Source organism: Pseudonocardia halophobica, from assembly GCF_027922425.1.
Lineage (GTDB): Bacteria > Actinomycetota > Actinomycetes > Mycobacteriales > Pseudonocardiaceae > Pseudonocardia > Pseudonocardia halophobica.
The window spans coordinates 1-57671 of sequence record NZ_BSFQ01000015.1; the positions used below are offsets into that span (position 1 = coordinate 1).

Here is a 57671-nt window from a genome sequence, read left to right on the forward strand (position 1 = left end):
CGGCGGCAGCGCGGTCTCCGGCGGCAGCGCGGTCTCCGGCGGCAGCGCGGTCTCCGGCGGCAGCGCGGTCTCCGGCGGCAGCGCGGTCTCCGGCGGCGCTGTGTCCGGGGCAGGCTCGAAAGTGTCAGTCGGCTTTCGTGAGACGCCGGTGTCATCATCTTCCGGTGGCGCCGATCGGACAAGTTCGTCCGGTTTCTCATCCGTCGCACGGGTTGTATCCCCCGACCGAACAGCCTCAACATCTCGCTGGTCCATCGGCGTATTCTCCGTACGCCAACGAACTTCCTCTGCTGCGTCAAGCTGGCCTTGCGGTGTTAAAGACCCTTGGGCGCTACGAACTCGTTCAACAGCATCATCGATCAATTCCTCCTGTGCAGTGTGCCGGGTACGGGTCTTCTCAATTCCCGCGTCATCCCGTATGGACACGTCCAGCCCCTGGCCTCGACGGCTATGGAGCTGCTGCATTGGCTGCCTGTCCCAATCCGCTTCGGAAATACCTGACTCGTAGGCATGGCGTGCGGCAGCGGTATGGCCCGCCTGCACTTCTGCACCGGACATACCCTCGGCGCTTCGGTACGCGGCAGCCTGATCGTTCGCGTACTTCCGGGCCTCTCCGGGTTCCCACGGACGGTTACGCGAAGCGAGAGGCGCCCTCGGGTCACTGAGTAGCTTGTCGACCCGATCATCTTCATTTAGCTCCTTTACTACGTCATCGAGGTCCTCGAAGCTCTCGTCATCCTGCGCTTGGCCTAACTTCTGCGCGTCAACTCGGCGGATGGGTCCGGCCTCCTGCCGCTCCGCAACACTCCAGAACCTAGCTTCGCTCCTGTCTTTTCCAGGCGCGACGCCCCCCGGGACTTCTGCCAGGCCTGGGCCCCCATACTCTGCTATCGTCGCGTCATCCGGAAGCTCCGCCAACGGGACGATAGCCCAGCCCTCTTTCAGCGATCCAGTCGGAAGATCGAACAGGCGTTCAAGGGCCTCAGGTTTCTGATCCCGGACCGTCTTCTCCGCTACGATGCGTCCAGCCACCCCGAGCCTTTGAGCGGCCTCCACTTCTTCTAGCGGCACCACCGTTACTGGCCAGTTTCCAGCACCTTCCCAGCGACCGGCTTGCGGTTTTCCTATCGAGCTTTCCGTGCGTTCGCTGTCGCTCATTGGTTCCCGCCTCCCAGGGTATGCCTTAAGCTGACGAAGCTTTCAACATCAACGCTCGGCGCGACCAGTCCGCCTTCTTAGCGGGCTCTTCGAATCAAGGTGCGACCTAGACTCGTTGTCGTCAATCGCACCAGCCCTTTGCGACAGGCGACGTAAATCGGTTAAAGGCGAAGGCGGGGTGCATAGATGTATAGATCGTTGCGATGCACCACGCACAAGGAGGATGCGCGCGCTGTGCGCACCTACTGAGCCGATCGAAACTCGGGGCGAGACCGCCGAGGCAGCGATCCGCCTCAATTCTTCCGAAAGCGCCGCTGGCGCCACCTGATAATCGCCCCCTTGCTCGTCGCATATGAGCGCGTCCAGAAGCTCAGACGCCACCACCCTTGTTAAAGAACTCCCAACCTTCAGAAGGAGTGGCGAGCCACTTCTGTCGACGACCAGGCTTGTTGCCCAAATGGCGCGGCCAATGAAGTCAATCCGACGCTGAGACGCAGCTCGGTTAATCAGAAGGGCCATGGCCCTGTCTACCAGAAGTACCGCCGCGAAGTAGTTGTCGCTTATTGTGAGCGCCGACGACACGGCCGCATTTCGCAGCAGGGGGGGCGGTTCACAATGACGGGAAACTCGCTCAGAGTCGAAACAGCTCCACGAGTAATCGAACTCCTGCGACTGCCCCCGTGTCAGCAGGAAGGCCTCGAGGCGCCTTAGGGCTGCATCGTCAGCCATTCCGCCCCCTGGAGGATGAGAAACCCGTCCTCGTCCGTCTTGCAGCCAGTAGCGAAGGCGTTAGCCGCCTCCAAAAGGTAACGGTCACTTCCAAGGAGTTGGCGCATCATTCGGAAGTAGCTCGCGTCGCGTCGATCTCCATGTAGACGAAGCGCAAACCGAATCACGTACCTCAATGGCTGCTCGCTGTCGATGGGGTTGTACTTCGCATCCGCTTGCTGCTTCCGGAAGACTGGTAGGTACCTGTCCTTTGGGGAACCGTGGTACTCAAGTTCGCCGACCGTTTGTATTGGCGTTATTACCACTGCCGCCAGCTCGCCAAGGCGCCCGAAGGAAAGATGACCTAGCAGCTTATCGTACCCTTCAACCACTCGCTTTCCAAGCATTTGCCTCGAGACTCCGTCGCGTATATAACGTTCGCATCGAATAGGTGCGAGGATAATTAACCTAGGCGAGGGGAGATCCTCGAGGGCTAGCTGCAGCATGTTATGAATGAAATCCGGCCGATTCCGGCTCCGATGCCAGAGCCCATTACGTTCCAACAGCGCTGGCGTATCTATAGGAATCAGGATCGCATCGCTGTCGCGAATAAGTCCCCGCACCCATTCTCGTTGCTGGGAGCCAGCGCTGTCCTCTATCCACCCTCCAGGGTAATCCACGAACTCCAAACGGAGTGTAGGCTTCTTGCCACGCCGGCCTAACGCAAAGTCAAAAGCGCGCCAGTCTGCTGTGCCAGAGATGCCAGCGGCCATGTCTGGCTTGAGCCCGTCGGTTGCGAAAAGTCGCTGGAGCTGGACGATTTTGCGATCGAGCTCGTCCGCGTCGTCGGGATCTGGCGTTAGCTGAAGATCTTCCCTAACAACGACGCTCTCCATCTGATCGTACATGGTAGCAAGCATGCTCGTCTTCCCAACGCCGCTCGGCCCAAGCATTGAAACACGCAGCGAAGTCGTCGCTGGCTTCAGCCGGTCGGCAAATCGCCTCAGCGCTTGCCCAGAGTACTTGAGCATCCCAGGTCACCTACCCGTCACCTGGAGAGGCTTGGCTGCTGCCCGCTTGACAACATCGAGTGCCTCGTTCCAGTCTTGTCGAACTTTTGTCCTGTCGCCAAGCTCGTCGAACTGCGCCTCCCAGATCCGAGCTCGATGCTCTAAGTAGAGGCTGCGCCAAGCCGCTTTAGAACCGCTTGCGCGGAGAGCGCGGTCAACGAACTCTTCGACTACGGCTGCGGCAACCTGATTCGGCTCGCTCAACCAAGCATCGAAAGCTTCTTCGATTCGGTAAATTGCGCGCTCGTGGAGAACTTCGAGAGCCTCATAGACACTTTCAGCATTAGCAGAGACCCTGATTTGCTCCTGTCCGATCGCCCCGTCAGGGTGTAACACCATCAAATGCGGACGCAGCCGGTATTGGAGAAAACCTCGATAAGTTAGGTCGACGGAGCAAAGTACCTCGATAGCGGTCGCCAAGATTTTGGCATCACTCGGGACCAGCGTCGCCAGCTTGCGGAAGAACTCAGTGCCTGAGGCTGAGTCGATAGTCGAAAGCTCGCAATCATCCCGCAATTTAGCAGCAACTTCCTCCCTTACATGCTCCAATGAAAGCCGCAGGGTACTCTCGAGGGGTTGGAATTGATCGTTGACGCGAGTTCTCAGGCTGTGGAGCGAAACATTAAATGCTGAACTGTAAGCACCATGTCTACGGGCCAGGCTGTCAATATCCTCCAGAGCCGGCACTGCGACCTCGGTTCTTGCGCGCTCAATAGCAGCATCAACTTGTTGTGCCAATTCAACATTCGGCAGCGCCGCATTTAAGCGCAAGTTGGCAGCTAGGTCCTCTAGGCCATTCGTCAAGCGCGACCACATGTCGTCAAACAAGCTATCGAACGTCGTAAACTCTCGTTCCGTACTCCCCTCGGAACCGAGACATGCCGCGGCTTCGGCAATATATTGATTGACGTCATCCCGCAAATGATCGAGCCTATCTTGTGTGGCAGCAGCAAATTCGTCGTCAAGGTGAGCCCCGTGTCGGTTCAGATAATCGACGACCTCGGCAAAGACCCTGAGCTGGACCTCATCGGGGTCAGTGCAATCAGCAACTATCATTTTGGTAACTTCAATATGTTTGCTTGGCGCACTGCTTAGGAGCTGCTGACAATTGGCGTCATTACTGCCGATGCCAGATGCACTTCCTGTGCGATTGAGGACGACAAAGGACCACTTTTCGAGAGGTAAGTCGATCAGAGCACGCTTCGCCAGATCGAATAGGGCAACGTCCTTGTCGCCCCAGTAGTCGCCAGTTGGCGACGGGAGCTTCACAAAGACCACAGCATCGACGTCATGTCCGAGTACAGTCACCAGACGTTCTTGATCACCCACTCCGGTGTCGCCCAGGCCAGGCATGTCAATAACACTGCAGTAGCTCGACCCCTTTCGAGGAAAAGCGCAGAAGAGCTGCACTTCCTTTACTGCCAGGTAATTCTGAAAGATGCGGTTGCCGTCTTCGTCGTCCTGTGCCACGAAGGTGCGGACCTGGTCAAGACCTATGCGCCTTGTTGGCCTTCCAATTAGACTCTGGTAAGCAGGAAGGTATTGGTGGTAGCGCTGGAGGTGCTCGTATTTGGCCTGAGCGACCGTGGATTTTTTGAGTTCTGCTGCAAGAGGCGGCAGGCTCCGTGTACTGAATTCGTCGAGAGAGCGAGGGGGGCGGCCAAGCCGCATGTCTGAGTAGTAGGGTGATAGAACTTCCTCCAGAAAAGAGCTTTCATTGTGAAATACGACCTCACCGTGAGGCTCAGTTTCCGTACTATGCGAGATAGTGCTACGTACGCCCGTACAGTGTGAGCCGGAGCCGTCTGGTATCTCGCGTCGTGAGAGCCCGGTAATGGATTGCAGCAGCTTACTCTTGCCTTGCCGGGCACGTCCAATGACGCCAATGTTTATTGTCGATCGAGCGAATCTAGATTGCAGCTTCCCAAGTTCAAGACGCTCAGCTTGAATCGAACCAACGAGACTCTCTTGTGAAAGTTCCCCCAGGCGGTCAAGAGCGCTATCAGTGGATAGGCGCGTTAGCAGTTCAGTTCGTAAGCGCTCTAGTGATTTGAGCGACTCCTCGAGGGCGTTAAGTGCGTCCTCTGCTTGGCAAACCGCTACGAGCCGTGGTTTTCTGCGCTGCAGGATGTCCCTTAAGGTTTGTGTCTGCAGATGCGCATCCTGATCGATAACCTGGCTCACTCGGTACCCCCAGGGCTCGCGGAAGATGCTGCTGAGGCGGCCCTGGCGGTGGGTCTGACTGCGATCATGTCGTTTGCCAGCGCAAGGGTTTGCAAGCAGGCATAGTCCTCGCCTCGATGGGTGCTAGCAATGGTCCCTACGAACCGCACCTGCGATGGTTCGCAAACTACGTACGTTTTTAGGCTGGATGGTGCTAACGACAGGCACGAACGCTACGTCGAGGCTCGGCGATTGGCCTAAAAGGTCAGTTCGGGCCTGTCAAGAAGTCTGTGTAAGTCGATCTAGGAAAGGGTCAGGACAGGTAGGGGCTGATGCGCTCGGGGAAGGCCAGGGCGAGGGCGCCGAGGGCTTGTTTCCAGCCCTGGACCCCGGCTCCTTCGACGAGGCGTCCGGGGGCTCGGCGCTCGTTCGCGGGGAGGCCCTTTCCTTCACCCGAGCTCGCCCCGCTTGTCTTCGATGTCGCGGATGGCGAGCCAGAGCAGCTTGATCGCGGCGTCGTCGTTCGGGAAGTGGCCGCGGTTCCTGATGATCTTGCGGAGCTGGTAGTTCAGCGACTCGATCGCGTTCGTGGCGTAGATGAACTTCCGGAGCTCGGGTGGGAAGGCCAGGAACGGGATGAACCGCTCCCAGGCGTTGGTCCAGGTCAACACGGCCGCCGGGTAGCGACGGCCCAGGTCGGACTTGGCGAAGGCATCCAGCTCCAGGCGGGCGGCCTCTCGGTGGAGGCGGTGTAGATCGGCTTGACGGCCACGGCCACCTTCTTGCGGTCCTGGTAGCTGACGAACCGCCTCGCGGCGGGCGGCAGGTGCACGGTGCCGGTCTGCACGCTGCTTTGCGGCCAGATGGCCTCGATCGCCTCCGGGAAGCCGGCCAGCCCGATGCCCCTATGGATGCCAAGCCGCGGTCGTCTTGGTGCGGGTGGCAACCGTGGCGGTTGTCGGGGGCGTGAGCAGGCTGAAGACGTCGCGGGCGATGTAGCGCTTGAGGCAGCGGATCATCTCGCAGCGGATCTTACCCTCGGCGAGGCGTCGCTGCAGGTACTGCTGGGTGCGGGGGTCCCAGCGCAGCCGGGACAGGGTGATGCGGTAGAGCGCGGCGTTGGCTTGGCGGTCGCTGCCGCGGTCGAGCCGGAGCCGCTGGGTCCTGCCGGAGGAGGCCTGGACCGGGCTGACCCCATAGAGCGCGGCGTAGGCGCCCTCGGCGTGAAGCCGTTCGGGGTTGTCCCCGGTGGCGATGAGCAGTGCGGCGGCGCTGTCCGGACCGATCCCGCGCCGTGCGATCAGTGCGGGGGCGTGCGCGGTGACCAGGGCGCGCAGTCGCTTGTGCAGATGGTAGGCCTCGGCCTTGAGGGCCAGGATCCGGGCGGCGAGGGTGCGCTGGGTGAACACGACGGTGCAGGCGAGGTCGCCTGCGCCCGGGGAGGGGCCGGGCAGCTCGGCGCAGCGGCGGACCAGGGTGGCCGGGCCCAGGCCGGCCAGGGACTCGCGCAGCGCCGGGTCGGCACCGACCAGGACCGCCTTGAGCTGGTTGGTCGCCTTGGTGGAGGCGTTGACCGCCGAGTTGCGGGCCATCCGCAGCACCAGCGCAGGCCTACTCCCCAGCTCCGGCCCGGTCGCCTCGGTCCCGGCCCTTCCTTCACACCAGGCCAAGAAGTCGTCGACGAGGAGCAGGTCAAGGTGCAGCGCCCGCAGCGCAGCGAGGACGAACGACCTTGACCTGCGACGAGCGACGACCACACTGACGCCGCGGAGGAGGACCACAGCAAACGACGGGCCGTCGCCGCGTTCGATCCCGACCTGGTCGACCCCGACCCGGTGCAGGCGCCGGCACAGCCCGCGCAGCCCGGCCCGGGTGTGGGGCACGGTGAACCGGTCGAGCGGGGTGCCGTCGCCGGCCACGACGGCGACTGCGTGGGTATCGCTGGCCCAGTCGATCCCGCCGGTCGGCGCCGCCGTCGCGGGGCCGAACCACCCGGCGGGATGCTCGGCGGGATGCCCGGCGGGATGCTCGGGGGGTCGCGGAGAGCGGTCTGTCGGCGCGACACTCATCGTCGCCTCCTGTCTGTTGCCGCAGCAGGTAGGCACCCGGTGGTTCCCGACACGGCAGCCGGTCGCTTACTGATCGGCGCTCGTCGGCGCGCAGCCCTGTCGCCAGTCGGCGTGCCGGGGACCACCGGGCCCCGCAGAACTCAGCGTGGACCTCGCACGGTCGAGCGAGCAGGGCGATCACCCGGTGGCCACCAGTGGTGCGTCCGAACCATCCCAGCCGGCCCGGACACAAGGAAGGTGCACCAGTGAGCGTCGAGCCTCGCGCCTACGTGGGAGCCATTATGGGAGCGAAACGCTGATATCGAGGAGCCATCGAGGGTCTCACCGACCTGGGAATGGTGAGGAAGGCGCTGGTAGATGACCCAGTGAACGGATAGGTAAACGCTCCTAAAGCGGGTGTCGCAGGTTCGAATCCTGCCGGGGGCACCACCTCTCACCAGCGACTTGCTGGTGGCGAGGTTCTCGACCGCGAGTCGTGGAATCACTTGACTGTGAAGTTGTCTCCCATGCCGCGCCGCAGTCGCCCCTGGGGACACGTCGGTATTCGGCGAGATGCAGGCGGCAGAGCTCGACGCCGAGATGACTCGAGCGGCTGTACGCGCGTCTTCAGCGGTGTCACGAGATGCGCAACGACCGACCGCGCGCCGGCCACACCTGCCGCCCGCCCGCGGCCAGCACCACCCGGAAGGTCCACCACATCCTCCACGCCGCTCTCGACCGGGCGGTGCGCCGGCGCCACCTGGGCGTCAACCCGGCGGCCGCCGAGCCGCCGCCGACGACTCTGCGACCTCGACCGCACCCACGTGCGGCAAGGGACGGAAGCTCAACATCCGAGCCTCACCCCGCTGCCCTCGCCCCGAACGGCACCGCCCGCACGTACCGCAGCACCCGCGAGCGACCATGTCGGTGAGCCGTGGAGCCTGCATGCCGTGGTCGTCCGCCGCGCTCCTGGCGGGAACGCGGTGGACGCGGCGTGAGTGGTTACGGGCGCGGGCGCTCAGGCCCCGTTCGACGGTCGCCGCCACGGACCGGTGATGGCGAAGACGTGTCCCGGTGACTGGATGCCCGCGAACAGCTGCTTCCCGTCCGCGCTGAAGGTCGGGCCCCCGAACTCGTTGCCGTTCAGGTCGTTGCGGGCCATCGCGTACGACATGCCCTGGTCGGTGACCCCGACCAGGTGCTGCACGCCCTCGCCGTCCTCGGCCAGGATCACCCCGCCGTACGGGGAGACGGTGATGTTGTCCGGACCGTCGAAGTTCGTGCCGTCCTGGTCCGGCGTCGCGTTCACCGTGAAGATCGTCTTCAGGGTGATCCGCTCCTTACCCGGCTCGTAGAACCAGATCTGCCCGTCGTGCTCGTTGACGCTGCCGTCCGATGCCCGCGCGTAGCTGGCGACGATGTACGCGCCACCGTCCGCCCACCAGGCGCCCTCGAACTTGCGGCTCCGGGTGATCGCGTCGTCGGCGAACTGCTTGCGGGTCGAGGTTGTCGCGGCGAGCCGGTCGGGCACGTCGATCCAGTCCACCTTGAACTGGGTACCGGGTGTGGTCGCCTCCGACAGATCCCTGACGTGCGTGCCGTCGCGGCTGCAACGCATAGCCTGCAGGCTCCCGGCGTTCTCGGCGAGGCCCTTCAGGTTCCACTTGCCGCCCTTGAACCCCTTCGGCGGGGTCCAGCGGTAGAGCAGGCCGTGCGGGTCGTTCGCGTCCTCGGTCAGGTAGATGGCCAGGGTCTTCGGGTCGACCGCGACGGCCTCGTGCGCGAAGCGACCGAGGAAGGTGAGCGGGACCGGGCTGTTGCCGAGGTTCTCCTGCCCCACCGGGCTGACCTCGAAGACGAACCCGTGGTCCTTGGCCAGGGCTCCGGAGCCGACGGGCTTGCCTGCCTTGTCCTCGGTCTCCTCACAGGTCAGCCAGGTCCCCCAGGGGGTGACGCCACCCGCGCAGTTGTTGTGTGTGCCGGCGACGGAGACGTACTCGGCCAGCCGGTCACCGGAGGCGCTCACCTCGATGTTGGTGGTTCCCCCTGCAGCACCTTCGTCGTAGGTGAGACCGGGTCGGTGGGGTACGGGGAAGGCTTCGTCGCCACCGATCTCATGGTTGTTCACCAGCACGGTTCGGCCCTGGACGGTGAACGCCGCGGTACCGTCGGTGTCACTCGGCGTGGGCTCGCCGCCGTCGGTCAAACGGGTGACGCCCGCTTCGGCGACGATCTTGTAGCTGAAGCCGTCGGGCAGTGACAGCAACTTGCGGGGATCCGCTACCAGCGGCCCGTACCCGGACGCGGCGCGGGTCGGCGCGCCGAACGCCGGACGGCCCGCGATCGCGTCGATGCTGCCGAACAAGGCGATGCCGAGACCGACGGCTGCGGAGTTGCGCAGCATGGCTCGCCGGTTCAGGCCGGCCTCGGTCCTGAAGGCGTTCGCGGGGGTGTGGTGGGAAGCGTCAGGGGTGGTCACTGATCCCTCTTTCGGGTGGCGACGGGCTCTGGCAGATAAGGCGACCGAACCGACAAGATCGGGCTTCGTCGGTGAACAGAGCCGAAGATCGACATGAACGCTCTGCAGCGGACATCGCGAACGGACGCCCTTCGGCCTCCCCGGCTCCCCCATCGGGCTCGCCTCGACCTCCCGCACCGACGCTGGGCACCGCGATCAGTAACGGGTCGACCCGGTCCCGAGCACTGCCTCGCCGGCACCCCGCGGGTGCACACTGCGCGGGTGGATCAGCCCGAGGCTCCCGCACCGACACCCGCCGAGCCGCCGACCCCGCCCACGAAGCCTGCGCACCCCGCAGCGCACTCGGGCGGTCTCGCGGGCCTGGTGCTCGGCGCGTTGGGCATCGTGTTCGGCGACATCGGCACGAGCCCGCTCTACGCCGTGCAGACCGTGTTCTCGATCGACGACAACGCCGTGCAGCCCACGGTGGACGACGTCTACGGCGTCGTCTCCCTGATCTTCTGGTCGGTCACGATCATCGTGACTCTCAAGTACGTCACGCTGGTCCTGCGGGCCGACAACGACGGCGAGGGCGGGATCATGGCGCTCGCCGCGCTCGTGCGGGAGGTCTCGGCGCCGTTCGCCCGACGGGCGGCGTTCGCCCTGGCGCTCGGGGTGCTCGGGGCGTCGCTGTTCTACGGCGACTCGCTCATCACTCCGGCGATCTCGGTGCTCTCCGCGGTCGAGGGCCTCGAGGTGGCCCGGCCCGAGCTGGCCGAACTGGTCCTGCCGATCGGGGTCGCGATCCTCACCGCCCTGTTCGTGGTGCAGCGCTGGGGCACGCATCGTGTCGGGCGGCTGTTCGGGCCCGTCATGGTGCTGTGGTTCCTGACGCTGGCGATGCTGGGCGTCCCGCACATCGTGCAGCACCCCGGGGTGCTGCTCGGCCTCTCGCCGACCTACGCGCTCGCCTTCATCGCCGACCACCCGTACACGGCGTTCATCGCCATGGGCGCCGTCGTGCTGGCCATCACCGGCGCCGAGGCCCTCTACGCCGACATGGGCCACTTCGGCCGCCGCCCGATCCGGCTCGCCTGGTTCTCCCTGGTCTTCCCGGCCCTGATCGTCAACTACCTGGGCCAGACCGCGCTGATCCTCGACGACCCGCGGGCGATCGACAACCCCTTCTACCTGCTCGCGCCGGCCTGGGCGCGGCTGCCACTGGTCGTCCTGGCCACTCTCGCCACGGTGATCGCCTCGCAGGCCGTGATCTCCGGGGCGTTCTCGGTGTCACGCCAGGCCGTCCGGCTCGGCTACCTGCCCCCGCTGACCGTCCGGCACACCTCCGAGCGGGAGAGCGGGCAGATCTACGTGCCGGCGGTGAACTGGCTGCTGTTCGGTGGCGTCCTCGTCCTGATCCTGGTGTTCGGGTCCTCCGCCCGGCTCGCCACGGCCTACGGCCTCGCGGTGACCGGCACCCTGCTGCTCACCACGACCCTGCTGCTGGTCTACGCGGCCACGGCCTGGCGCTGGCCGCGCTGGCGGATCGTGCTCGTGGCCGCGGTGTTCGGTGGTCTGGAGCTGCTGTTCTTCGCCGCGAACCTGACCAAGATCACCCACGGCGGGTGGCTGCCGCTGCTCGTGGCGATCGTCGTCGTCACCGTGATGACGACCTGGCAACGGGGGCGCAGGATCGTCACCGGCCGACGCGCCGAGCTGGAAGGGCCGCTGACGGAGTTCGTGGAGCGGATGCGGGTCGAGCGGGTCCCGCGTACGCCCGGCGTCGCCATCTTCCCGCACCCGACCAGCGAGACGGCCCCCCTGGCGCTGCGGGCCAACGTCGAGTTCAACCATGTCCTGCACGAACGCGTCGTGATCGTGTCCGTGGTGGCGGAGAACGTCCCGCACATCCACATGGCCGATCGCGTGACCGTCGACCAGCTGGGCCCGGCCGACGACGGCATCGTCCACGTCGCCGCCCGCTTCGGGTTCCAGGACGAGCAGGACATCCCGGCCGTGCTGCGGCACGCCCACGGGCTCGCCGACGAGCTCGACGTCGACCCGTCGGAAGCGTCGTACTTCCTGTCCCGGATGTCCCTGGAACGCGGCAGCCAGCCCGGGATGCACGTCTGGCGCAAACGCCTCTTCATCGGGCTCGCCCACAACGCCGCCACCCCGGCCGCCTACTTCAAGCTGCCCGTGGACCGGACCGTCGTGATGGGCTCACGCGTCGAGCTGTGAGGCCGTACCGTCCCGTCGGTGGTGCGTCCGGTCGGGTGGTCCCGCGTCAAGAACGCGTCAGGACTGCTTGTCCTGGTCCCCGCCCGGGTGTTGGGTCCCGGTCGTGAACCGGCAGCAGTCCCGACCGTTGGCGCTCGGGTGGGCGATCCTGCTCCCGCTCGCGGTCGCGGCAGGCCTGAGCCTGCTCCGCGAGTGGCTGGCGAACACGAGCATGGCGCTGATCCTCGTCCTGGTCGTGGTCGCGGTCGCGGTGCGCAGCGACCGACCGGCAGGTGTGGTCGCGGCGGTGGTCGCGGCGGCCTCGTTCGACTTCTTCCTGACCGCGCCGTACTACCGCTTCACCATCCACAGCCCGAGGGACCTGGAGACGGCAGTTCTGCTTCTCGCCGTCGGGATCGTGGTCAACGAGCTGGCCCAGTGGGGCCACCGCGAGCTGGAGCGCGCCTCAGCGCGTGAGGGCTACCTGGCCGGACTGATCACCGCAGCCCGGATGGCGAGCGACGGAGCCGGGTCCGCGGATCTCATCTCGACGGTGGGGCGCATGATCACCGAGGTCCTCGACCTCGACGACTGCCGCTTCACCACCGAGCCGAGCCGGCCTGACCGGCCGCGGCTCCACCCCGACGGCACCGTCACCTGGAGTGAACGACCCGTCGACGTCGACCGGGACGGCCTTCCCACGATGGACGTCGTCGAGCTGCCCACCCGGCGCGGCGACGGGCGCTTCCTGCTCACCGCCGCTACCCGGGTTCGCCGCCCCTCCCTGGAGCAGCGGCAGATCGCGGCGTCGCTGGCCGAGCAGATCGGTGCCCCACGCCCCCTGCCGTGAGGTCTCCGCTGTCGACAACACGTCGGCTCCGCCCCCGAACGGGTTGCGGGCTCACCCTCGCCGTAAGCACCGTTGCGCGTGAGCGACGGCTTCCCGCCCGCGTGTCACGCGCCGTTCAGCTTCGCGGCATCGCGGAGACACCGCCTCGCCGGTGGTAGAACAACGTGATTCAGGCGACCCGTCCTGCAGCACACCGACGCGGTGCTCCAGCCTGCGAAGCTTCATGGGCACGAGGGCAACGACCGGGGCCCGCTCATGGCGACCGCGGGCCGGCCCGCCCGCCCGTCCTGGTCCTCTACCTCGCCCTGCAGCGCCGCATCGTCGACGGCTTCGTGCGCTCGGGGCCCCGATGATCAGGCGTCGGTCCCTCGGTCGCCGGCCTCAGCGGCGCGGCGAGGCGGTGATCTGGTGCCGCGCCGCCTGCAGATACCGGGCGACCTCGCCGGTGATCCGGTCCGCGTCTCGGCTGAGCACCTCCAGCCGCTCGTCGGCGGGCAACGAGGCGTAGGCGACGACGAGGTCCTCGAGCCGGCCCAGCAACATCGCGGCCGCCTCGGCCCGCGTCTCCCCCGGAGTCAGTACACGTTCCACTCCTCCAGTTGTCCCGCACGGTCGCCGGCGCGGGCAACCGGCGCGCGGGACCAGTCGATGAACAGCCCGTGACGGCTCACCCGGAGGGTCGCTCGGTCCGCCACGACGGAGGAAGGTGAACCCGTGCCACTGACGCTGATCAGGGGCGGTTTCCGGATCATCGGCGCCGCCCCGGACGGGGACTCCATCCGCTTCCACCCCGACGACCCCGCCGCCTTCACCAGAGCCGGGATCGCCGTGCGCACCAACACCACCGGTGGCGCGCAGCTGCGGCTGGAAGGCATCGACTCCCTCGAGACCCACTACAGCCCCCGCGTCGGTGGCCTCGGTCAGCTTCACCAGCCGATCCGGCTCGCCGATCAGGCCGCCGCCCTGCTCCCTCGGCTGCTCGGCTTCACCGAGGTCGAACGCGACGACCAGACCGTCGTCTCGTCCATCCCGGAGCGGGTGCCGGGCTACATCCTGACCCGGTTCGCGGACAAGTACGGCCGTTGTGTGGCGTTCGCCTTCGGCGGCGACAGCGCCCGTGCGGACCTGGAGTCGGTGTTCGTCCGCCCCGAGGATCTGGCCGGCAGCGCCAACAGCGGGATGCTCGACGCCGGGCTGGCCTACCCGACCTACTACAGCAAGCTCTTCCCGGACCTCCGTGCTGCGCTCACCGTCGCCTACCGTCGCGCCCGCGACGCCCGCCGCGGGATCTGGGCCGAGGACGTGACCGAGTCCGGGTTCACCGTCACCGGGCTCGAGACGCTCACCGAGCAGGCCGTGATCCTGCCCAAGCTCTTCCGCCGCCTCGTCGACTACCTCGCCCTCGGCGACGGCGACACGTCGCTCGGCGGCTTCCCCGCCTACCTCGCCACCGTCGACGACCGGCTGATCATCGCCAGCACCGCAGCCGTCACCGGCTTCGACAACGTCCTCGCCATCCAGGGGCAGCAGGTCCGCATGACCCACCCACCCGACGACCTGATCTTCATCGAGGCCTGAGGGGCCGCCCGGGCCTCGTCGACGACGCGCAACAGCCACCGTCCGTCGGCCGGATCGAGGGCCTCTCGTCGTCGGCCCTGCCTACCGTCACGCCATGAGTGCGACCGCCCTCGGGCACACCATGCGCGACGAGCGCCTTTCGAAGGTCGACGGCGCCTTGCTCGCGTGACCTCCGGTGCCCGCCCGCACGGCACGCGGATCCGGACCGCGCTCGACACGCCCTGCGAGTGCGGCTCCACGGCATCCACGAGCGCTGCGACTCGATCGACGCGAAGCACTGGTCCGAGTACCGGACCGCGCTCGACGCCGGGCTCGATGAGCTCGACTCGACCTGGAACGGATCATGGACGCGGTCCGCGACAGTGTCCCGCACACCGGTGGCAACGCCGAACCTCACTGACGACGTCGCGGCAGCGGACGGATGATTCCGCGCAGCTGGTGCGCGTGAGACGCGGCGACAGACGATCGTCCTCCGGCCAGCTGGCGTCGACGCCTGCACGCGAGAAGCCGCTCGCACGGGCGCGACGGAACCCGGCTGGCTTCACGTCGGTCGTCCCGCCACACTGTGGCTCTGCCACCGGTCCTCGACGAACGGCGACAGCGATGAGCACCGTCAGCGCGTTGTCCCGGGCGCGGGCGTCGCTCGCCCGTCGGTCGTGGGGCGAGGCGTACGCGGAGCTCGCGCGGGCCGACGCTGCTGCCCCGCTCGACATCGACGGGCTCGAGATGCTCGCGTTGGCCTCCTACCTGACCGGACGGGACGAGGAGGCCACGCGCGCCTGGACCCGCGCGCACCACCACGCGATGGAGCTCCACGAGCCGCGACGCGCCGCCCGCCAGGCGATCCGGATCGCGTCAGGTCTGATGTTCCGCGGGGAGACGGCTCCGGCGAGGGGGTGGTTCGCCAGGGCCGGTCGCGTCCTCCAGGGGCACGAGGATTGCGCGGAGCAGGCCTGGCTGCACACCTGGGACGCCTTCACCCGGATGTGGAGTGGCGACCCGAAGGGCGCTCAGCCGGTGTTCACGGCAGCAGCCGCGGACAGCGGGCGCTTCGGCGACCCGGACCTGCTGACGATGTCCCGCCTCGGCGAGGGCATGTGCGTGCTGCTGCAGGGCGCCGTCCCCCGTGGCCTCGTCCTGCTGGACGAGGTCATGGTCGCGGTCACCTCCGGGGAGGTGTCGCCGATCTACGCCGGGATGGCGTACTGCACGGTGGTTGCCGCCTGTATCGAGGTCTTCGATCTGCAGCGCGCCCGCCAGTGGACGACGGCGCTGGCCCGCTGGTGCGACGCGCAACCTGATCTCGTCCCGTACCGGGGGAACTGCCTGGTGCACCGTTGCGAGCTGCTGCAGCTGGAGGGCGCCTGGGCCGACGCCGTGGCCGCCGCCCACAGGGCATGCGAGCTCCTGTCGGGCCCGATCCGGTGGGACTCGCTGGGTTCGGCCTACTACCAGCTCGCCGAGCTCCACCGGCTGCGCGGCGAGTACGCGGCGGCCGAGGAGACCTACCGCAGGGCGGGTGCGGCCGGGCGTCCCCCGGAACCGGGTCTGGCGCTGCTTCGGCTGGCTCAGGGGCGCACCGGCGCCGCGGCCGCCGTCCTGCACCGGGCCCTGGCGGAGACCGAGGAACCACCGGCCCGCTGCCGGCTGCTCGCGGCGTATGTCGAAGTCACGATCGCGGTCGGCGATCTCGCGGCGGCCCGGGCCGGGGCCGAGGAGCTGGACCGGACCGCCGAGGTCCTCGACGTCGCCTATCTGCGGGCCGTGGCGGACTCGGCGGCCGGAGCGGTGCTGATCGCCGAGGGGGACGCGCGATCAGCCTTGCGGAGGTTGCGGGTCGCCTCAGCCACGTGGCACAGGTTCGATGCTCCGTACGAGGCGGCCCGGGCCCAGGTCCTGATCGGGCTGGCGTGCCGGGCGCTGGGCGATCCGGAGACCTCGGCGATGGAGCTGGACGGCGCCAGGAACGTCTTCGCGCAGCTGGGCGCCGAACCGGACGTCGAGCGGCTCGACGGCCTGGTGGGACGGCCTGTCGCCCCGACCCCCGGGGTCCTGACCGCACGCGAACTGCAGGTGTTGACGCTGGTCGCCTCCGGGCGGACCAACCGCGGGATCGGCCGCGAGCTCGGCCTGTCCGACAAGACGGTGGCCCGCCATGTCCACAACCTGCTGACCAAGCTCGACGTGCCGTCGCGGGCCGCGGCAACCGCCTACGCCTACGAGCACGACCTCATCGAGCACCCCGCTACACAGAACTGACCACTCGTTCGGCGCGACCTGGACCGATTGACCGAAGCCCCCGGCTGCTCGCCCGCCTAGCGTCACCCTCCCCCGAGTGGGAAGGGAGCCGGCCATGACCGACCTCGAGCAGACGACCACCGAGCACGCCGCCCCGGTGGAGGCCTGGGACGCGATCGCGGCGCTGTACGACGAGCACGTGGCACCCGGCGAGGCCGATCTGGCCGCAGTTGGCCTCCACCTCGCCGGGGTCAAGGCAGGGGACAGGTTTCTCGACGTCGCCGCCGGCCCGGGCGGGCTCGGCCTGCCCGCGGCTCGGCTCGGCGCGTCCGTGCTGGCGACCGACTGGTCTCCCCGGATGATCGAGCGCTTCGAGGCCCGAGCGAGGGCCGAGGGACTCGACGCCGAGGGCCGCGTGATGGACTGCCACGCTCTCGCCCTGCCGGACGACAGCTTCGACGTGACCGGTTCACAGTTCGGCGTGATGCTCGTGCCCGACCAGCCGCAGGCCCTGCGGGAGATGGTCCGGGTCACCAGGCCCGGCGGTCGGGTCTTCCTGGTCGCCTACGGGGACCCGGCCGAGTTCGAGGCGCTGCAGTTCTTCCTCGTTGCGGTGCGGGCGGTGGTTCCCGGGTTCGAGGGTCCGGCCGAGGACGAGCCGATCCTCGAGTTCCAGGTCGCGGACCCTCGCGTGATGCGACAGCGGCTGGTCGACGCCGGCCTGACCGACGTCATGGTCGCCACCGACTCGCAGGAGCGGATCGCCGTGCGCTCCGGGGAGGAGCTGTGGGACTGGACGATCGGCGGCAACCCGATCCCGAGCATGATCGTCGCCGACCTCTCCGACGAGCAGCGGGCGGACATCGTCCGGGTCCTGCACGGGATGGTCCGGGAGCGCTCCGGCGGCGACGGCGCGGCCGTGCTGACCGCAGCGCTCACGATCGGGGTCGGCACCATTCCGTCCGGAACAACGGCCTGAGCATTCGAGGGCGACTGCTCCCTGGGCAGTCGTGCTCCCGTTCGGGCAGATCGACACCCGTTCCGCGGAAGAGAAGTGACCGAGAGTGCACAGGCCCTGCGTCGGGGGTGACCAAGGCCTACAGTGCGCCGCATGAGGGCGTCGTGAGCGAGACCGTGGCGGGGACCTCGACCGGCCCGGACGCACTCGGTTCGTCCTCCCCGCGGGTGCTGCTCGTCGAGGACGACGACGGCGACGCCTTCCTCGTGGAAGAGCTGCTGGCCGAGGTCGGCGAGATCCCGGACCTCCTCCGCGTCAGCAGCATCGCCGAGGCCACGGGCCGGCTCGGCCAGGTGGACTGTGTCCTGCTGGACATGAACCTGCCCGACTCCTCCGGGCTGGACGGGCTGGCCCGGTTGCTCGAGGTCGTCGACCATCCCGCCGTCGTCGTGCTCACCGGCGACCTCGACGAGACCCGTGGCCGGGCCGCCGTCGCGGCGGGCGCCGAGGACTACCTGATCAAGGGCAAGGTCAACGGGCGGCTGCTCACGCGGGCGGTGCAGTACGCGGTCGAACGCCGCCGCGCCGACCGGCTCACCCGCCAGCTGCAGGAGGCCCGGGCCCAGGAGCGGGAGAACCGCCGGCTCGGGCGGGGGCTGCTGCCCACCGCGCTGCTGCGCGACCCCGCCCTGACGGTCACCACCCGCTACCAGCCCGGCGAGAAGCGGCTGCTGCTCGGCGGCGACTTCTACGACGCCATCGAGACCGACGACGGCACCGTCCACGTCATCATCGGCGACGTCAGCGGGCACGGCCCCGACGAGGCCGCCATCGGCGTGAGCCTCCGTATCGCCTGGCGCACACTCATCCTCGCCGGCATGCCCGCCGCGCACGTCCTCCCGATCCTGGACCAGGTCCTGGTCACCGAGCGCCACGACACGATCCTCTTCACCACCGTCGCGATGGTCTCCGTGGCGGCCGACCGCAGCCACGTCGACCTCTACCTCGCCGGACACCCGCCACCGCTGCTCATCGACGGGGTCAGGCCCCGCCCCCTGCCCGATCACGCCCTCGGCGTCCCGCTCGGCGTGCGGCTGGGCACGACCTGGCCGTCCATCCGCGTCCCGTTGCCGGCCAACTGGGCGCTGCTGCTCTACACCGACGGGCTCGTGGAGGCCCGCGACGACGACGGGGAGGTGCTCTGGACCGACGGCCTGCTCGACCTCCTCGGAAGCCGGCTCCACACCGCCGGCCCGGCCTGGGACGCCCGACCGGACGACCTGCTCGACGCGCTCCTGGCCGCGGTCGACCGGCGGGCCCCACTGCGCGGCGACGATCTCGCCGTCGCGCTGATCACCCACATCCCGGCCGAGGCGAGGCAGCGAGCGGAGTGGGCGTACGACCCGACCCCCGGGGCCAGCGTCCGCGTCCGCCGCGACCTCCTCTCCTTCCTGAGCGATCGGGGCATTCATCCGGACACGACCGACGACGCCCTGCTGGTCGCCAGCGAACTGGCCAGCAACGCCGTCGACCACGCCCGAACCCGCTTCGGCGTCGCCGCCGCCCTCGACGGGCGCTCACTGCGCCTGGAGGTGACCGACGGCTCCCCCGCCGAGCCGCTGCTGCAGGTCCTCGACGTCCATGCGCCACGGGGACGAGGGCTGCAGATGGTCGACACCCTGGCCACGGAGTGGACCGTCCGTCACCACGAGACCGGCAAGACCGTCGTCGCCGAGATCGCGATCACGACCGAGGCAGTGAGCGACCCCGACACGTGAGGACAGGTCACGATTGTCCACCTGAGCGGGGTCGTTCTGCCGTCCTCTCGGCCATACTCGCGGGGCTGCCACGGTCGTGGCGAGCGGCAGCAGGAGGACGATGACAGGGCAGGGCGAGGGCGGTCGCGTCCGGGACGCGTCGAGCGTCGACGGCTGCGCCGAGCTCTGCGACCCGGAGCGGCTCCGCGCTCTGGAGCACACCGGCCTGACCGCCGAACCCGATGAGCGGCTCGACGGGTTCGCCGCATGGGTGCGCGAGGCTCTCGCCGTTCCCGTCGCGCTCGTCTCGCTGGTCCAGGCCGACGCACAGGTCTTCCCGGGGATGACCGGGCTCCCCGAACCGTGGGCCACCAAGCGCTCCACCCCGCTGAGCCACTCGTTCTGCCAGCACGTCGTGCTGACCACCGAACCCCTCGTCATCACCGACGCCCGCGAGCACCCGCTGGTCCGCGACAACCTCGCGATCCCCGAGCTCGGGGTCGTCGCCTACGCCGGCATGCCCCTCACCGACGCCACCGGGAACGTGCTGGGCTCGCTGTGCGCCATCGACAGCACACCCCGCGACTGGACCGACACCGAGCTGACCAGCCTGCGCCGCATCGCCGCGGCCTGTGCCACCGATCTGCGTCTGCGGCTGGCCACCTACGACGCCGGGCGGGAAGAAGTCCGCCGGGATCGCATCGAGGCCGTGCAGCAGCGCTCGTTCCACCGCTCCCAGACCCTGCTGCTCGCCTCCCAGGCCTTCACCGACACCACCGAAGTCGACGACGTCCTGGCCCGCATCCGCGCGCTGGTCCACACCGAGCTACGCCCCGACTACGTCGGCGCGGTCGTCCTCGACGATCAGCACCGCATCATCCGGCTCGCCGACGACCCGGTCGCCCTCGCCCCCGCCCACACCCCCGACCTCGACGCACACCTCCCGTCCGCCCGGGCCATGCGCGAGGCCGCGATCCTGCACTACCCCGACCGCCAGGCCTTCGACGCCGCCAACCCGCCCGCCGCCGCGGCGATCATGCGCCACCTCGGCCTGCACTCCGTCGTCGCCGTGCCGCTGCCGGGCTCCGACGGACCCCTCGGGTCGATCGTGCTCGGCTGGAAGATCCCGAACGTCGTCGAGGCCGAGGACCTGCTCACCATCGCCACCATCGGCGGCTACGCCAGCCAGGCCCTGGCCCGCGCCCGCCTCCTGCAGCACCGCATCTCCGTGGCACACGCCCTGCAGAACGCCATGCTCACCACCCTGCCCACCGTCGACGGACTGCGGATGGCCGCCCGCTACGCACCCGCCGACTCGCGGGAGCACGTCGGCGGCGACTGGTACGACGCCGCACCCGTCCCCCACCCCACCCACCCCGAGCGGCACGCCCTCGTCGTGTCCGCCGGCGACATCATCGGCCACGCCCTCGACGCCGCGACGGTCATGGGTCAGGCCCGGTCCATGCTGCGCCAGACCGCCTGGGACCACCCCGCCGACCCGCCCTCGGCCCTCCTGCGCGCCTTCGAGACCGCCAACCACGGCCTGCACCTCGGCGCCCGGGGCACCACGGTCCTCGCCCGCCTCACCGAGACCGCCGCCGGTACCTGGACCCTGTCCTGGACCAACGCCGGTCACCCGCCCCCGATCCTGCTGCTCCCCGACGGCACCGCAGACCTGCTCCACGACCACGACGCCCTGTTCGGCTTCACCGCCACCACGGGCGTCTCGCGTACCGATCACCACCGGCACATCCCGTCCGGTAGCACGCTGTTCCTCTACACGGACGGACTCGTCGAACACCGCGGCCACGACATCGACGCCGGCACCGACGCCCTCCTGAGTCTGCTCCGACACCTCCACGACCGCCCCGTGCAGGAGCTCGTCGACCAGGCCGTGGACAGGCTCGCCCCCGACGCGCCCGACGACGTCGTCGCCTTCGCCATCCGCTTCGCGTGACCGACGAAGGGTGCGTCGACAGGAGTGGGGCGGAGCGCGACGGCCCGGCCGTCACAGGTCGACCGGCCGCGCGGCGACCTAGTCCGGGCCTCGTCGCACCCGGCGGCCGTTCAGCCGGCTGAGCACGATGCCGAGCGTGTACTGGTCGTCGAAGTCGATGTCGTCGACCTGGAAGGCGAAGACCGCACCCTTGGATGCGGCTGCGGCCTTCGTCCGGCTGCCGGTGCGGAAGAAGACCTCCTCGCCGGCCAGCGTGTACGTCACGGGGTGCGCGGCGGGCAAGGCGTCCCGACGAGCGGCTCACCGCGAACTCCGGCGGGCGTTACGTGGAGAAGGTCAGCCCCGGCGGCAGCCCGGCACGCCTCGTCGGCGGCGTCGTCTTCTGGGTGATCATGCTGTTCGTGATCTCCGCGGCGATCGCCACGCTGAACATCCCCGCGCTGACGGCGTTCTTCGGGCTCGTGCTGTCCTACCTGCCGCGGGTCATCGCCGCGCTGGTCATCTTCGTGGTCGCGGCCGCCGTGGCCGGCGCCGTCGGCGGGCTCGCGCACCGCACCATGGGCGACACCCCCACCGGCCGGGTCGTCCGCGCCGGCGCCCCGACGCTGGTGATGGCCATCGCCGTCTTCATGATCCTGACCCAGCTCGGCATCGCCCCGGTCATCGTCACCGCCACCTACATCGCACTGATCGGCGCGCTGGCCCTCGCGGCCGCGCTGGCCTTCGGCCTCGGCGGGCGGGACGCGGCCCGAGACATGATCAACAGCGGGTACCGGAAGGCCCAGGAGCAGTCCGAGACCGTCGCCGAGGACCTGCGGACCGCCCGGGAGCGGGGCCGGCAGGACGCCCAGGCCGCCCGTGACTACGCCGAGGACCGGTCCGGCGAGGACGTCCGTACCGGCACCGAGCGCGGCGACCACGCCGTGACCGGCCGGACCGCCGCGCACCCGCAGCCGGGCGGGACGTACGAGAGCGACCAGCCCGGATACCGGACCCGCTGACCGGCGCGAGCCTCCGCACAGCCGGGCTCGCTGCGGGGTCGATCAGCCCGCGGCCCCGGTACAGCTGTCGGGGCGATCAGCGCGGGTCGGGATGGTGCCGGACAGGGCCGACGCGTAGATCCGGTGTGGGCGCCGGGGTGCGCAGGCGAACCCGCACCGGGATGCTGCAGCCGTCGGCGGAGCGGGTCTCGGAGCGGCGCTGATGTTCGGCACTTGCGCGATCAGCGAGCTGAGCGCGCAAGCGCCGATAGGCGGCGAGGACGGCCGCGAGGCGGTCGCGGTCGGGATGCGGCGCATCGGGGTGGCAGTCCCGCACGGCACGTCGGTAGGCGGCCGTGATCTCCGCGGCAGTAGCGTCGGGGTCCAGCCCGAGCACGGTGTACGGGTCGGGGGGCTGTCCGATGTTCATCGCGGTTCGGTGCTCGTTGCCGTCCGGTGTCCGACACGACTGCCGGGTGGTGGGGCCGGGCTGAGCTGACTGATCTCGGTGTAGTACTCGCACGCCGCGGTGTGGGCGGTGTCGAGTGCCTGCCGCAGGCCGGCGAGGTCCCGGCAGGCGCGGGCCAGATGGGGAATGCCCGGCTCGCCGTCGGCGTGGCACACCTGCTCGGCATGTTCGAGGTGGCAGCCGGTGTGCTCGGCCAGCAGCGCGGCCAGGTCGGTCAACTCGCCGGTCAGCTGGGTCAGTTGCCAGCCGAAATCGCGCAGCAGGGCCAACGTAGCGGGCCGGGCCGGGTCAGCGGCGCGGACCACACGTCGAATGCCCCGGACCGCAGCGGACAGCGTGGCCGCGATCGCGGCCGGTTCCCGTCGGCTGCTGCCCAACGTTCTGCCCTCCTCTCGTTCTGCCCGCTCGTCGCCGTGCGTGAAGGTGCACGGGCGTGGCCTCGCCCGGGCGGTCCGTCCGCCCGGGCGGGGTCGAGCCCGGTCGGGCCCGCAGGCCCGTCCGTGCTCAAGCGTTGATCTGCGTGGCCTCGCTCTCGCCGCTGATCGCGATCTTGCGGGGCTTGGCCTGCTCGACGACGGGCACCCGCAGCGTCAGCACACCGGCTTCGTAGCGTGCGGTGATGTTGCCCGCGTCGAGGGTGTCGCCCAGGAACAGCTGGCGGGAGAACACTCCGCGAGGCCGTTCGGACACCTGCATCTCGGCGCCCTCGCCGTGGTCGGGGCTGCGCTCGGCCTTGACCGTGAGCACGTTGCGCTCGACGTGCTCCAGCCCACTGCCTCAGGTTCTCCGAGGAATCGGGCTCCTTGTTCCCGACAGCGTGAAAACGGTGGTTCGCCCAGGTCCGGCCCCGGCCGCAGCTGCCGTGACCGCGGGCCGGACCTGGCATCCGTCGATCACGGTCACCGAACGCACCGGGGACCAGGCGCGTCGACGCCACACCACCTGCCTTCCGTTTCCGCGTTGCGTTCTCTCGCTGCGCTCTTCTGACCGGTGCGTGCTCCTGAGCGCGCACAGCGTCGCGCGGCGGAGGGGAGCGCTGCCGGCTCCCACCCCGCACCGCCCGCACCACCTCCGCTGATCGGGCAGCACCAGTCGTGCGCTCAGAGGCTCGGCGGCCCGCTCGACGCGGCCCTGCGACAGGTCGCGGCCTGAGGGGACGCGGCGGGGGGAAGTACGGAGGAAGGCTCCCGAAGTTCGCGGCCATGATCGCGTCGAACTCGGCGCGCAGCCAGGTCTGATCCGCGTAGACCAGCTCGACGAACTCGCTGGTCACCCGCGCGTGGCTGGTGTTCGGCATGGTCGATTCACTCCCCGGCAGCGTCGTCGTCGACACCAGGTCATGTACCGCGTACTGGGCATATATGTAGCCTCCAGTTGAGGTTCTGTCAAGCTCTGGCTTGAGTTCTCCAAAACGGCTGCTCGGGGCGCTGGCCCGCCGTCACCAGTACGTGCGGCGTGGCCGGCGGGTGGGCGGGACCGTACCTCCGCTCACCGCCAGGACCCGATGCTGAACCCTGCGAAGTGCTCGCCGGCTTCCACTTCCCTGACGCTTCCGCCCGTCGCACCCCGACGGCACCACGAGGCTGACGAATCGGCGCCGTCACGCGATGCCGAGGGCACTCAGATTGTCCTCGGCGGGGTGCGCGGCGCCTGCCGGCCCTGCGGCGAAGGCGGTCAGGAGCCGTGTGGTGATCGTGCCGATCACCGGGGCGCTCGTCCCGCCGCGGCAGGCCGGGTCGAGCCCGCAGATCCAGTACTGGGTCCCCGCGGAGAACACCCCGGCGCCGCTCGGCACCGAGTACCAGGTCGCGTCGGCGAAGTCCGGCCGGCCGCGGCAGGTCACCGGGGAGTGGAACAGCACCTCGATCGGCCGCGGCGTGGGCACCCGCAGGTCGACGCGCTCGTACTCGTTGCCGACGAGGCCGGGCAGCCGCTGCCCGTCCCGCACCAGACCCGAGAGCAGCCAGCTCCCGGCGTCGGCGACGACGAGATCGGCCTGCGCCGGGTTGCACTGGTAGAAGTTGCCGAGCAGCACGCTCTCCGGCCGGGGATGGGGCGGGTCGCGCCACTGCGGCGTCGCCTCGAGCGGGTCGCTGCGGCTCGCCGGGTCCTCCTCGAAGGACTTGTAGTCCACCTCGACCCGGTCCGGTCCGAGGGCGCTGTCCTCGAACCGGATGTGCCGGTAGATCTCGTTGCCGCCGAGGAAGGCGAGGTTCACGCCCCGGTCGCGGGCGGCGGTCGCCGTCGCCCGCATCGCCGTGGACCAGTACTCGTCGTGGCCGAGCGTGATCATGGCCCGGGCGCCGTCGAGCAGGTGGGGATCCGCGTGGAGGTCGACGTCGGTGGCATAGCCGAGCGGGAGCCCGGACCGCTCGGCGAACTCCACGAACGGCAGCTCGAAGATGAGGAAGTCGCCGGCGCCCTGCATGTCCTTCGCTTGGTAGGGCCGGTCGAAGGAGACCGCGCGGGAGCGGTCGGCGAACCGGCCGGTGCCCGCGGCGTACAGGCTGTACCCGCCCCACCGGTTGTAGCCCTGCCACGTCGTCACCGCGTTGACCACGACGAGCCGGCCCGTGTTGTCCGGGGTGGCGAGCGTCAGCGGGACGAACTGCTGGGCGCCGTTGTCGGCGTCGAGCCGGAAGAGGTAGTCGCCCGGCGGCCAGCCGGCGGTGTCGACGGTCAGCGTCGGGTTCCACGGCGCCACCACCGTGTTCCGCGGGGCCTGCACAACCGCGTCGGCCTGGCGTCGGCCTGGCTGCGGCGGCGAGACCCACACCTGCGCGGCCCCGGTGGGCGGGTAGTCGCCCATCCGGAAGGCCGTGACCGTGTACCGGGCGGCCGTCGTCGAGACGAACAGGTGCACGGGGTCGCCGGGGTGGACGGAGGTGCGGTCCGCGAAGCCCTCGACGGCGTGCTCCGGCCCGGGATGGGTGATCCGCCACTCGGCGCCGGGCACGGCGCCGGCGGGCAGGGCGAGCGGCAACGGCACCGGTGCGGGAGGCAGCGCGGACGCGGTCGGGGCCGGGCCGGACCGGGTCCCGGTCACCGAGCAGCCCGCGAGCAGCAGCAGAGCGGCAAGGACAGCGGCGACGGCCCGTCCGACACATCCCGCGCGCACGTTCCCCCCTCACCGGCAGCGACCGCCGACCCGGGCCGCGGGCCGCGTCGGCCGCTCCGCGTGAGGCGGGCCGCAGACGCTACCGGACCGACCACCACGTCGGTACCGAGCTGTGCGATCCCCGCCCGATGCTCACGACCTGCCGCGACAGGGCGCCGTTCGGGCACGGCGCCGACGACACCGGGGCAGACTGGCCGGGTGCGGAGAGGCATGCGCGTCTCGGAGCTCAGTCGTCGCCTCGGGGCGGGTTCGGTGCGTGCGGTCGTGCTGGTCCTGCCCGGCGGAGAGGCCGAGAGCCGGCGGCCGCACCTGTGGTTGGCCGAGGCGTTCCTGTGGCCCCTGGCCGGACGGATCGCCCGGCGGGGGCGCCGGCACGGCCTCGCCGTTCACCTGCTGCGCTACCGCTACCGGGGGTGGAACGGCGAGCGCGCCGACCCGGTCGTCGACGCGTCGTGGGCGCTGGCCGAGGTCCGGCGGCGGTATGGGCCGGTACCCGTCGGCCTCGTCGGTCATTCCCTCGGCGGCCGGGTGGCGGTCCACGTCGCGGGCGATGCGCGGGTGGCCGGTGTCGTCCTCCTCGGCCCGTGGTTGGAGGAGGCGGATCCCGTCGGCCAGCTGAAGGGCCGAGCCGTACTGATCATCCACGGCGCTCGCGACCGGCACACCGATCCTGTGATGTCCTACCGGTTCGCGGTGAACGCGCGACGGGTCGGTGCCCGGATCGCCCGCGTCGAGCTGCCCCGTGCCGGCCATGTGTTGCTGCGGCAGTGGCGGGCGTGGACGGCGCTGACGACGGACTTCGTCGACGCGGCCCTGATCGGTGGCCGGCTCGATCCGGTGATGCTCGGCGCCCTCGAGGCCGTGGGCAGTGGGGGCTTGCGCGTGCACCTGCCACGGCGCCGCGCGCGGGTTCTCCGGCGCCACCGCTGAGGAGCTGGCCGGACGAGCTGTCGGCGTCTACCTCCCGACGGCCGGGTCGGTGGTGCTCCGGCTGGCGCGTCGTGCACTCGGCCACGATCCTGTTCGCATGCCCGGCAGGCCGGCGGGTCGTCGCGCTGCCCAGGTTCCGACGGCGTCATCTCCGCGGCGGTCGTCGTCGGCGCGGCCTTCCGGTGCGGACAGCGCCCAGTGGCGAGCTGCGCTGCGAGCCCGCCGCCGGCGGACTGTGTGCGCAGGGTGGGCCGGGGTGGCCGGGGCCTGTTGCTACTGCTGGTTCCTGCTCGCTCCTCTGGCGGGCGGACGGTTGGACGCGACCCGGGCGTTCGTCAGCGAGCTGGAGGTGCGTGGTTCCCCGGGCAGCGGCTGGTTCCGCGCCGCCGACGTCGCCGCCGGAGTTCTGATCCTCCTCCTGGCCGTGGGCATGTGGGAGTGGCTGCGCCGACCCGGCGGCCGGGGGACGGCGGGCCCCGTACTCGTGGGCACGGTCGGGGCGGCGTCGATCGTGGACGGTGTCAGTCCGATGGCCTGTGCTCCTTCCGTGGACCCGGTCTGCGCGCGGATCGAACAGTCGAGGTCGCTGCTGGGCCAGTTCACGGACATGCACACCGTGTCCGGCGTCGTCGGGATGATCGCGGCGGCCGCGGCGATGGTCCTTGTCGGGCGCGGGGCCGAGCGCGTGCTGTCCCGACGATGGTCGTGGTGGTTCGGCGTGGCCTGCTGCGCGGCGGTGCTGCTGCTCGGGAGCGCGCTCAGCGCGTTGGCCCTGTCCGGTGGCCCCGGCATCCGCACCGTGGAGCAGGCCCAGCTCCTGGTCGTTGCCGGCTGGCTCGCGGCGGTGTCCGCGATGCTGATCCGGCAGCCTGCCGACACGGCCAGGTATGCGTAGGTTCGCCGGTCCCGGCGCGCGCACACTCGCGGTATGGCGGTGAACGTTCGGTTCGAGGACGGTCCAGTACGCGGCCAGGTCGTCCGGTACGGCTACATGTCCATCCCGCTCCCGAGCCTGTTCTGGACGGACTCGACCTCCGGTCGCGGAGCCGTCTACAAACGCGTCGAGGAGCTCCCCGACGTCACCGGGGCCTGGCTCTACCGGGAGGCCGTGTACCGGGCCGGGTGAGCTGCCGAGCCGTGTGCCCGGTCTCGTCCACTTCGGATGAGGACAACGCGGGCCGTCCCGGCGGATCGTGCTGCGGAGTAGCCGACACCTCGGCCGATTCCGGCAGCCGCTCCGCAGCGAAGGAGACGTGGGATGGCCCAGCCCGGTCCGGGCGACACCGTTGCGGAGGCGCCCACCGGCATGCCGCGAGGCCTCGTGGTCGTGCTGGCCGTGACCGGGCTCCTCGTCAGCACCCTGGCCCTGCAGCAGTTCCGGTCCATCCTGGCCCCGGTGCTGCTGGCCCTGGTCCTGGTGATCGGCGTCCACCCGCTGACCGGCATCCTGACCCGGCGAGGCGTCCCCCGGTGGCTCGCCGCCACGATCACCCTCGTCGTGCTGCTGGCCATCATCGTCGGCCTCGCGGCCGCCCTCGCCCTGTCGGTGGCCCGGCTCGGCACCCTGCTCCCGCTCTACCAGGACCGCTTCGTCGCGCTCCTGAACGACCTCCGCGCGTGGTTCGCCGGACTCGGCATAGGACCGGAGCAGTTCCAGCAGGCGTTGTCCCAGATCTCGTTCGGCCGGGTCGCCGGCCTGGTGACCTCGCTGCTGGCCGGACTGGCCGGCACGTTCACCAACCTGCTCTTCCTCATCTTCGTCGTGCTGTTCATGGGCATCGACGCGGTGTCCTTCTCGCGCAGGCTCGAGCAGGTCGGGGGAGAGCGCACCGCCGTCGCCACCGCCCTGGGCGGATTCGCCCACGGGACCCGCAGCTACCTGCTCGTCTCGACGGTGTTCGGCCTGATCGTCGCGGTGGTCGACGCCGTGTTCCTCTGGATCGTCGGCGTGCCGCTGGCCCTGCTGTGGGGCCTGCTCGCCTTCGTCACCAACTACATCCCCAACATCGGCTTCATCATCGGCCTCGTCCCGCCCGCTCTCCTCGGGCTCCTCGAGGGCGGCCCACGGCTGATGCTCACCGTGATCGTGGCCTACTGCGTCATCAACTTCGTCATCCAGTCGCTGATCCAGCCCAAGTTCGTCAGCGACGCGGTGAACCTCTCGCTGACCCTCACGTTCCTGTCGCTGGTGTTCTGGACCTTCGTGATCGGCCCGCTCGGCGCTGTGCTCGCCATTCCGCTCACGCTGCTCGCCAAGGCACTCCTGCTCGACGTCGATCCCCGGACCCGGTGGATGTCCGCCTTCCTGTCCGGTGGCCGGCTCGAACCGGAGGAGGAACCAGGGAACGGCGCTGCACCCTCGACGACCGCCCTGTCCCCCGGCGACGGAGCACCCGATCCTCACCGTCACATCGACGAACCGCGGTCTCCGGCGTCCTGATCGCGAACGTCCTGTTCCTGCCGTCCTCCCCCGGTGGTCGACGCTGATCATCGCGCTCGACATCGCCGTGGTCCGGGCGCCCCCTCCGTCCACCGACCGGAGGACACACACGGCTGAGGCGTCGCCGCTCAGGCCGAGGCCTCCTCGGCCACCGTCACGCAGCACCGCTCGGGGGCCGGGTCCAGCCGGGCCTGCATCCCCGGACACCCGAACTCCTCGAGGAAGGCGGCGATCAAGCTCAGGTTCATCCCGCACACCAGGGCGGTGTGCTCGCGGGCGAGCGCGTGGAAGGGGCAGTTCCCGAGTACCGTCACGATCCCGTCCTGCCGCGGCTCGTACCCGTACCGGCCGAGGGCGGCGGCGACGTCACCGGACGTCGGTGTGGCGGGACCCCATCGTTGCCGAGCCTCTGCGCCCAGGCGGTGACCGGTCGCCGTCGCGGCGCTCCGGACGGCGTCGAGTACGGGCGTCGCGTCCCGGGCGGCCGCATCGACGCCCTCGGCCAGGATCTGCCCCGCCAGGTCGTACTGCCGCTGCGGGAGCGTGACCGCGACCTGCCGCGCCGAGCGCCGGTAGAGCTTGGTGGGGCGCCCCGCGCCGGGTCCTCGGCGGCCCGACAGCCGGCGGAACTCCGTGTCGAGGAGCCCCTCCTCGACGAGCTTGTCGAGGTGGAACTTGGCGGTGTGCCGGGCGAGTCCGACGCCCTCCGCGGCCCCGTCCCGGCTCACCGGCTCCGGCTGCGCCACCACGTACAGGTACAACGCCCGGCGTGCGGGTTCGGCGAGCGCGCTCACGCCGCTGACCTGAGAGACGAAGTCCTCCACCGGGCAACCCCTTCTAACGGACACAGTCATTGACTTAACAGTGTCGTGCTTCTAACGTCCACGATAGCGTCCTTTAGATCTCGGGAGGGGTCATGGCCACTCAGCACGTCCCGTCCACTCGCGGCTCGCTGGTCTCGGTGCCGGCCGCCCGGCAGGCCTTCTGGTTGCTGCGCACCGGGTTCACCGTGGCGCCGATCCTCTTCGGGCTGGACAAGTTCGTCGGGCTGCTCACCGACTGGGACCGCTACCTCGCCCCGCAGATCGACGGCCTGCTCCCCGGCACCGCGCACCAGGCGATGCTCGCGGTGGGGGTGGTGGAGATCCTCGCCGGCATCCTGGTCGCCGTACTCCCGCGCGTCGGCGGGTACGTGGTCGCGATCTGGCTCGCCGGGATCATCGTGAATCTGCTGCTGGCGGGCGACTACTTCGACATCGCCCTGCGTGACTTCGGGCTGCTCGTGGGCGCGCTGGCCCTGGCCCGCCTGGCTGCCGCGTTCGACCGGCCCGCACCCTGGGCGCGTCGGCGATGAGCGGCCCGCGCACCGTCGTGGTCGTCGGCGCCGGGCTGGCCGGCGCGAGGGCGGCCGAGGCCCTGCGCGACGGCGGCTTCGACGGTCGGATCACGCTCATCGGCGCCGAACCGCACCGGCCCTACGAACGGCCGCCGCTGTCCAAGGACTACCTGCAGGGTCGCGCCGACCGCACCTCGCTCGACGTGCGACCGGCCCAGTGGTACCTCGACAACCACGTCGAGCTGCAGCTCGACACCCTCGTGACCAAGATCCACCGCCACGCGCACGAGCTCGAGACCGCCGGCGGGACCAGGTTGCCCTACGACACGCTGCTGCTCACCACCGGCGCGCGACCGCGCCGGCTCCCGGTACCCGGGGCCCGGCTCCCCGGTGTGCAGTACCTGCGCACCGTCGACGACAGCCGACAGCTGCGCTCCGCGCTCACCCCCGGGTCCCGCGTCGTGATCATCGGGGGCGGCTGGATCGGGCTCGAGACCGCCGCGGCCGCCCGTGCTGCCGGCGCCGAGGTGACCGTTCTCGAACACGCGGCCCGACCCCTGCTGTCCGTCCTCGGGCCGGACCTGGCAGGGGTTTTCGCGGACCTGCACACCGAGCACGGTGTGCAGCTGAGGTGCGAGGTCACCGTCACCGCCATCCGTCCGGCCGAGGGAACGCCGGCGCGGGCGGGCGGGGTCGTCCTCGCCGACGGGACCGAGATCGACGCCGACCTCGTCGTGGTCGGGATCGGGGTCGAGCCGGAGGTCGAGCTCGCCCGGTCCTGCGGCCTCGACGTCGACGACGGGATCCTGGTCGACGCCCACCTGGTCTCCTCCGACCGCGACATCCTCGCCGCAGGAGACGTCGCCGACGCCTTCCACCCGCTGCTGGGCCGGCGGATACGGGTCGAGCACTGGGCGAATGCGCTGCACCAACCCGTCGTCGCCGCGCGGACGATCCTCGGCGAGGACGCCGCCTACGACCGGCTGCCGTACTTCTTCACCGACCAGTACGACCTCGGCATGGAGTACACCGGCTGGGTCGACCCGGAGCAGGACCACGACGTCGTCGTCCGGGGTGACCTCGCACGACGCGAGTTCGTCGCCTTCTGGGTCCGGCAGGGCCGCCTCGCCGCGGCCATGAACGTCAACGTCTGGGACGTCACCGAGACCCTCGGTGGTCTGATCCGTGAAGGCTCTCCGGTCGACCCCGCGGCGCTCGCCGATCCCGCGGTGCCCCTCGACCAGGTGGTCCGTGGACGAAGCGCGAGCCGCAGCCCCGGAGTCACCGCGTGATCCCGGTGTGGCCGAGCGAGTAGCGCCCGGGCTGGGGCCACACGCAGAGCCCGTGCGGGCCGTCGCCGACCGCGATCTTCCGGATCAGGCTGCCGTCGGTCGTGGAGAGCACGTAGACGGCCCGGTCGTAGCGGCCGGAGAGCCACAGCTGCGCGCCGTCGGCGGACACGTTGCCCATGTCCGGGCTGCTGCCGCCCGGGATCCTCCACTTCGTGAGCGGCGCGCCGGTGTAGGCGTCGAGCACGCTGACCGAGCCCTCGTGCCGGTTGGTGACGAACAGCCGGGTCGCGTCCCGCGACAGGTACAGCCCGTGCGCCCCGTGCCCGGTCGGGATCTCCCGGACGACGTGGGTGGCGGCCCCGTCGAGCACCCAGACCCCGTTCTGGTCGGAGTCGGCGATGTAGAACACCGAGCCGTCCGGGGCCAGCTTGATGTCCTGCGGGCCCATGTGCCGGTTGCGCGTCGGCATGTCGATCGTCCGCAGCAGGGTGCGGCGCGCGACGTCGACCACGGCCACACGCCCGGCGAACTCGCAGGTGAACACGGCGGTCCGGCCGTCCGGGGTGAAGTCCGCGTGGTCGATGCCGGCGCAGTCGGGGGTCGGCAGGTCGCCCTGCTGGACCCAGGTGTGCGGGTCGTAGAACACCAGCCGCTTCTGCGCCTCGGCGACGGAGATCGCCGATGTGCCGTCCGGGGTGAAGTACATGTTGTAGGGGTCCTGCACCGGGATCGCCGCGCCCGGCTTCCCGGTCACCGGGTCGAAGGGCACGACCTTGTTCGTGGTGTCGTCCGTGGCGTACAGGGTGCGCATGTCCCACGAGGGCACCACGTGCTGCAGCTCCCCGCCCAGCCGGTAGGTACCGACCGTGGCGAAGGTGGCCGGGTCGATCACCCGGACCTCGCCGGACTTGGTGTGCGGCACGTAGACCAGCGGTTTCGCGGCCTTCGCGGCGTCGGAGAGCATGTTCGCGCCGGCGTCGGCGTACACGTCGTGCGCGTCGGGCACCGGCGGCATCCCCGGCAGCCCGTCCGTCGCCGCCACCGGCGCCGGGGTCGCGGGCGCGGTCGGGGGCGCGGTCGCCGTCCCGCCGCTCCCGCTGCACCCGCCGAGCACGACCGTCGCCGCCAGCACCGCCGCCGTCGCGATGCGCCGACGAACGTTCACCCGGACCACCCCCACCTCAGCCGAACAGTCGTGTCGCCGTGACCGGGGTGAGCCCCCGGCCGGCGAGGTCGTCGAGGAGTCCCGGCAGGGCGGCCAGGGTCCCCGGGTGCCCCAGGTGCAGGCTGACGACGCTGCCGGCGGTCGCGGCCGCGACGTTGCGGCGGATCGCCGCGGACCCCGGATCGGTGAAGTCCCGGGAGTCCACGTCGTAGGACAGCACCGTCGGATAACCCGCCGCCGCGGCCAGGGCCCGCACCGCGGGCGTGGCGTGCTGGGCCTGCGACGGTCGGAAGAACGCGCCCGGGCCGCCGGTCGACGCGGCGATCCGGTCGCGGCAGCGCTCGATCTCGACCCGGGCGTCGCGCTCGCCCATCGCGTCGATGTCGCGATGCGACCAGGTGTGGTTGCCCAGCTCGTGCCCCAGGTCGGTGACCATCCCTGCGGCGTCCGGGTACTGCTGCAGCCAAGTCCCCACCGCCAGCACGGTGACCGCGGCGCCGCGGTCGTGCAGGGTGCCCAGCACCCGCCGCGCGAGGTCGGGATCGCCGGCGCCGTGGAAGGTCAGGGCGACCTCGGGCCGTCCGCTCGTGGCCCGGTCGACCTCGCCGGTCGGTGGGCGTGCCGCCGACGTCGCGGGGGCGGCCGTCGTCGTCGGAGCGGCGGGGGCCGACGGCCGGACCCCGCTCTGCGGCGCCGCGCACGCCGCGGCCAGGGGCAGGACCATCGCGGCCCGCAGGACGGCCCGCCGGCTGGTCCCGAGCCCGTCGCCCCGATCCACCTCGCCAGCCCCCGGACCGCCCACGGCAGCACGACGGTCCGGCACATCGTGGGGCTCGCTCTGCACAGCCGCGACCGTAGGCGGCGCCGTGCGAGCACCCGGTGAACCGCCGCGGACGACACTCCCTTTCGTCCCTTCGCGTGCGGTTTTCCCAAGCCGGACGCGAGCAGCAGGGCCGGCTCGACCGTCGAGGTCCGCACACGGCCCCGGACCGGTGGGTCCGAGACTTTCCTCAGAATGCGGACCGGAACATGACGAGCCACGAAACAAGGGTGACGAGCACGATCACGGCGAGCACCCGCAGGAACACGACGGTCACCGCCGACATCTCCGACGTACTCGACCCTCTGTTGGCGATGAGCACCGTGGCGATCAGCAGCACCGCACTGCCCCCGCACACCAACCCTACGACGTTGACCATGTCCGCCGCCGCGGCCCACGAGGAAGAAGACCCAGGCCAGTCCGGTTGTCGACCATGCCTGACCGTCGCGCGGCGGCCACGCGCGTTATCGATCGCCGGGCGGATCCACCTCTTTGGACGAATGCACCACCGGGACAGGCCACTGAGCACAACCGACCGACCCGATCGCCTTGCCGCCCGCGCGCCCGCGGCGCTAGCGTCGCCGAGCTCTCCTGTGGTCGCCCCTGGCGCCGATGCCCCCGACGACGAGTGGAGTACGCCTGCGTTGTCCGACGACGAACCGACCGGCTCCCTCGACTCCTCCGGCGAGCCTCCCGCGGCGCGGGAGCGGGCACGGACCGAGGTCCGACCACTGACGCTCGAGCAGGTCACGACCCTGATCGAGGCCCCCGAGCGGTTCCCGCAGCGCTACGGCCTGTCCGTGGCCGACGGCTACCTGGCCTTCCCGGAGGCGCTGGCGTTCACCCGGGAGGGACTCGCGGCCGGCGCCGCGCCCGAGTGGTCCAGCCACCTGATCGTCGACCCGGACGCCGCCGAGGTGGTGGGGCTCGGCGGGTACACCGGCCCGCCGGCCGACGGCGTCGTCGAGATCGGGTACAGCGTGGCCCCCGGTCACCGCGGCCGCGGACACGCCACCGCGGCCGCGCGCGCCTGGATCGCGACGGCCCGTGCCCACGGGGCGGTCCGGATGATCGCCCACACCCTCGCCGAGGAGGGACCCTCGACCGCGGTCCTGCGCCGGTGCGGCTTCACCCGGGTCGCGCAGGTGGAGGACCCGGAGGAGGGGCCCGTCTGGCGGTGGGAGCTCCCGCTCGCCGTCGACGATCGCTGATCACCGGCCGCCGACGTGTGTGGCGGGGGCTTCGGGGCGGGCGCTCAGACGGTGCGGGTCGTCGCGGAGGCGAAGCCCAGCCACGTGTGGCGGTTGTTCCACCAGCACCACCCCACCTTGGGTGCGTCCCGCCGCTCCTTCCCGTCCCGGCCGGTCCCGTTGGAGATCCACACGGCAGGGGTGCGGGCGTCGAACCTCCCGCCGGGCTTGCGCAGGCGGGACCCGATGGTCATGAAGCAGACGTTGCGCTGCAGCACCTCCGGATCCTGCAGCACCCATTGCACGCCCTCGGTGAGCAGGAGCGGGGTCCGGCCGGTGCCGGCGAACTCGGTCGCGGCCTCCTCCGGGCTCCAATTCGCCAGGTGGTCGCCGCGATCCAGGCCCTCCACCAGGTAGACCGGCGCGTCCGGGACCTCGACGGTCGGGGCGAAGTCGTCCACGTCCGTCATGTCGGCGACCACGAACCCCTCCTTGACGCCGCGCCGCAGCAGGGGCGTGACCGCGGAGGGTGTCGCGCCCGCGACGACCAGCAGGCCGGGTCGGTCCGGCAGGGCCTTCGCGGCGACCCGGAGCTCTTCGGGGGTGAGCGGCGCGGTGGCGTCGAGGGAGACGAGTCGGTCGACCTGGTCGCGCAGGGACGGCAGCACAGGACCTCCACGGTTCGGCAACGGCACGAGCGGAACGCCTGTCCGGTCCGTCCTGTTCCCCGCCGGAGGTGGAGAGGGCACCCCGGCCGGACGCAGAGCCGATCAGGTTAACCGACGTATGCCCTGTCTGGCCCAGGCCGACCGCGCAGCGTGACGAACATGGCCGTCGTGGATCACGGAAGTGTTACCAGTGGGATTTGCGGGGGTAGGCCCGACATTCGTCTCCCCGCAAGGCCGAAGTCCCAGAAAGAGGAACGCTCCCCGTGTCGTTGGCCCCCTCCCCGGCCCGTCGTGCGCCCGATGCCCTCGGCGACCGTCCTGGCCCTCCGTGGTCCCGTCTGCACCACGTCTTCGAGACCGCCGCGCGCCGCTCGCCGGGCGCCGTGTCCGTCGACGACCACGGCGAGCTGCTGACCTACGCCGAACTCGACGCCCGTGCCGACGGACTCGCGCACCTGCTCCGTGAGAGCGGCGTGGGTCCGGGTGGCCGCGTCGGCCTGCTGCTCGAGCGCTCGTGGCGGACCTACGCCGCGCTGCTGGCGGTGCTCAAGGCCGGTGCCGCGTTCGTGCCGATCGACCCGGCGTCGCCCGCGGACCGGGTCGCCTACATCGCCGACGACGCGGGCCTCGACCTGCTGGTCACGACGTCGGACCTCGCCCCCGGTCTGCGGGTCCCGGAGCTCTGCCTGGACACCGTGCCACTGCCCCCGGCCGACGGACCGCCACCGGTCGACGACGTCGACGGCGCCGCCGACCCGACCTGCTACGTGATCTACACGTCCGGCTCCAGCGGCCGCCCGAAGGGCGTGGAGGTCGCGCACTTCAGCATCGTGAACTTCCTGCGCGTGGTTCCCGGCGTGTACGACGTCCGCCCCGGCGACCGCGTCTACCAGGGCATGACCATCTCCTTCGACTTCTCGATCGAGGAGATCTGGCCGACCTTCGCGGTCGGCGCGACCCTCGTCGTCGGCCCGAACGACGAGCGGCGCCTCGGGCCCGAGCTGGCCGACTTCCTCGACCGCACCGGCGTGACGGTCCTCTACGCGGTGCCGACCCTGCTGGCCACCATCCCGCGGGACCTCCCGGCCGTGCGGGGACTGATGGTCGGGGGCGAGGCCTGCCCCGCCCACCTCGTGGAGCGCTGGGCGCGACCGGGACGCCGGATGCTGAACACCTACGGGCCCACCGAGGCCACGGTGACCGCGACCTGGGGCGACTTGCTCCCCGGGCGTCCGGTGACGATCGGCCGGCCCTTGCCGACCTACACCGTCCACATTCTCGACGAGGACCTGCGCGAGGTCATGGGCGACGCCGCGGGAGAGATCTGCATCGGCGGCCCGGGCGTGGCGCGCGGGTACGTCGGGATGCCGGAGAAGACCGCCGACCGGTTCGTCGAGTTCCGCGGCGAGCGCATCTACCGCACCGGTGATCTCGGGTGCTGGGACGCGTCCGGCGAGATCGTCTACCTCGGCCGGGCCGACGACGAGGTGAAGATCCGCGGGCACCGGGTCGACCTGGGCGAGATCGACAGCGTGCTGCTCGGCGACCCCGCGGTGGGCAGCGCCGTGGCCGCGATGGTCGACGACGAGCTCGTGGCCTACGTGACCACGGACCGTCCCGACGACGGCCTGCGGGAGCGGCTGCACGCGCGGCTGCGGGAGCGGGTGCCGGACTACATGGTCCCGGGCCACCTGGAGGTGCTGCCCGAGCTGCCGACCATGCCGAGCGGCAAGGTCGACCGCAAGCGGCTGCCGCCGCCCACCTCGCCCAGGCTCGTCGCCCTGGCGGGCGCGCTGGTGCCGCCGGCGACGGCGGCCGAGGAACGGGTGCGCGACGCCTGGGCCGAGGCCTGCGGGATCGACCCGGCCCAGCTGTCCGTCACCGCCGACTTCTTCGCCGAGCTCGGCGGCCACTCGCTCCTCGCCGCCACCGCCGTCTCGCTGATGCGCGAGCGCGGGATGGCGACGGTCGCGGTGCGGGACCTGTACGAGAACCCGACGGTGCGCGGGCTCGCCGCCACCCTGCCCGACGTCACCGCCACCACGCGCGCCGAGCCGGAGAAGACCACGCCGGTGCGCTACGGGCTCGCCGGCACCGTGCAGGCGGGCGTGCTCTACGGATTGCTGATGCTGCTCGCCGCCCCCGTCGCGGCGATCTACGTGGCCGAGGACGGCCAGGTCTCGCTCGGGGTCCTGACCGCGATCGCGCTCACCGCGACCGCGGTCTACCTCGCGACCCGCTGGGCGCTCGCCCCGCTCGGGATCCGGCTGCTCGGCCGCGGGGTGCGGCCGGGCAGGTACCGGCTGTGGGGCCGGGTGCACCTTCGGCTGTGGGCGACGGACCTGCTGCTGTCCTTCACCCCGCTGCCGGTGCTGAGCGGGTCGGCGCTCATGCCGGGCTTCCTGCGCCGGCTCGGCGCCCGGATCGGGCCGGACGCGCACGTCGGAACGGCCTCGCTCTCGTTGCCCCAGCTGATCGACGTCGGCGACGACGCGAGCATCGGGTACGGCGCGGCCCTGCGCCCGTGGGTCGTCGAGGACGGCCGGGTGGTGGTCGGGCCGGTCCGCGTCGCGGCCGGGGCGTTCGTCGGCGCCGGGGCGCTCCTGCAACCGGGTGCCGTCGTCGGCACCGGCGCGGTGCTGGGAGAGCAGGCGCTGCTGGCCGGTGAGGTACCGGTCGGGCAGCGGTGGTCCGGCTCCCCGGCCGCCCCTGACCCTGATCGGCGCGCGGACGACGCGGTGGCCGAACTCGCCGCGCAGCCACCGGCCCAGCCCTGGGGCGCCGCCGGTCGGCTCGGCACGCTCGCCGGCCTGGCGCTGCTCGACCTGCTGCCCATCCTCATGCTGGTCCCGACCCTGCTGCTCGTCTGGGGCGCGCTGCTGCAGTTCGGACAGACCGTCGGACTGCTCGCGGCGCTGTGCGTCGGGCCGGTGTTCGTGGCCACGGTCTGCCTGACGATCGCCGCCAGCCGTCAGGCGGTGCTGCCGACCACCCCGACCGGGATCCATCCCGCCCGCTCGACCCTCGGCGTGCGCAAGTGGGTCGCCGACAAGCTGCTCGAGATGAGCCTGGAGATGACCAACTCGCTCTACGCCACCCTCTACACCGTGCCGTGGCTGCGGGCCCTGGGCGCCCGCGTCGGTCCCGGTGCCGAGGTGTCGACCGTCGCGCACGTCGATCCCGACCTGCTCACCCTGGGCCGCGAGAGCTTCGTCGCCGACATGGCGAGCGCGGGCGGGGCGACGTTCCACCGCGGCTGGGTCTCCTTCCGGACCACCGAGGTCGGCGAGCGGGCGTTCGTCGGGAACGCGGCGCTGCTGCCGCCGGGGTCGCGGCTCGGCGCCGGGTCCCTGGTCGGGGTGCAGACCGTGCCGCCGCCCGCGGGCGTGCCGGCGGACAGCGCCTGGCTCGGCTCACCCGCGATGCACCTGCCCGCCCGGCAGGACAGCGGCGACTTCGCCGAGGGGCTGACCTTCCGGCCGTCGCGCCGGCGGGTCGCCGAGCGGCTGGGGATCGAGTTCCTGCGGATCTGCCTGCCCTCGTCGCTGATCGCGGTGGCGGTCTACCTGTACCTGCAGGCGCTGTCCACGATGGCCGCGGTGGGGGCGCCGCTGTGGGCGGCGGTGGTGGTCGCGCCGCTGCTGGCGGTGCTGTTCGGGGTGCTGGTCACCGGTGCGGTCGCGGCGGTGAAGTGGCTCGCCGTGGGGACCTACCGCTCGCGGGTGGAACCGTTGTGGAGCCGGTTCGTGCGGCGGTCGGAGTTCGTCACCGGGTTGTACGAGGCCGCCGCGGTCCCGGCGATGCTGCAGCTCTTCCGCGGCACCCCGCTGCTGCCGCCGGCACTGCGCCTGCTCGGTGCGCGGATCGGTCGCCGTACCTACCTCGCCACGACCTATCTCACCGAGTTCGACCTGGTCGACATCGGCGACGACGCCGCGATCGGCCGGGACGCCTCGTTGCAGACCCACCTCTTCGAGGACCGCGTGATGAAGATGTCCACGGTGCGGATCGGCGCGGGCGCCACCGTCGGGGACCGGGCCGTCGTGCTCTACGACGCCGCGGTCGGCGAGGGGACCGCGCTCGAGCCGCTGTCGCTGGTCATGAAGGGCGAGTCGCTGCCCCCGCACACCCGCTGGCGGGGCATCCCGGCCCAGGGCGTGGCCGAGGAGCCCCTCCCGGACCCCGTTACCGAGCCCATCCCGCACGTCCACCCGGCACTGGCCCGGCACCGCCGAGCCCGGCACCGCCGCGGAGCGCACCGGAATCTGGCCGCCTGATGCGGGCCCTGGTCTACCGCGGTCGCGCCTCCCGCCCGGCCGGGTGCGCCGAGGCCGTCGGCGCGCTGCTGGAACGCCACGGCCTGCAGGTCCGGTTCGTGAGCAGGCGGCAGCTCACCCCCGAGGTGCTCGCCACCGCCGACGTCTACGCCCAGCCCGGCGGCGGCGCCCTCGCCGCCGCCTGGCGGCACCTGCACCGACGCCGCTCGACGATCCGCGACTACGTCGCCGGCGGGGGTCGCTACCTGGGCTTCTGCCTCGGCGGCTACCTGGCGGGCGCGACCCCCGGGTTCGCCCTGCTGCCCGGCGACACCGACCGCTACGCCGGCTCCCCCGGCGCCGCGACCGGTGACACGGGCGACCTCGTCCTGCCCGTCTCGTGGCGCGGCCGCCCGCGCCCCGTCTTCTTCCAGGACGGCCCGCTGTTCCTCCTCGACCAGGACGCCGGCGCCGACGTCGAGGTCCTCGCCCGCTACCCGGAGGGCGGCGTCGCCGCGCTGGCCTGCCCGTTCGGCACGGGCCGGGTCGCCGTCTCCGGCCCGCACCCCGAAGCCGGGCCCGACTGGTTCACCGACGCCGGCCTGCCCGTCCCCGACCCGCTGCCCACCGACCTCGGGCACGACCTGATCGACGAGGTGCTCGCATGACCGCCACCGCTCCCGCACCGCTGAGGGGCCCGCAGCGGCCCGCCGATGCAGCGCCGTCGCGCCTGCTCGGCATGGACGCCGCCCGTGGCGTCGCCGTGCTGGGCATGATGGCCGTCCACTCGCTCTACGACACCACCCCGGACGGCGCCCCGACCACGACGTACCTGGTCACCGCGGGCCGCTCGGCGGCGGTCTTCGCCGTGCTCGCCGGCGTCGGGATCGCCTTCACCACCGGGCGGCGGCGGGTCGCGTGGGGCCCTGACGGGAGGTCCGCGGGTGCGTCGCTGGCCGCCCGCGCCGCCGTCGTCGGCGCGATCGGCCTGGCCCTGGGCCGGGGTTCCGCGGAGATCGCGGCGAACATCCTCCCGTACTACGCACTGATGTTCCTGCTCGCAATCCCGCTGGTGTTCCTCCCGACCCGCGCGCTGGTCGGGGTCGCGACTCTGCTCGCGGCGGGGATGCCGGTGCTGAGCCAGTGGGTCCGGCCCGGGCTGCCCGCCCCGTCGCTGGAGAACCCGACCGTGACGCAGCTGGTCACCGACCCGCTCGGGCTGCTCTCCGAGCTGGCCCTCACCGGGTACTACCCCGCGTTGCCCTGGCTGGCGTACCTCGCCGTCGGGATCGCCGTCGGCCGGCTGCGGCTCACCGACACCCGCGTCGCCGTGTGGCTGGCCGCCGGCGGAACGGCGCTCGCGGTGGCGGCCACGCTCGTCTCCCGGTGGCTCATGGGCCCCCTCGACGGCGAGGCCGCGATCGCCGCCGCGACCCCGCCCGACCTGCTCGCGACCGCGCCGACGGTCGCGGACTTCGTCGCCGTGTGCCCGGAGGGCACCACCCCGACGACGACGTGGTGGTGGCTCGCCACGGACGCCCCGCACTCGGGGACCCCGGTCGACCTCGCCCAGACCATCGGCTCCGCCCTGGCGGTGCTCGGCGTGATGCTCCTCCTCGGCCGCCTGGCGAACCCGCTCGTACAGGCCGTGCTGCGGCCGCTCGCCGCGGTCGGGGCGCTCACCCTCACCGTCTACACGCTGCACGTGGTGTTCCTGAACTCGCCGCTCGACACGTTCGACGCCCTCCCGGGGTACCTCGTGCAGGTCGCGGTGGCGGCCCTCGGCGCGCTCGCCTGGCGACGCGCCGTCGGCCGCGGCCCGCTCGAGTCGCTCGTCCGGGTGGCGGCGCGGGCCGCGGGACGTGCCGCCGCGTGATCCCGACGAGGATCCGGGCCGTGGGGCTCGGCGTGCTGCTCGTCATGCTGCTCGCCGCCTGCACCGCCTCGGTCCCGGACGCCGCCGAGGACTGGCCCGCCCCGTCGCTGGACCGACCCGTCGTCGACGTCGCCTTCGACACGGCGCCCGACCTCGCGTCCGCGACCGGCACCGAGACCGTCCGGTTCACCCCGGACCGGCAGGTCTGCGAGCTGGTCTTCCGGAACTGGCCGAACAAGCCCACGGCCGCCCGCGCGGGCAGCGCCCTGGAGATCACCAGCGCCCGGGTCGGGGACACCGTGCTCGCGCCACAGATCGCGCCGGACCCGACCCTGGTCACCCTCCCACTGTCGGCCTGCGTGCCGGCGGGCACCGCGATCACCGCGGACCTGACCTTCCGGCTGACGCTCGGGAAGGACTCGGGCGAGCGCGTCGGCTACTCGCCGGCGACCGGCACGGCCTGGTTCGGCACCGCGTTCCCACTGCTGGCCTGGGTGCGCGGGGAGGGCTGGGTCCGTGATGCCGCGGTCGACCTCTACGGCGAGACCGCGACCAGCGAGGACGCCGCGCTGACGCTCTCCGTCACCGCCGCGGAGGGCCAGGAGGTCGTGGCCACCGGGACCGCGACGGGCACCACGACCCCGGCGCCGGGCCGCGTCACGCACCAGTTCACGGCCGAGGCCGTGCGCGACGCCGCCGTGTCCGTGGGCGCCTACGCCGTGACCACCCGCGAGGTCCGCGGCGTGCGCGTGCACGTCGCGACCCCGCGCTCGGGGAGCCGCGCCACCGGCGACGAGTGGATCGACGAGCTGGACCTCGCCCTGGAGAGGCACGGGGCGCTGCTCGGCGCCTACCCGTACCCCGACCTGACCGCGACGATCGTGCCCACCCAGACCGACGGCGTCGAGTTCCCGATGGCGCTGCAGTTCGCCGACGACCGCCGCGCCGAGATCCCGGGCCTGGTCGCCCACGAGCTCGCCCACCAGTGGTTCTACTCGCTGGTCGGCAACGACCAGGCCCGCGACCCGTGGCTCGACGAGGCCTTCGCGACATGGGCGCAGGCGCTGGCGACCGGGCAGGAGGACCGCTACCGGCTCGACCGGATCCCCCGCGGGCTGCGCGGGCGCACCGGCGAGCCCATGGAGTACTGGGCCCGGACGGGCGACTTCACCCGCTACGTCCGCGGCGTCTACGACCAGGGCGCCGCGGCCCTGCTCGAGGCCCGCCGCCGCGCCGGGGCCGACCGGTTCGACGCCGCGGTCCGCGCGTACCTGCAGGACAACGCCCACCGCGTCGCCGGGCCGGCCGAGGTGGCCGCCGCCTTTCGGGACGTCCCCGAGGCGCTCGAGGCCCTCCGCGACGCGGGCGCCCTCCCCGCCGGCTGAGTCCGGGCACCGGGGACCAGAGGCGCTGTCGTCGGGTCAGCTTCCCCCGGCCGAGTGCACCGCGAGAGCGGTCAGGAAGCCCAGCGCGGTGATCAGTCCGGTCAGCACGTGGGCGCGGTCGAACGCCTCGGGGATCATCGTGTCGGCCAGCATCGCGAGGATCGCCCCGGCGGCCACCGCGGTGATCGCCGCGACCACCGTCGGCGACACCCCGTCGAGCGCGACGTAGCCGACGAGCGCGGCCAGCCCGCTCGCCAGCGCGATGCCGATCCACACGCCGAAGACGTACCGGGCGGGCCGGCCCGCCCGTTTCATCCCGGCCGCGCTCGACAGCCCCTCGGGCACGTTGGAGATGAAGATCGCGGCCAGCACGGCCGGGCTGACGGCACCACCGGTCAGCAGGGTGAGACCGAGGACCACCGACTCCGGGACACCGTCGAGCAGGGCACCGACGGCGATCGCGGCCCCACTGCCCGACTGCTCCTGCTCGGAGGGTTGCTGATCGCCCGAGCGCTTGCGGTGCCGGGCGCCGTGTCGGTCGAGCGCCGCGTTGGCCAGGACGTACACGACCGCGCCGCCGAGGAAGCCCACCGCGGTCGGAACGATCCCACCCTGCCGGACGGCCTCGTCGACCAGCTCGAACGCCAGCGCGGAGATCAACACCCCGGCGCCGAAGGCCATGATCCCGGCGACGACCTTCGGCGGCACCCGGACCCACCACGCCACCGCCGCACCGAGCACCAGAGCTCCTCCTGCGAGCAACCCCCACAAGCCGGCCAGGAGCCAGGTCGGCACGTGCTCCCCTTCCGTCGCCGTTCACCTCTCCGCGGTTCGTACCCGGCCGGGTCCGGGGCAACCGCGGCCACGCACCGGTGATCGGGTCCGCCGTACGTGGGACGGGCCGCAGCGTGCTCACGGGTCCACTTTCTTCGCGGCGTCGTCGCGCAGCCCGGCCAGGATGTCGATGTACCGCCCGACGAAGGTGGCCGGCTCCCAGCGGGGCCGCTCGGGCTGGGCGCGGTGGATCTGCTCGTAGGTGATCGCCTGGAAGACCGCCTCCGCCAGGGGCACCCGGGCCCGGACCGCGGCGAGGTCGACGTCCGGGTACGCGGCACGCCACGGCGCCGCCACGGGCACCGCCGCCGGCGCCCCCACGGCCGGCTGCAGGTCCGCGGCCCACGGCCACGGGCCCGGATGGCGCGGCAGCCCGCCGTCCACGACCAGCACCTTCCCGGCGGTCCCGTCGACCAGTGCGACCTGGTGGTGACGGCTCAGCACCCCGGAGTTCTCCCAACGGCCCTCCATTCGGGTCGAGGACGATCCGGGCCTCTACGCGTAGGTGACTCCGAGGGTGCGGGCCGCGGCCGCGGCCTCGTTCCGGGAGTGCACGCCGAGCTTGCCTAGGATCGCCGAGACGTGGTGGTCGGCGGTCCTGGTCGAGATCACGAGGCGGGCGGCGATCTCGGCGTTCGTCAGTCCGTCGGCGAGCAGGGCGAGCACGTCGAGCTGGCGTGTGGTGAGCCCGCCCGGGTTGGTCCGGGTGTCGAGGCGGCGTCCCCGCGGGACGTGGCTGACGCCCGCGTCGCGCAGCCGGGCGCGGACCAGGTCGGCCACGGCCCGCGCGTCGAGCCGGTCGAACAGGTCCAGGGCCGCCCGCAGGTCGTCGACCGATCCGGCGTCCCACCCCGCCAGGGCCTGCTCGTAGGGCTGCCCCGGGGCCGGGCGGGGCCCGGCGGCGCCCTCGAGTCGCCGCAGCCACTGCTGCAGCCCCTCGACCAGCGCACTCCGCCCGGTGAACCCGCCACCGGCCAGGCCCGCGACCAGAGGATGGTCCAGCCTGGCGTCGGGGGTCCGGATGATCCAGGCGTTCTCCGCGAGGGCCGCCGCGGCGGGGATCACCATGCCCGGGACGTTCAACCTGGTCGCCAGTCGCCACATCTCGTCGAGGTGGGGGTTCTCCGGTGGCGCCTCCCGACGCGCCAGCAGCAGCCCGAGCACCAGGTGGGGCCAGACCCGGCTGAGCGGGAGGTCGCTGGCCGCGAGCACGGTCCCGGCGTCTCGTTCGGCCTCTTCCCAGCGGCCCTGCAACAACCGCAGCCTGGCGCGCACACCGGTCTGCCAGGTGGTGCAGATCGGGGTGTCGCGTGCCCGGCTGATCTCCAGGGCCCGGGCGATCGACTCCTCGGCGTCGTCGAACCGGCCCTGCGCGACGTCCAGGGCGCAGAGATTGCTCATCGGCATGGTCGCGAGCATGTCCAGCCGGTGCCGCACGCCCACCTCGCTCGCCTCGAGGAGCTCGGCCCGCGCATCGGTCTCCCCCGCGGCCAGCCTCGCCACCGCGAGCCCGATCGCGGCGGTGCCGCGCAGCAGGGCCGCGTCGTCGAGCTCCTCGGCGATCCGGTCGACCTGCTGCGCCGCCCGTCGGGTCTCCTCGACGTCGCCGCGCTGTGCCGCGAGCAGGCCGTGATGGGCCAGGGCGAAACCCAGAGCCCGGCGGTCGTCGGTCTGCGAGAGGATCTCGATGGCCGCCCGGTCGTGGGCCTCCGTGGCGGCGCGGTCCGCGGCGTACCAGGAGAACCGCGAGATCGCCGAGTGCGCGGCGCCCACGGCGGCCGGCTCGCCGAGCCGGCGACGCAGGTGCAGGGCCTGCTCGCGGCGCTCGATCGCCGCGGGCAACCGGTCGGTCAGGTACAGCTCGTCCGAGACGGCCTCCAGCAGGCCTGCGCGCACGGCCGGGTCCGCGGCCACCTGCAGCGCGGTCTCGTAGAAGGCCACGGACTCGCGGTGCGCACCCGAGCGGGACGCCTCCGCCGCGGCCGCGGGCGCGTAGCGCAGGACGCGGTCGGTGTCGCCCGCCGCGACGGCGTGGTGGGCGAGCACGCTCACGTCGCCGCCGATCGTCTCCAGCGCCTCGATCATGGCGGTGTGCAGGGCGGGCACGGTGCCGGGCGCCGCCGCCTCCAGGACGGCACAGCGAGCGATCTCGTGCCGGAAGGCCACCCCGTGACCGACCGGATCGACCAGGCCGGTCGCACACAGCAGCCCCACGGTCGCCGGCGTGATCCCGAGTGCTCCCAGCAGCGCGTGGCCCACGGGTTCAGGGGTGCAGGACAGCTGCTCCAGACTGTGCCGCACCGGCGGCGCCAGCCCGGCCACCCGGGCGAGCACGGCGTCGCGCACCGTGCCCGGCAGGGGCGCGTCCGGCTGGGCGACGATCTGGCTGACGAAGAACGGGTTCCCCGCGGTCCGGCGGTGCACCTCGGCGGCGTCGACGCCGTGTCCGGCCAGGATCTCCCCGACCGCGGCCACGCTCAACGGCTCCAACGGCAACCGGCACGCGTCCGGCGAGGAGACCAGATCCCCCAGCGCCGCGACCAGCGGATGGTTCCCCGGCAGCGGCTCGCGGAAGGACAGCACCAACAGCACCGGCAGCTCCGCGATCCGCCGGGCGAGGAACCGCACCAGATCCAGGGTCGCCTCGTCCGCCCAGTGCAGGTCCTCCACCACGAACACCCGCGGCCCGCCCCGCAGGGCCTCCAGCACCGCGGCGAAGACCTCGTGCTGGTCCGCCGAGCCGCGCAACAACGTGGGCAGCGCCGGGTCCAGCGACCCGGCGACGTCGCGGAGCGGACCGAGCGGGCGTGGCGTGCTGAGCGAGTCGCACATGCCCCACAGACCGGCGATCTCCGCTCGCACGCGCTCCACGAAGGCCCGCAGCAGGATCGTCTTGCCGATCCCGGCCTCCCCCGTCACGAGCACGACCGACCCACGACGCCGCACCGCCGAACGCGCACGATCGACGAGCAGGTCCAGGGGTCGACCGCGCTCCAGGAGAACCATCGGCCGAGTGTGGCAGCTCACACTCTCGGCCAGCTCGGCCGAACGGCCCAGCGGACCGGGGCGGTCGAGGGCGGGCGGGCCGGCGCTACTCGGGCAGGTTCCCGTGCCCGGTCACCGGCTGCTCGTCCGTGTCCGGGTCGTCGCGATCGTCGTCGGGCAGTTCGGATGCAGGGTCGGGCCGGTCCTCGGGCGCGGCGTCGTCCCCGCCATGCGGATGCTGCTCCGGCGAGGTCCCGCTGTTCTCGATAGCCATGCCTGTCACTACCGCACGTGCCGAAGAGCAAACCGCCGCTCCTGCGGAGGGCACCCGAGGCACGGCGCGGCACGAGCTGCCAGCCCGATCGCACGCTGCTTGACGACCGGACCGCGGCAGGCCCGCCCCCTCGACCGGGCCCCCCAGCGGAGACCTCCCGCAGGCAGATCTCACGGACCGGAGATCGACCCGATCATGCTTGCTGTTACAACTAATGCACCCGGGGTCACGACCGCCCGTTCACGAGGGCAGGCACCGGGTCGCACGTCGTGACGGCGTGCCGACGGAGTCGGTGCAGGCTCACCTCGGGGTGGTCGGTCCCGGTCGTGCTGACGGTCGACCACCGCTCGCACCGGGCGAGGAAGTCGCGCGCGGGTGGGCGTCCCTGATCGGAGAGCCAGACCTCGCCCGAGCCGAGGACGAGCCGGGGCAGCAGCGCATCGAGGGCGTCGAGCCCGTCGTGGAGGTAGAGCACGTCGGCGGCCAGGACGAGGTCCCACGGAGCACCCGCGATCGCCGACCACGGATCGGACCAGTCGCACTGCGCCACCTCAAGCCGGAGGCCGTTGCGACGGGCGTTGTGGGCCGCGAAGGCCAGGGCGCCGGGCGCGCGGTCGGTGGCCAGGACCCGGGCCCCGCCCTGCGCCGCGGCGAGGCTCGGCAGGGCCAGGCCGCAGCCGAGCTCGAGCACGCGCGCACCGCTGAGGTCCGCGCGTGCCACCGCGTCCGCGAGCTCGATCCCGCTCGGCCACGGCTGCGCCCAGTACGGCGGCTCCGTGCCACCCCAGCCGAAGTTCTGCTCGTAGATCTGCTCGAGCGCGTCCCGGGGGTGGACGAGCTCGATCCGACCGGTCGGCAGGTCGACGGCGCTGTGGCTGACCCCGACCAGGCCGGAGGGCGCAGCGGCTCCGGGGACGTCGCCGTACAGGGTGAATCCGCGTGCGGCGGAGGGCATGCAAGCCTCGGATCTCTCGCGGAGGTTACCCGCGTTCGGGTGCGGCACCGCAGGTGCCGCTCGTACCGCGCCTCCCGGCGCGGATCGGTAGTCGGGCCCGGCTACCACGCCCGGCGGTGACGACACATCGGGTGACCGGGGCGACGCGCCCCGACGACTGCTGAGGTTCAGACCCTACGCGCCTCCCCCCACCGGGGCGCGCCGCGCAGTAGGGTGCACTCGGTCGTTCGGTTTTCGAGGTCCGTGTCCTGCACGCTCGCGGAGACACAGCGATGGGCCGCAGCCCCGTCCTCACGGTGACGGCGGGACCCGCCCATCAGGATCGGCCGGGGGCCCCGCACGTTGCGACGGCCCAGGACCTGCGAGGAGCAGTGACATGCCACAGGGCACCGTGAAGTGGTTCAACAGCGAGAAGGGCTTCGGCTTCATCGAGCAGGACGGCGGCGGCGCAGACGTCTTCGTCCACTACTCCGAGATCGACAGCACCGGCTACCGCAGCCTCGACGAGGGCCAGCGGGTGGAGTTCGAGATCGGGCAGGGCAAGAAGGGGCCGCAGGCCAACGGCGTCCGCGTCATCTGACTGCCGCGCGCGACAGGAGCCCGTGTCCCCCCGAGGGAGGCGGGCTCCTGCCGTCTCCGCTCCTCACGCCTCGTGGTTCCGCAGCCAGGCGACGTAGTCGGCCAAGGCGCGCCCGACGTCGTACTCGGGGGCGAAGCCGGTGTCCGGCTGCAGGCGGGTGATGTCGAGACGGCCGCCGGGCCGGCTACGGCCCGGGGGCAGGGTGAGGTCCGCGCCCGGGATCGTCGCGTTGATCGCGGCGACCACCTCGATCACGTCGAACCCGGCATGCGCGGGCGGCGAGCGTGCTGAACAGCTCGGCGGTCTTCTTGAGCAGCGGGATCTGGTGCGCGGCCACCGCCGGGAGCGGGGCGTCCTCCCGTCACGGGAGGGCGTCCACCCCCGCGTAGACGGCGATCGAGCTCGCGACGGCGAACCGGCGCACGCCCCACGTGGTCGCGGCGGACAGCGCGTTGAGCAACGCGGTGCTCTCGGCCGCAGGTACGCGACGGGACCGGGTAGGTCGTCGCCGCAGGCGCACGCCGCGCGGTACCGGGCGAGGAACTCCGCCGGCGTCACGCCCGCGAGCCGGCGGCACTCCCGGGTCAGGTGGGCCTGGTCGTGGTAGCCGGCCTCGACCGCCCAGCCCCGCGAGGTCCCCGGGCGAACCGTCGACGGCCGCCTGGATGCGCGCGGTGACGCCGTGGAAGCGCAGGATGCGCTGGAGCTCCTTCGGGCCCACCCCGACGGCCGCGCGGCACCGCCGCCGCAGCTGGCGTTCGGAGATCGACAGCAGGCCGGGGAGGACGGTGGTCCCGCCCCTGCACCACGGGGAAGCGCCGCTGTGAGCCGCCCGGCGATCTCGGATCGTCGACCCGTGGCGAGCAGGTCGATGTCCTCGGAGAGCCGACCATCCGACTAGACGGTCCGCGCCAGGGCGGTACCGCCGAACAACACGACGTCGTCACCGGCCTCGGCGCTGGCCGCAGCGAGCAGGTGCGAGATCAGGTGGTCGCGTACGACCTGCGCCTCGTCCACGCCGAAGGTGGCGGCGACGTCCTGCAGCTCGGCCGGATCGAGCACGATCAGGCTTCTCGCCGGGCCGCGAGCGCGACATCGACGACCCGCCGCCGGCGCTGCTGCGTCGCGAGCTCCTCCAGCAACGCGACATCCGCCCGGGCGATCAGCGCGGCTGCGGCCTCACCCGCGGCGTCGGGGATTCCGCCGAGGTCAGGACGGCCGAGAAGATCGAGCACGGTCTGCTCGACCGTGGTCACCCACCCCTGCCCCAGCTCCGTGCGGTGACGTTGGAGGTCCAGGCGCGCGACGTCGCGGCGGACGAACAGGACGCTCGCCCGACGGTCGACGAGCTGCAACGTGCGCCGGTGACGCTGAACGGCGACGACCGCCACGTTCAGCGCCCGCGGGATCGCACCATGGACGCGAGCGGCGCTGATCCCCATCAGCGCGCTCTCGGCCCCGTGACCACCCGTTCCCGCCACACCCAACGCCACGGCCTCCAACGAGGGCCGCCAGCCCTTGCCCAGACGATCGTCCGGCACCGCCACGAACAACCCCGGCGCCAGCCGGTGCAACGCCCCTGCCCGCTCCAACCGGGCGAACTCCGGACGAGGGTTGCTGTACACGTCCTCGGCGTCAACAGGACGGAGAACCCGCCCGCGGCGGAGCAGCTCAGGGGGAACGCGCGCCGCGACCCGCACCATCACTGTCACCTCCGTGAGGTCGAAAGCCACAGCTGTGACACTTCCGACGCCACACAGCGACGGACGCCGAGCGAGACGACGTGGCCGCCGCCATGAAGGACGTCTACGGCCGTGACGTCACCAGCGCCAGGGCGGCTCCATCCCGCTCTGCAACGTCTTCCAGGACACCTTCCCCGACGCCGAGATCATGCTCTCGGCGTCGAGGAGCCGCGCTGCCTCATCCACGCCCCGAACGAGAGCGTCGACCCTTCCGAGATCGAGGACATGGACCGGATGGAGGCGACGTTCCGCGAGGAGTACGGGCGGAGGAGCCGCGGGTGACCGCTACGACGGCCGCCTCGATCACCGGCCGGCTCACCCGTCCCAGGTGACGGGGAGGCTCGTGACCCCGTAGATGTCCGCGGTCTCCGGGCGCAGGCCGACCTCGTCGGGCGGCACGGCCAGGCGCAACGTGGGGAAGCGGTCGAACAGTGCGGGGAACGCGACCCGCATCTCGACGCGGGCCAGCTGCTGCCCCAGGCACTGGTGGATGCCGTGGCCGAACGCCAGGTGCGCGCCGTCCCGCCGCCGGAGGTCGAGCACGTGGGGATCGGCGAAGCGCTCGGGGTCGCGGTTGGCGGTGCTGTACGAGGCGATCACCGTCGTCCCGGCCTCGATGGTCCGGCCGCCCAGCTCGACGTCCTCCAGCGCCGTCCTCATGAACGTCTTGGCGACGCTCAGGTACCGCAGCAGCTCCTCCACGGCCACGTCGACGAGCGTGGGATCGGCGCGCAGCGCGGCCAGCTGCGCCGGGTTGCGCAGCAGCGCGAAGGTGCCCAGCGCCAGCATGTTCGCGGTGGTGTCGAGCCCGGCCGCCAGGAGGACCAGGCTCATCCCCTTCAGCTCCTCGTCGGTCAGGTCGCTGTCGGTGAGGTCGCTCAGCAGGTCGTCGGTCGGGTTCGCGCGCTTGGCGGCCACCAGCTCCGCGAGGTACTCCTGGGTCGCGGTGTAGGCCGCGAGCAGGTCCTCGTCGCTGGTCTCCCCGCTCATGAACGACTCGACCTGCTCCTGGAAGGAGTCCCGGTCCTCGTACGGCACCCCCAGCAGCTCGCAGATCACGATCGCGGGGATGGGCGTGGCGAAGGCGCCCACCAGGTCCGTGGGCGGCCCCGCCTTCTCCATCGCGTCCAGGTGCTCGGCGGTGATCTGCTCGACGCGTTCGGTGAGCAGCCGCATCCGCCGCACGGTGAACCTGCCCACCAGCGGTTTCCGGTAGCGCCCGTGCCGTGGCTCGTCCATGAGGAGGAACTCGCCGGGCGGCGCCGGCGGGATGTCCATGCCGGTGACGTCGATCAGCGGGTGGCGCATGAGCTCCTTGCGCGAGCTGAACCGCGGATCGGCGAGGACCGCCCTGACCAGGTCGAATCCGGTGACCAGCCAGCCGGGCTCCCCGCCGGGGAACGTGTAGCGGCTGATCGGGCCGTGCTCGCGGGCCTGGATCAGCTCCGGGGGCGGGTCGAAGGGACATCCGGCCGGACGGGTGGTCGGGAAGGTCGTGAGGGTGTGGTCGACGGTCATTGCTCTCCTCGGCCTGACCTGTGCGGGAGCCCGGCGCCCACCGCGTCTACGGAGAGCGTCGGACCTGCCGGTTTCACGGCGCCTTCATCACCACTGCACGCGCGGCCGGAGGCCTCGCGCTCGGGAAGGGCGTGATGGACGCGTGCACGGCGACTTCGTAGCGTCGGGGTGCATGGAGGCCGACACCACCGCGAACCTGATCCACTACCTGGGGTACGGCTCCTTCAGCCCCGGGATCGTCGACCACGCCCGGGGCAGCTGGGTGGTCACCGGGGACGGGTGCGAGCTCCTCGACTTCACCTCCGGACAGATGAGCGCGATCCTCGGGCACTCCCACCCGGAGATCGTCGCCACCGTCCGCGAGCAGGTCGGCCGGCTCGACCACCTCTACAGCGGCATGCTCAGCCGTCCGGTCCTCGACCTCGCCCGGCGGCTGGCGGACACGCTGCCCCCGCCGCTGGAGAAGGCGATGTTCCTGTCGACCGGGGCGGAGGCGAACGAGGCCGCGCTCCGGATGGCCAAGCTCGTCACCGGTCGTCACGAGGTCGTGTCCTTCGCCCGCTCCTGGCACGGGATGACCGGCGGTGCCGCCGCCGCCACCTACAGCGCCGGGCGGGTCGGCTACGGACCGGGCGCACCGGGCAACTTCGCGCTGCCCGTCCCGGACCGGTTCCGCCCGCCACTCGTCGACGCGGACGGGAACCTCGACTGGCGCCGCCAGCTCGACCTCGGCTTCGACCTCATCGACGCCCAGTCCGTCGGCAGCCTCGCCGCCTGCCTCGTCGAGCCCGTCCTCAGCTCGGGCGGGGTCGTCGACCTCCCACCCGGCTACCTCGCGGCACTGCGCGACAAGTGCCACGAGCGCGGCATGCTGCTGATCCTCGACGAGGCCCAGACCGGGCTGTGCCGCACCGGCGACTGGTACGCCTTCCAACGCGACGGCGTGGTCCCCGACATCCTCACCCTCTCCAAGACCCTCGGCGCCGGGCTGCCGCTGTCCGCGGTGCTGACCAGCGCCGAGATCGAGGAACGGGCCCACGAGCGCGGCTTCCTCTTCCTCACCACGCACGGCAACGACCCGCTGCCCGCAGCCGTCGGGAACACGGTGCTCGACGTGCTCGGCCGGGACCGGCTCGACCTGCGCGCCCGCGAGCTCGGGGACCGCCTGCGCAGCGGGCTGGACGAGCTGGCGTCCCGGCACAAGGTGATCGGCGACGTCCGCGGGCGGGGTCTCCTCGTCGGGCTGGAGCTGGTCGACGACGAGGTCTGGGGCGACGCCGACCGGCTCGGGGCCGCGGTCACCCGCCGGTGCGCGGAGCTCGGCCTGCACATGAACATCGTCCAGCTGCCGGGCATGGGTGGCACCTTCCGCATCGCCCCGCCGCTGACCTGCACCGAGGCCGAGATCGACCGGGGCGTGGAGATCCTCGACGCTGCCCTCACCGACACCAGGAGCGGCGCGACAGGGTGACGCCGTCGCCGGGTCGGTGGCCCTGCTCCGGTCCGGCGGACACACGATCAGGCCGAGGGGGCGTCGTCACCGGTCATGAGCTCGTGGAGCTCGCCGCCCTCGGCTGCCGCGTCGGCGCCACGGGGAACAGTGCCTGCCGGTGTTTGCTCCGGCAAGCGCCGGGTAGATGGCCGTGCCGCCGGGCGTTGTTGAGACCACAGCAACCAGGGAGTCGTGGACGGTGTTCGAGCGGAACGAGGAGCCCCCTGGCGCGGACGGGTCGTGGTCGTTCGAGCCACCGACCGAGATGCGGGCGTCGTCGAGCCGGTGGCAGATGACCGCCCCGGCACTGCCGAAGATCCTGGCGCCGATGCGCGTCTCGCTGATCCACTGGCTGTGCAGGGTCCGCCACGCCGTCCGGCTCTCGGCGGAGCTCGTCGCGGTGACCGACGAGGCGGTGTCGAACGTCGTCCTGCACGCCTACCCGAACGTCCTTGGCCTGGTCCGGGCCGACGCGGAGCTGATCCGCGAGCCGGCCGGCCAACGTGTCCGGGTCACCGTGGCCGACCGTGGCTCCTGGCGTCTCGTCGACCCGGGTGTCCACCCCGGCGCGGGCCTGGCGCTGATCGAGAATCTCATGGACGACGTGTCGCTCTGGCCGTCCCGCAACTCGTTCGACCCGCGGCTCCGCTCACGCTTCCGGCACGTCGGCGGCGAGGACAAGCTCGGGCCGAGCTGTCGGGCCTCGGGTCTTCCCGGCAGCACCTGGTTCTCCCCGGCCACCACGGGCACGGTGGTGTGCATGCTCAGCCCGCTGATGCCGTCGCACACGCCCCGTGCCTGACCGGAGAACGTCGATTCACCTCCACCGAGGGAGGCGGCATCGCCGTCGGACGACGAGTGTGCACGCTCGGTCGGGCACCTCGGCGGTGCGAGCCCTGTCCTGACCGGCCACGGGAAGGTGGAGATCGTGGACGACGTCGTCGTGCTGACCGTCGTGTCCAGCCGCTCCGAGGCGGACCTGCTCGTCGGGCTGCTGCGCAGCGGCGGGCTGTGGGCCGCGGTGTCCGCCGACGACGCCGGGGGCCAGGAACCCCAGCTCCAGCTCCAGGGGGTCCGCGTGCTCGTCGCCGCCTCCGAGGAGGCCCCGGCCCGGCAGCTCCTGGCGGCCACCGCCACCCCGGACGAGGACCCGGACCTGCCAGGCGATCCCGAGCGCTCCCCGCACCGGTAGCGCGGCCGCTCCTCCGCCCGCGTCGGAAACACAACCGACACAACCGGAGACGCTGCCCGTCACAACCACGCTATTTCCTCTGGTGCGACTCTGGTTCACGACACGAGACCTCGTCTCGTGCCCACCGCGCGAGGAGCCGCGATGGACGCAGCAAGTACGGCTTGGATCCTGGCCGCCACCATGGGCGTGAGCCTCATGGTCCCCGGGCTGGCCCTGTTCTACGGCGGCATGGTGGGGGCGCGCAGCATCCTCAACGTCGTCATGATGACCTTCGGCGCGGTCGCCGTGACCGCGTTCGTCTGGACGCTGTTCGGCTACTCCGCCGTCTTCGGGAACTCCTACGGCGGCGCAGGCCTGCTCGGTGACGTCACCGCGCACCTCGGCCTGGGCAACCTGATCGCCGAGGACCCGAACGCGACGCTGCCACCCGCGCTCGTCGCCGTCTTCCAGGCGCTGTTCGCGGCGATCACGGTCGCGATCATCTGCGGCGCCGTGGTGGACCGGGTCCGCTTCGGCTCGTGGCTGGTGTTCTGCGCGGTCTGGGTGACGCTGGTCTACCTGCCGATCGCACACTGGGTGTTCGCCTTCGACTCCGCCGACGGCAGCCTGCTCGGCGGCTGGATCGCCAACGAGCTGGGCGCGATCGACTTCGCCGGCGGCACGGCGGTGCACATCAACTCCGGCATCGCCGCGCTCGCGATCATCCTGGTGCTGGGCAGGCGGCTCGGGTGGCCGCGCCAGCCCCGCCCGAACAACGTCCCGTTCACCGCGCTCGGCGGCGGGATCCTGTGGTTCGGCTGGTTCGGCTTCAACGGCGGCTCCGCCCTGGCCGCGGGCAACAGCGCGTCGGTCGTGCTGCTCACCACCTTCAACGCCGCCTGCGCCGCGATGCTGGGCTGGCTGGCCGTCGAGCGGATCATGGACAAGCACGCGACCACCCTCGGCGGGGTCTCCGGCGTCGTCGCCGGGCTCGTCGCCATCACCCCGGCCTGCGGCGCGGTGTCCCCGCTCGGCGCCCTGGCGATCGGCCTGCTGGCCGGCGTGGTCTGCGCCTTCGCCATCCGTCTCAAGTACCGGCTGGGCTACGACGACAGCCTCGACGTCGTCGGCGTCCACCTGGTCGGCGGTGTCCTCGGCACCCTGCTGATCGGCTTCTTCGCCGACCCGGACGCCCCCAACGGCGCCGCCGGTCTGTTCTACGGCGGCGGGTTCTCCGTCCTCGGCATCCAGGCCGTCGCGGTGGTCGCCGTGCTCGCCTACTCCTTCGCCGTGACGTGGGTGATCGCGAAGGTCATCGACCTTACCCTGGGGCTGCGCCTCTCGCGCGAGGTGGAGACCGAGGGCGTCGACGTCCGGGTGCACGGCGAGCAGGCCTACGACCTCGACGGCCACGTGCACGCCCCGGCCGCGGACCTCGCCACCCGCGAGCACGAGGTCGTCGCCTCCGCCGAGGCCGCCCTCGCCACCGACGGGCCGGCCCCGGCCCGCGACTGACCCCCCGACACGGACGAAGGGACACGGCATGACCACCGTCGAAGGCGCGATCATGAAGGTCGAGAAGGGTGACGAGAACCTGCCCTCGATGAACGAGCCGGGCTGCGAGGCCTGGATCGGCGACTCGTTCCGCAACCCCGGGGGCGCGGTCATCTGCTCGGGATTCTTCGAGCTCAAGGCCTCCGAACCGCTGGTCTACGAGTACACCTACGACGAGACCAAGTTCGTCGTCGACGGCACGTTCGTCCTCACCGACCAGGACACCGGCCAGGTCGTGGAGGCCCACAAGGGGGACGTGCTGTTCTTCCCGAAGGGCACCACGGTGAAGTTCGAGACCCCGGACCGGGCGCTCGGGTTCTACGCCGGCCACCGCAGCTTCGCGCCCTGACCTGCCCTCCCCGCGCCGCTTCCCCTCGAGAGGAGAACGGACCCATGGGTTCCGCGCACACCAGCGTCCCGCGCTGGCCGACCTCCGACCCTGGCCTCGACCGGACCGGGCGGAGCTACGCGATCCTGTCGTTCGGCCCGGACGCCCGGCCGACGGCCGAGGGGTGGCACCGCCAGGTCGTCGAGCTCGGCCGTCCGGTCTGGGCCCGGCACGGCGGCTCGGCCGACGAGGTCCTGGCCGAGCTCGCCGAACGGGTGGAGGCGGCGCGGGTGGGCTGGCGGCTGATGCTCGCCGGCCCCCAGGCCGACGTGCTCGCCGCCCGGGCCGTCGCGACCAGCGGCGGCCTGCTCGACGCGGAGATCACCCTCCTGGTCACCGACGACCGGCACCGCCGCGTGTGGTGCTCGCACTGCGACACCACCACGCTCGCCGAGGTGGCGACCGGGGACGTGACCGGCTGCTCCGGCTGCGGCCGCTCGCTGCTGGTCCACCACCACGTCTCCCGGCGCAACGCCGCCTACCTGGGGTTCATGGTCGACGCCGAGACGATCGACGGGGAGGCCGTGTGACCACCCTGGCCCTGGTCGTCGGCCACAGCGAGGAGATCGCTCCCGGCATCCGGGAGCTCTCCTTCTCCCGCACCGACGGCGGCGTGCTGCCGGCCCACCCGGCGGGCAGCCACGTCGTCGTCGACTGCGGCGAGGGGCGGCGCAACGCCTACTCGCTCACCAACCCGGGCGCCGACCCCCGCGAGTACCGGATCGCGGTGCTGCACAAGTCCGACGGGGCGGGCGGCTCGGGCCACATGCACTCGCTGCGGGTCGGCGACACGGTGACGGTGTCCCGCCCGCGCAGCGCCTTCGCCCCGGTCAGCACCGCCCGCCGGCACCTGCTCGTCGCCGGCGGGATCGGGATCACCCCGATGCTGGCGCACGCCCGCGACGCGGTGCGGTGGGGCCGGGACGTCGATCTGATCTACGTGCACCGGCCCGGGAGCGAGGCGTTCAGCGACGAGCTGGCCGCGCTGCTGGGCGACCGCCTCGCCGAGACGACCGACGAGGACGAGTTCGGGCGCCTGCTCGACAAGGCCCTCACCGGCCAGCCGATCGGCACGCACCTCTACGTCTGC

The 57671-nt window shown here is 71.6% G+C and carries 51 protein-coding genes and 2 pseudogenes (1 of these 53 running past the window's edge); 27 read left to right on the forward strand and 26 right to left on the reverse strand.

Going from position 1 to position 57671, the window contains the following annotated elements:
- The 6 genes and pseudogenes from PKE99_RS18340 to PKE99_RS18365 all read right to left on the reverse strand — a co-directional run.
- The coding region (locus tag PKE99_RS18340) for a hypothetical protein (protein WP_271214894.1) at window positions 1–1158 on the reverse strand (1158 nt) is incomplete at its 3' end.
- A 707-nt stretch (window positions 1159–1865) separates the two neighbouring features.
- Window positions 1866–2897: a TRAFAC clade GTPase domain-containing protein gene (locus PKE99_RS18345; RefSeq protein ID WP_306470742.1), complete on the reverse strand. Its 1032-nt coding sequence runs from the start codon at window positions 2895–2897 to the stop codon at window positions 1866–1868.
- 6 nt (window positions 2898–2903) lie between these two features.
- Entirely contained in the window at window positions 2904–4406 is a 1503-nt protein-coding gene (locus tag PKE99_RS18350) for a hypothetical protein (protein WP_156067697.1), read from the reverse strand.
- Between the two features lie 1006 nt (window positions 4407–5412).
- A pseudogene (locus PKE99_RS18355) lies at window positions 5413–5997 on the reverse strand (transposase); the annotation flags it as partial.
- Between the two features lie 7 nt (window positions 5998–6004).
- Window positions 6005–7168: a transposase gene (locus tag PKE99_RS18360; protein ID WP_156067698.1), complete on the reverse strand. Its 1164-nt coding sequence runs from the start codon at window positions 7166–7168 to the stop codon at window positions 6005–6007.
- 997 nt (window positions 7169–8165) lie between these two features.
- A complete protein-coding gene (locus PKE99_RS18365) occupies window positions 8166–9803 on the reverse strand; it encodes an alkaline phosphatase PhoX (protein ID WP_231498268.1) in 1638 nt (545 codons plus the stop codon).
- Window positions 9804–9887: 84 nt separating this feature from the next.
- On the opposite strand from PKE99_RS18365, the gene PKE99_RS18370 reads away from it, so the two are divergent.
- Both PKE99_RS18370 and PKE99_RS18375 read left to right on the forward strand, forming a co-directional pair.
- Window positions 9888–11846 carry a potassium transporter Kup gene (locus PKE99_RS18370; RefSeq protein WP_051737694.1) on the forward strand — a complete coding sequence of 653 codons (1959 nt, stop codon included), beginning with the start codon at window positions 9888–9890 and terminating at the stop codon, window positions 11844–11846.
- A gap of 103 nt (window positions 11847–11949) precedes the next feature.
- Window positions 11950–12675, forward strand: a complete 726-nt coding sequence (locus PKE99_RS18375) for a DUF4118 domain-containing protein (protein ID WP_063739787.1) — start codon at window positions 11950–11952, stop codon at window positions 12673–12675.
- Window positions 12676–13056: 381 nt separating this feature from the next.
- On the opposite strand, the gene PKE99_RS18380 is transcribed toward PKE99_RS18375, so the two are convergent.
- A complete protein-coding gene (locus PKE99_RS18380) occupies window positions 13057–13266 on the reverse strand; it encodes a hypothetical protein (RefSeq protein WP_156067699.1) in 210 nt (69 codons plus the stop codon).
- A gap of 123 nt (window positions 13267–13389) precedes the next feature.
- On the opposite strand from PKE99_RS18380, the gene PKE99_RS18385 reads away from it, so the two are divergent.
- From PKE99_RS18385 to PKE99_RS18405, 5 genes are all read left to right on the forward strand, one after another.
- Window positions 13390–14253 (forward strand): nuclease, encoded by an 864-nt coding sequence (locus tag PKE99_RS18385; RefSeq protein ID WP_037047643.1) that lies wholly within the window; start codon window positions 13390–13392, stop codon window positions 14251–14253.
- A 603-nt stretch (window positions 14254–14856) separates the two neighbouring features.
- On the forward strand, window positions 14857–16512 hold the full coding sequence (locus PKE99_RS18390) for a LuxR C-terminal-related transcriptional regulator (protein ID WP_037047648.1): 1656 nt from the start codon (window positions 14857–14859) through the stop codon (window positions 16510–16512).
- A 94-nt stretch (window positions 16513–16606) separates the two neighbouring features.
- Window positions 16607–17470 carry a class I SAM-dependent methyltransferase gene (locus PKE99_RS18395; protein ID WP_051737655.1) on the forward strand — a complete coding sequence of 288 codons (864 nt, stop codon included), beginning with the start codon at window positions 16607–16609 and terminating at the stop codon, window positions 17468–17470.
- A gap of 143 nt (window positions 17471–17613) precedes the next feature.
- Window positions 17614–19227 (forward strand): ATP-binding SpoIIE family protein phosphatase, encoded by a 1614-nt coding sequence (locus tag PKE99_RS18400; protein ID WP_197040697.1) that lies wholly within the window; start codon window positions 17614–17616, stop codon window positions 19225–19227.
- A gap of 100 nt (window positions 19228–19327) precedes the next feature.
- On the forward strand, window positions 19328–21163 hold the full coding sequence (locus PKE99_RS18405) for a SpoIIE family protein phosphatase (RefSeq protein WP_081924268.1): 1836 nt from the start codon (window positions 19328–19330) through the stop codon (window positions 21161–21163).
- Between the two features lie 78 nt (window positions 21164–21241).
- Here the strand turns inward: PKE99_RS18405 and PKE99_RS18410 are convergent, their stop codons facing one another.
- Complete coding sequence (locus PKE99_RS18410; RefSeq protein ID WP_037047652.1) at window positions 21242–21427, reverse strand: hypothetical protein; 186 nt, start codon at window positions 21425–21427, stop codon at window positions 21242–21244.
- A 62-nt stretch (window positions 21428–21489) separates the two neighbouring features.
- On the opposite strand from PKE99_RS18410, the gene PKE99_RS18415 reads away from it, so the two are divergent.
- The gene (locus PKE99_RS18415) at window positions 21490–22164 is read left to right on the forward strand and encodes a mechanosensitive ion channel family protein (protein WP_197040698.1); all 675 of its coding nucleotides are present in this window, start codon (window positions 21490–21492) and stop codon (window positions 22162–22164) included.
- A 76-nt stretch (window positions 22165–22240) separates the two neighbouring features.
- On the opposite strand, the gene PKE99_RS18420 is transcribed toward PKE99_RS18415, so the two are convergent.
- The 4 genes and pseudogenes from PKE99_RS18420 to PKE99_RS18435 form a co-directional block, all read right to left on the reverse strand.
- Window positions 22241–22573 (reverse strand): J domain-containing protein, encoded by a 333-nt coding sequence (locus PKE99_RS18420; protein ID WP_037047654.1) that lies wholly within the window; start codon window positions 22571–22573, stop codon window positions 22241–22243.
- Window positions 22570–22989 carry a hypothetical protein gene (locus PKE99_RS18425; RefSeq protein WP_156067700.1) on the reverse strand — a complete coding sequence of 140 codons (420 nt, stop codon included), beginning with the start codon at window positions 22987–22989 and terminating at the stop codon, window positions 22570–22572. The genes PKE99_RS18420 and PKE99_RS18425 overlap by 4 nt, the downstream gene beginning before the upstream one ends.
- A 127-nt stretch (window positions 22990–23116) precedes the next feature.
- Window positions 23117–23371: pseudogene (locus tag PKE99_RS18430) on the reverse strand (Hsp20/alpha crystallin family protein); the annotation flags it as partial.
- An 841-nt stretch (window positions 23372–24212) separates the two neighbouring features.
- A complete protein-coding gene (locus tag PKE99_RS18435) occupies window positions 24213–25730 on the reverse strand; it encodes a N,N-dimethylformamidase beta subunit family domain-containing protein (RefSeq protein ID WP_037047658.1) in 1518 nt (505 codons plus the stop codon).
- Between the two features lie 210 nt (window positions 25731–25940).
- Between PKE99_RS18435 and PKE99_RS18440 the strand changes: the two genes are divergently transcribed.
- From PKE99_RS18440 to PKE99_RS18455, 4 genes are all read left to right on the forward strand, one after another.
- Window positions 25941–26660, forward strand: a complete 720-nt coding sequence (locus PKE99_RS18440; protein ID WP_051737656.1) for an alpha/beta hydrolase — start codon at window positions 25941–25943, stop codon at window positions 26658–26660.
- Window positions 26661–26916: 256 nt separating this feature from the next.
- A complete protein-coding gene (locus PKE99_RS18445) occupies window positions 26917–27555 on the forward strand; it encodes a DUF998 domain-containing protein (protein ID WP_051737657.1) in 639 nt (212 codons plus the stop codon).
- 33 nt (window positions 27556–27588) lie between these two features.
- Entirely contained in the window at window positions 27589–27786 is a 198-nt protein-coding gene (locus PKE99_RS18450) for a hypothetical protein (RefSeq protein ID WP_037047660.1), read from the forward strand.
- A gap of 132 nt (window positions 27787–27918) precedes the next feature.
- A complete protein-coding gene (locus PKE99_RS18455) occupies window positions 27919–29100 on the forward strand; it encodes an AI-2E family transporter (protein WP_197040699.1) in 1182 nt (393 codons plus the stop codon).
- 128 nt (window positions 29101–29228) lie between these two features.
- Here PKE99_RS18455 and PKE99_RS18460 read toward each other — a convergent pair whose 3' ends face one another.
- Complete coding sequence (locus tag PKE99_RS18460) at window positions 29229–29894, reverse strand: helix-turn-helix transcriptional regulator (protein WP_231498269.1); 666 nt, start codon at window positions 29892–29894, stop codon at window positions 29229–29231.
- 122 nt (window positions 29895–30016) lie between these two features.
- Between PKE99_RS18460 and PKE99_RS18465 the strand changes: the two genes are divergently transcribed.
- Both PKE99_RS18465 and PKE99_RS18470 read left to right on the forward strand, forming a co-directional pair.
- Window positions 30017–30454, forward strand: coding sequence for a hypothetical protein (locus PKE99_RS18465; protein WP_037047664.1), 438 nt, complete (start codon window positions 30017–30019; stop codon window positions 30452–30454).
- Window positions 30451–31728, forward strand: coding sequence for an NAD(P)/FAD-dependent oxidoreductase (locus PKE99_RS18470; protein ID WP_051737658.1), 1278 nt, complete (start codon window positions 30451–30453; stop codon window positions 31726–31728). The genes PKE99_RS18465 and PKE99_RS18470 overlap by 4 nt, the downstream gene beginning before the upstream one ends.
- On the opposite strand, the gene PKE99_RS18475 is transcribed toward PKE99_RS18470, so the two are convergent.
- The 3 genes from PKE99_RS18475 to PKE99_RS18485 all read right to left on the reverse strand — a co-directional run bounded on the left by PKE99_RS18475 (window position 31718) and on the right by PKE99_RS18485 (window position 34092).
- Window positions 31718–32893, reverse strand: a complete 1176-nt coding sequence (locus PKE99_RS18475) for a YncE family protein (protein WP_271214895.1) — start codon at window positions 32891–32893, stop codon at window positions 31718–31720. The two genes, PKE99_RS18470 and PKE99_RS18475, sit on opposite strands and share 11 nt — an antisense overlap.
- 16 nt (window positions 32894–32909) lie before the next feature.
- Window positions 32910–33671 (reverse strand): polysaccharide deacetylase family protein, encoded by a 762-nt coding sequence (locus tag PKE99_RS18480; RefSeq protein WP_231498270.1) that lies wholly within the window; start codon window positions 33669–33671, stop codon window positions 32910–32912.
- 232 nt (window positions 33672–33903) lie between these two features.
- Window positions 33904–34092 carry a hypothetical protein gene (locus PKE99_RS18485; protein ID WP_037047667.1) on the reverse strand — a complete coding sequence of 63 codons (189 nt, stop codon included), beginning with the start codon at window positions 34090–34092 and terminating at the stop codon, window positions 33904–33906.
- 265 nt (window positions 34093–34357) lie between these two features.
- Between PKE99_RS18485 and PKE99_RS18490 the strand changes: the two genes are divergently transcribed.
- Window positions 34358–34924: a GNAT family N-acetyltransferase gene (locus PKE99_RS18490; protein ID WP_051737659.1), complete on the forward strand. Its 567-nt coding sequence runs from the start codon at window positions 34358–34360 to the stop codon at window positions 34922–34924.
- 44 nt (window positions 34925–34968) lie between these two features.
- Here PKE99_RS18490 and PKE99_RS18495 read toward each other — a convergent pair whose 3' ends face one another.
- A complete protein-coding gene (locus tag PKE99_RS18495) occupies window positions 34969–35571 on the reverse strand; it encodes a DUF5701 family protein (RefSeq protein ID WP_231498271.1) in 603 nt (200 codons plus the stop codon).
- A 263-nt stretch (window positions 35572–35834) separates the two neighbouring features.
- Between PKE99_RS18495 and PKE99_RS18500 the strand changes: the two genes are divergently transcribed.
- From PKE99_RS18500 to PKE99_RS18515, 4 genes are read left to right on the forward strand one after another with little or no spacing between them, the layout of a single operon-like run.
- Window positions 35835–39848 (forward strand): Pls/PosA family non-ribosomal peptide synthetase, encoded by a 4014-nt coding sequence (locus PKE99_RS18500; RefSeq protein ID WP_231498272.1) that lies wholly within the window; start codon window positions 35835–35837, stop codon window positions 39846–39848.
- Window positions 39848–40495: a BPL-N domain-containing protein gene (locus tag PKE99_RS18505; protein WP_037047671.1), complete on the forward strand. Its 648-nt coding sequence runs from the start codon at window positions 39848–39850 to the stop codon at window positions 40493–40495. The genes PKE99_RS18500 and PKE99_RS18505 overlap by 1 nt, the downstream gene beginning before the upstream one ends.
- Entirely contained in the window at window positions 40492–41703 is a 1212-nt protein-coding gene (locus PKE99_RS18510; protein WP_037047674.1) for a heparan-alpha-glucosaminide N-acetyltransferase domain-containing protein, read from the forward strand. The genes PKE99_RS18505 and PKE99_RS18510 overlap by 4 nt, the downstream gene beginning before the upstream one ends.
- Window positions 41700–43088, forward strand: coding sequence for a M1 family aminopeptidase (locus PKE99_RS18515; protein WP_051737660.1), 1389 nt, complete (start codon window positions 41700–41702; stop codon window positions 43086–43088). The genes PKE99_RS18510 and PKE99_RS18515 overlap by 4 nt, the downstream gene beginning before the upstream one ends.
- Window positions 43089–43124: 36 nt before the next feature.
- On the opposite strand, the gene PKE99_RS18520 is transcribed toward PKE99_RS18515, so the two are convergent.
- The 5 genes from PKE99_RS18520 to PKE99_RS18540 form a co-directional block, all read right to left on the reverse strand.
- Window positions 43125–43883: a ZIP family metal transporter gene (locus PKE99_RS18520; protein WP_037047677.1), complete on the reverse strand. Its 759-nt coding sequence runs from the start codon at window positions 43881–43883 to the stop codon at window positions 43125–43127.
- 117 nt (window positions 43884–44000) lie between these two features.
- Window positions 44001–44393 (reverse strand): hypothetical protein, encoded by a 393-nt coding sequence (locus PKE99_RS18525; RefSeq protein WP_037047681.1) that lies wholly within the window; start codon window positions 44391–44393, stop codon window positions 44001–44003.
- Window positions 44394–44417: 24 nt separating this feature from the next.
- Window positions 44418–46928 carry an ATP-binding protein gene (locus PKE99_RS18530; protein WP_051737661.1) on the reverse strand — a complete coding sequence of 837 codons (2511 nt, stop codon included), beginning with the start codon at window positions 46926–46928 and terminating at the stop codon, window positions 44418–44420.
- Between the two features lie 85 nt (window positions 46929–47013).
- The gene (locus PKE99_RS18535; protein ID WP_156067703.1) at window positions 47014–47181 is read right to left on the reverse strand and encodes a hypothetical protein; all 168 of its coding nucleotides are present in this window, start codon (window positions 47179–47181) and stop codon (window positions 47014–47016) included.
- A gap of 226 nt (window positions 47182–47407) precedes the next feature.
- Entirely contained in the window at window positions 47408–48136 is a 729-nt protein-coding gene (locus PKE99_RS18540; RefSeq protein WP_051737662.1) for a class I SAM-dependent methyltransferase, read from the reverse strand.
- Window positions 48137–48512: 376 nt separating this feature from the next.
- Here PKE99_RS18540 and PKE99_RS18545 point away from each other — a divergent pair, with 376 nt between their 5' ends.
- Window positions 48513–48716 (forward strand): cold-shock protein, encoded by a 204-nt coding sequence (locus tag PKE99_RS18545; protein ID WP_037047683.1) that lies wholly within the window; start codon window positions 48513–48515, stop codon window positions 48714–48716.
- Between the two features lie 63 nt (window positions 48717–48779).
- On the opposite strand, the gene PKE99_RS18550 is transcribed toward PKE99_RS18545, so the two are convergent.
- The 4 genes from PKE99_RS18550 to PKE99_RS18570 form a co-directional block, all read right to left on the reverse strand.
- Window positions 48780–48971 carry an NAD-dependent epimerase/dehydratase family protein gene (locus PKE99_RS18550; RefSeq protein ID WP_037047685.1) on the reverse strand — a complete coding sequence of 64 codons (192 nt, stop codon included), beginning with the start codon at window positions 48969–48971 and terminating at the stop codon, window positions 48780–48782.
- Between the two features lie 642 nt (window positions 48972–49613).
- Window positions 49614–49778, reverse strand: coding sequence for a hypothetical protein (locus PKE99_RS18555; protein ID WP_156067704.1), 165 nt, complete (start codon window positions 49776–49778; stop codon window positions 49614–49616).
- Window positions 49779–49780: 2 nt separating this feature from the next.
- Window positions 49781–50419 (reverse strand): type IV toxin-antitoxin system AbiEi family antitoxin, encoded by a 639-nt coding sequence (locus PKE99_RS18560; protein ID WP_037047939.1) that lies wholly within the window; start codon window positions 50417–50419, stop codon window positions 49781–49783.
- Window positions 50420–50773: 354 nt separating this feature from the next.
- Complete coding sequence (locus tag PKE99_RS18570; protein ID WP_037047686.1) at window positions 50774–51976, reverse strand: cytochrome P450; 1203 nt, start codon at window positions 51974–51976, stop codon at window positions 50774–50776.
- A gap of 172 nt (window positions 51977–52148) precedes the next feature.
- Between PKE99_RS18570 and PKE99_RS18575 the strand changes: the two genes are divergently transcribed.
- The 7 genes from PKE99_RS18575 to PKE99_RS18605 form a co-directional block, all read left to right on the forward strand.
- A complete protein-coding gene (locus PKE99_RS18575; protein WP_037047687.1) occupies window positions 52149–53447 on the forward strand; it encodes an aspartate aminotransferase family protein in 1299 nt (432 codons plus the stop codon).
- Window positions 53448–53667: 220 nt separating this feature from the next.
- Entirely contained in the window at window positions 53668–54270 is a 603-nt protein-coding gene (locus tag PKE99_RS18580) for an ATP-binding protein (protein WP_037047689.1), read from the forward strand.
- 126 nt (window positions 54271–54396) lie between these two features.
- Window positions 54397–54660 (forward strand): hypothetical protein, encoded by a 264-nt coding sequence (locus PKE99_RS18585; RefSeq protein WP_156067705.1) that lies wholly within the window; start codon window positions 54397–54399, stop codon window positions 54658–54660.
- A gap of 141 nt (window positions 54661–54801) precedes the next feature.
- Window positions 54802–56154 (forward strand): ammonium transporter, encoded by a 1353-nt coding sequence (locus PKE99_RS18590; RefSeq protein WP_037047693.1) that lies wholly within the window; start codon window positions 54802–54804, stop codon window positions 56152–56154.
- Between the two features lie 28 nt (window positions 56155–56182).
- Window positions 56183–56542, forward strand: a complete 360-nt coding sequence (locus PKE99_RS18595) for a cupin domain-containing protein (RefSeq protein ID WP_037047695.1) — start codon at window positions 56183–56185, stop codon at window positions 56540–56542.
- Window positions 56543–56586: 44 nt separating this feature from the next.
- A complete protein-coding gene (locus PKE99_RS18600) occupies window positions 56587–57111 on the forward strand; it encodes a dimethylamine monooxygenase subunit DmmA family protein (RefSeq protein ID WP_037047697.1) in 525 nt (174 codons plus the stop codon).
- On the forward strand, window positions 57108–57671 hold the 5' portion of the coding sequence (locus PKE99_RS18605; RefSeq protein WP_037047699.1) for a PDR/VanB family oxidoreductase. Its footprint extends 369 nt past the window's final position; the window shows 564 of its 933 coding nt (coding positions 1–564); the start codon lies at window positions 57108–57110; its stop codon lies off the right edge, out of view. Before PKE99_RS18600 ends, PKE99_RS18605 begins: the two co-directional genes overlap by 4 nt.

Bases quoted from the DNA above. Each gene is read 5' to 3' on its own strand.
- PKE99_RS18595 (WP_037047695.1), top strand. From the start codon at position 56,183: ATGACCACCGTCGAAGGCGCGATCATGAAGGTCGAGAAGGGTGACGAG.
- PKE99_RS18440 (WP_051737656.1), top strand. From the start codon at position 25,941: ATGCGCGTCTCGGAGCTCAGTCGTCGCCTCGGGGCGGGTTCGGTGCGT.
- PKE99_RS18525 (WP_037047681.1), bottom strand. From the start codon at position 44,393: ATGGAGGGCCGTTGGGAGAACTCCGGGGTGCTGAGCCGTCACCACCAG.
- PKE99_RS18405 (WP_081924268.1), top strand. From the start codon at position 19,328: ATGACAGGGCAGGGCGAGGGCGGTCGCGTCCGGGACGCGTCGAGCGTC.
- PKE99_RS18510 (WP_037047674.1), top strand. From the start codon at position 40,492: ATGACCGCCACCGCTCCCGCACCGCTGAGGGGCCCGCAGCGGCCCGCC.
- PKE99_RS18560 (WP_037047939.1), bottom strand. From the start codon at position 50,419: ATGGTGCGGGTCGCGGCGCGCGTTCCCCCTGAGCTGCTCCGCCGCGGG.
- PKE99_RS18395 (WP_051737655.1), top strand. From the start codon at position 16,607: ATGACCGACCTCGAGCAGACGACCACCGAGCACGCCGCCCCGGTGGAG.
- PKE99_RS18505 (WP_037047671.1), top strand. From the start codon at position 39,848: ATGCGGGCCCTGGTCTACCGCGGTCGCGCCTCCCGCCCGGCCGGGTGC.
- PKE99_RS18485 (WP_037047667.1), bottom strand. From the start codon at position 34,092: ATGGTCAACGTCGTAGGGTTGGTGTGCGGGGGCAGTGCGGTGCTGCTG.
- PKE99_RS18600 (WP_037047697.1), top strand. From the start codon at position 56,587: ATGGGTTCCGCGCACACCAGCGTCCCGCGCTGGCCGACCTCCGACCCT.
- PKE99_RS18420 (WP_037047654.1), bottom strand. From the start codon at position 22,573: ATGAACATCGGACAGCCCCCCGACCCGTACACCGTGCTCGGGCTGGAC.
- PKE99_RS18575 (WP_037047687.1), top strand. From the start codon at position 52,149: ATGGAGGCCGACACCACCGCGAACCTGATCCACTACCTGGGGTACGGC.
- PKE99_RS18455 (WP_197040699.1), top strand. From the start codon at position 27,919: ATGGCCCAGCCCGGTCCGGGCGACACCGTTGCGGAGGCGCCCACCGGC.
- PKE99_RS18470 (WP_051737658.1), top strand. From the start codon at position 30,451: ATGAGCGGCCCGCGCACCGTCGTGGTCGTCGGCGCCGGGCTGGCCGGC.
- PKE99_RS18590 (WP_037047693.1), top strand. From the start codon at position 54,802: ATGGACGCAGCAAGTACGGCTTGGATCCTGGCCGCCACCATGGGCGTG.
- PKE99_RS18570 (WP_037047686.1), bottom strand. From the start codon at position 51,976: ATGACCGTCGACCACACCCTCACGACCTTCCCGACCACCCGTCCGGCC.
- PKE99_RS18345 (WP_306470742.1), bottom strand. From the start codon at position 2,897: ATGCTCAAGTACTCTGGGCAAGCGCTGAGGCGATTTGCCGACCGGCTG.
- PKE99_RS18535 (WP_156067703.1), bottom strand. From the start codon at position 47,181: ATGGCTATCGAGAACAGCGGGACCTCGCCGGAGCAGCATCCGCATGGC.
- PKE99_RS18390 (WP_037047648.1), top strand. From the start codon at position 14,857: ATGAGCACCGTCAGCGCGTTGTCCCGGGCGCGGGCGTCGCTCGCCCGT.
- PKE99_RS18540 (WP_051737662.1), bottom strand. From the start codon at position 48,136: ATGCCCTCCGCCGCACGCGGATTCACCCTGTACGGCGACGTCCCCGGA.
- PKE99_RS18530 (WP_051737661.1), bottom strand. From the start codon at position 46,928: ATGGTTCTCCTGGAGCGCGGTCGACCCCTGGACCTGCTCGTCGATCGT.
- PKE99_RS18465 (WP_037047664.1), top strand. From the start codon at position 30,017: ATGGCCACTCAGCACGTCCCGTCCACTCGCGGCTCGCTGGTCTCGGTG.
- PKE99_RS18545 (WP_037047683.1), top strand. From the start codon at position 48,513: ATGCCACAGGGCACCGTGAAGTGGTTCAACAGCGAGAAGGGCTTCGGC.
- PKE99_RS18360 (WP_156067698.1), bottom strand. From the start codon at position 7,168: ATGAGTGTCGCGCCGACAGACCGCTCTCCGCGACCCCCCGAGCATCCC.
- PKE99_RS18450 (WP_037047660.1), top strand. From the start codon at position 27,589: ATGGCGGTGAACGTTCGGTTCGAGGACGGTCCAGTACGCGGCCAGGTC.